This window comes from Paenibacillus sp. FSL H8-0048, from assembly GCF_038002825.1.
Lineage (GTDB): Bacteria > Bacillota > Bacilli > Paenibacillales > Paenibacillaceae > Paenibacillus_AQ.
In genome coordinates this window covers 6912415-6970085 of record NZ_JBBODF010000001.1, presented here as the reverse complement: position 1 = coordinate 6970085, position 57671 = coordinate 6912415, and the positions used below count along the sequence as shown (strand labels likewise).

General features: G+C 54.0%; 47 protein-coding genes (2 of these 47 only partly in view). 20 read left to right on the top strand and 27 right to left on the bottom strand.

What is annotated here, in order from left to right; translation table 11 throughout:
• The 6 genes from NSU18_RS30055 to NSU18_RS30030 all read right to left on the bottom strand — a co-directional run.
• Window positions 1-521 carry the 5' end (the start) of a glycoside hydrolase family 30 protein gene (locus tag NSU18_RS30055; RefSeq protein ID WP_341017978.1) on the bottom strand. It extends 835 nt beyond the left edge of the window, so 521 of the gene's 1356 nt are visible here — the first part of the coding sequence; it begins with the start codon at window positions 519-521; the stop codon falls past the left edge of the window.
• Between the two features lie 50 nt (window positions 522-571).
• Window positions 572-2212, bottom strand: a complete 1641-nt coding sequence (locus tag NSU18_RS30050; RefSeq protein ID WP_341150809.1) for a sugar ABC transporter substrate-binding protein — start codon at window positions 2210-2212, stop codon at window positions 572-574.
• A 33-nt stretch (window positions 2213-2245) separates the two neighbouring features.
• Entirely contained in the window at window positions 2246-3133 is an 888-nt protein-coding gene (locus NSU18_RS30045; protein ID WP_341017976.1) for a carbohydrate ABC transporter permease, read from the bottom strand.
• Window positions 3134-3146: 13 nt separating this feature from the next.
• Window positions 3147-4142: an ABC transporter permease gene (locus NSU18_RS30040; protein WP_341150808.1), complete on the bottom strand. Its 996-nt coding sequence runs from the start codon at window positions 4140-4142 to the stop codon at window positions 3147-3149.
• 125 nt (window positions 4143-4267) lie between these two features.
• The gene (locus NSU18_RS30035) at window positions 4268-5287 is read right to left on the bottom strand and encodes a LacI family DNA-binding transcriptional regulator (RefSeq protein WP_341150807.1); all 1020 of its coding nucleotides are present in this window, start codon (window positions 5285-5287) and stop codon (window positions 4268-4270) included.
• Window positions 5288-5687: 400 nt separating this feature from the next.
• Window positions 5688-6452, bottom strand: coding sequence for a YheC/YheD family protein (locus NSU18_RS30030; protein WP_341150806.1), 765 nt, complete (start codon window positions 6450-6452; stop codon window positions 5688-5690).
• 217 nt (window positions 6453-6669) lie between these two features.
• Between NSU18_RS30030 and NSU18_RS30025 the strand changes: the two genes are divergently transcribed.
• Window positions 6670-7485: a DUF6492 family protein gene (locus NSU18_RS30025; RefSeq protein WP_341150805.1), complete on the top strand. Its 816-nt coding sequence runs from the start codon at window positions 6670-6672 to the stop codon at window positions 7483-7485.
• Between the two features lie 16 nt (window positions 7486-7501).
• Window positions 7502-8512: a sugar phosphate nucleotidyltransferase gene (locus NSU18_RS30020; protein ID WP_341151120.1), complete on the top strand. Its 1011-nt coding sequence runs from the start codon at window positions 7502-7504 to the stop codon at window positions 8510-8512.
• 283 nt (window positions 8513-8795) lie between these two features.
• Here the strand turns inward: NSU18_RS30020 and NSU18_RS30015 are convergent, their stop codons facing one another.
• Both NSU18_RS30015 and NSU18_RS30010 read right to left on the bottom strand, forming a co-directional pair.
• Window positions 8796-9590, bottom strand: a complete 795-nt coding sequence (locus NSU18_RS30015) for a Nif3-like dinuclear metal center hexameric protein (protein ID WP_341150804.1) — start codon at window positions 9588-9590, stop codon at window positions 8796-8798.
• A 91-nt stretch (window positions 9591-9681) separates the two neighbouring features.
• Entirely contained in the window at window positions 9682-11766 is a 2085-nt protein-coding gene (locus NSU18_RS30010; protein ID WP_341150803.1) for an alpha-glucuronidase family glycosyl hydrolase, read from the bottom strand.
• Between the two features lie 300 nt (window positions 11767-12066).
• Here NSU18_RS30010 and NSU18_RS30005 point away from each other — a divergent pair, with 300 nt between their 5' ends.
• On the top strand, window positions 12067-12972 hold the full coding sequence (locus tag NSU18_RS30005) for an AraC family transcriptional regulator (protein ID WP_341150802.1): 906 nt from the start codon (window positions 12067-12069) through the stop codon (window positions 12970-12972).
• Window positions 12973-13177: 205 nt separating this feature from the next.
• On the opposite strand, the gene NSU18_RS30000 is transcribed toward NSU18_RS30005, so the two are convergent.
• Window positions 13178-13831, bottom strand: a complete 654-nt coding sequence (locus NSU18_RS30000) for a GntR family transcriptional regulator (RefSeq protein ID WP_341150801.1) — start codon at window positions 13829-13831, stop codon at window positions 13178-13180.
• Window positions 13832-14056: 225 nt separating this feature from the next.
• Here NSU18_RS30000 and uxuA point away from each other — a divergent pair, with 225 nt between their 5' ends.
• Window positions 14057-15133 carry a mannonate dehydratase gene (gene uxuA / locus NSU18_RS29995; protein WP_238650303.1) on the top strand — a complete coding sequence of 359 codons (1077 nt, stop codon included), beginning with the start codon at window positions 14057-14059 and terminating at the stop codon, window positions 15131-15133.
• Complete coding sequence (locus tag NSU18_RS29990; protein ID WP_341150800.1) at window positions 15134-16750, top strand: mannitol dehydrogenase family protein; 1617 nt, start codon at window positions 15134-15136, stop codon at window positions 16748-16750.
• 575 nt (window positions 16751-17325) lie between these two features.
• Here the strand turns inward: NSU18_RS29990 and NSU18_RS29985 are convergent.
• The 3 genes from NSU18_RS29985 to NSU18_RS29975 form a co-directional block, all read right to left on the bottom strand.
• Window positions 17326-18909, bottom strand: a complete 1584-nt coding sequence (locus tag NSU18_RS29985; RefSeq protein ID WP_341017952.1) for a glycoside hydrolase family 43 protein — start codon at window positions 18907-18909, stop codon at window positions 17326-17328.
• Complete coding sequence (locus NSU18_RS29980) at window positions 18906-20861, bottom strand: YjhG/YagF family D-xylonate dehydratase (protein WP_341018657.1); 1956 nt, start codon at window positions 20859-20861, stop codon at window positions 18906-18908. The genes NSU18_RS29985 and NSU18_RS29980 overlap by 4 nt, the downstream gene beginning before the upstream one ends.
• A 74-nt stretch (window positions 20862-20935) precedes the next feature.
• Window positions 20936-21694, bottom strand: coding sequence for an IclR family transcriptional regulator (locus NSU18_RS29975; protein ID WP_341017950.1), 759 nt, complete (start codon window positions 21692-21694; stop codon window positions 20936-20938).
• 96 nt (window positions 21695-21790) lie between these two features.
• Between NSU18_RS29975 and NSU18_RS29970 the strand changes: the two genes are divergently transcribed.
• Both NSU18_RS29970 and NSU18_RS29965 read left to right on the top strand, forming a co-directional pair.
• Entirely contained in the window at window positions 21791-22705 is a 915-nt protein-coding gene (locus tag NSU18_RS29970) for a dihydrodipicolinate synthase family protein (RefSeq protein WP_341150799.1), read from the top strand.
• A gap of 236 nt (window positions 22706-22941) precedes the next feature.
• Window positions 22942-23970: a CdaR family transcriptional regulator gene (locus NSU18_RS29965; protein ID WP_341150798.1), complete on the top strand. Its 1029-nt coding sequence runs from the start codon at window positions 22942-22944 to the stop codon at window positions 23968-23970.
• Window positions 23971-24505: 535 nt separating this feature from the next.
• Here the strand turns inward: NSU18_RS29965 and NSU18_RS29960 are convergent.
• The 4 genes from NSU18_RS29960 to NSU18_RS29945 form a co-directional block, all read right to left on the bottom strand.
• On the bottom strand, window positions 24506-25648 hold the full coding sequence (locus NSU18_RS29960) for a glycerate kinase family protein (protein ID WP_341150797.1): 1143 nt from the start codon (window positions 25646-25648) through the stop codon (window positions 24506-24508).
• A gap of 30 nt (window positions 25649-25678) precedes the next feature.
• Window positions 25679-26980 (bottom strand): GntP family permease, encoded by a 1302-nt coding sequence (locus tag NSU18_RS29955; RefSeq protein ID WP_341150796.1) that lies wholly within the window; start codon window positions 26978-26980, stop codon window positions 25679-25681.
• Window positions 26981-27107: 127 nt separating this feature from the next.
• Window positions 27108-27944, bottom strand: a complete 837-nt coding sequence (locus tag NSU18_RS29950; RefSeq protein ID WP_341150795.1) for a response regulator transcription factor — start codon at window positions 27942-27944, stop codon at window positions 27108-27110.
• Window positions 27941-29833 (bottom strand): cache domain-containing sensor histidine kinase, encoded by a 1893-nt coding sequence (locus tag NSU18_RS29945; RefSeq protein WP_341150794.1) that lies wholly within the window; start codon window positions 29831-29833, stop codon window positions 27941-27943. Before NSU18_RS29945 ends, NSU18_RS29950 begins: the two co-directional genes overlap by 4 nt.
• A gap of 197 nt (window positions 29834-30030) precedes the next feature.
• On the opposite strand from NSU18_RS29945, the gene NSU18_RS29940 reads away from it, so the two are divergent.
• The 7 genes from NSU18_RS29940 to NSU18_RS29910 all read left to right on the top strand — a co-directional run bounded on the left by NSU18_RS29940 (window position 30031) and on the right by NSU18_RS29910 (window position 38840).
• Entirely contained in the window at window positions 30031-31821 is a 1791-nt protein-coding gene (locus tag NSU18_RS29940) for a sensor histidine kinase (protein ID WP_341150793.1), read from the top strand.
• A complete protein-coding gene (locus NSU18_RS29935; protein WP_341150792.1) occupies window positions 31814-33406 on the top strand; it encodes a response regulator transcription factor in 1593 nt (530 codons plus the stop codon). The genes NSU18_RS29940 and NSU18_RS29935 overlap by 8 nt, the downstream gene beginning before the upstream one ends.
• An 87-nt stretch (window positions 33407-33493) precedes the next feature.
• Window positions 33494-34450, top strand: a complete 957-nt coding sequence (locus tag NSU18_RS29930; RefSeq protein WP_076081235.1) for an ABC transporter permease — start codon at window positions 33494-33496, stop codon at window positions 34448-34450.
• 12 nt (window positions 34451-34462) lie between these two features.
• Window positions 34463-35362, top strand: a complete 900-nt coding sequence (locus NSU18_RS29925; protein WP_341150791.1) for a carbohydrate ABC transporter permease — start codon at window positions 34463-34465, stop codon at window positions 35360-35362.
• 76 nt (window positions 35363-35438) lie between these two features.
• Entirely contained in the window at window positions 35439-37193 is a 1755-nt protein-coding gene (locus NSU18_RS29920) for an ABC transporter substrate-binding protein (protein WP_341150790.1), read from the top strand.
• 481 nt (window positions 37194-37674) lie between these two features.
• A complete protein-coding gene (locus tag NSU18_RS29915; RefSeq protein ID WP_341016938.1) occupies window positions 37675-37971 on the top strand; it encodes a transposase in 297 nt (98 codons plus the stop codon).
• Window positions 37857-38840, top strand: a complete 984-nt coding sequence (locus tag NSU18_RS29910) for an IS3 family transposase (protein ID WP_341018601.1) — start codon at window positions 37857-37859, stop codon at window positions 38838-38840. The genes NSU18_RS29915 and NSU18_RS29910 overlap by 115 nt, the downstream gene beginning before the upstream one ends.
• Window positions 38841-39140: 300 nt before the next feature.
• Here the strand turns inward: NSU18_RS29910 and NSU18_RS29905 are convergent, their stop codons facing one another.
• Window positions 39141-40346 carry a helix-turn-helix domain-containing protein gene (locus NSU18_RS29905; protein ID WP_341017934.1) on the bottom strand — a complete coding sequence of 402 codons (1206 nt, stop codon included), beginning with the start codon at window positions 40344-40346 and terminating at the stop codon, window positions 39141-39143.
• Between the two features lie 175 nt (window positions 40347-40521).
• Between NSU18_RS29905 and NSU18_RS29900 the strand changes: the two genes are divergently transcribed.
• Window positions 40522-41865 (top strand): MFS transporter, encoded by a 1344-nt coding sequence (locus NSU18_RS29900; RefSeq protein ID WP_341150789.1) that lies wholly within the window; start codon window positions 40522-40524, stop codon window positions 41863-41865.
• Window positions 41866-41948: 83 nt separating this feature from the next.
• Entirely contained in the window at window positions 41949-42737 is a 789-nt protein-coding gene (locus NSU18_RS29895; RefSeq protein ID WP_341150788.1) for a nucleotidyltransferase domain-containing protein, read from the top strand.
• 73 nt (window positions 42738-42810) lie between these two features.
• On the opposite strand, the gene NSU18_RS29890 is transcribed toward NSU18_RS29895, so the two are convergent.
• From NSU18_RS29890 to NSU18_RS29870, 5 genes are read right to left on the bottom strand one after another with little or no spacing between them, the layout of a single operon-like run.
• On the bottom strand, window positions 42811-43836 hold the full coding sequence (locus tag NSU18_RS29890) for a Gfo/Idh/MocA family protein (RefSeq protein ID WP_341150787.1): 1026 nt from the start codon (window positions 43834-43836) through the stop codon (window positions 42811-42813).
• Complete coding sequence (locus NSU18_RS29885) at window positions 43833-45026, bottom strand: radical SAM/SPASM domain-containing protein (protein ID WP_341150786.1); 1194 nt, start codon at window positions 45024-45026, stop codon at window positions 43833-43835. Before NSU18_RS29885 ends, NSU18_RS29890 begins: the two co-directional genes overlap by 4 nt.
• Complete coding sequence (locus NSU18_RS29880) at window positions 45026-46147, bottom strand: UDP-glucuronosyltransferase (protein WP_341150785.1); 1122 nt, start codon at window positions 46145-46147, stop codon at window positions 45026-45028. Before NSU18_RS29880 ends, NSU18_RS29885 begins: the two co-directional genes overlap by 1 nt.
• 16 nt (window positions 46148-46163) lie before the next feature.
• Complete coding sequence (locus tag NSU18_RS29875; RefSeq protein WP_341150784.1) at window positions 46164-47504, bottom strand: hypothetical protein; 1341 nt, start codon at window positions 47502-47504, stop codon at window positions 46164-46166.
• Window positions 47501-47743 carry an acyl carrier protein gene (locus tag NSU18_RS29870; RefSeq protein ID WP_340752608.1) on the bottom strand — a complete coding sequence of 81 codons (243 nt, stop codon included), beginning with the start codon at window positions 47741-47743 and terminating at the stop codon, window positions 47501-47503. Before NSU18_RS29870 ends, NSU18_RS29875 begins: the two co-directional genes overlap by 4 nt.
• Window positions 47744-47899: 156 nt before the next feature.
• Between NSU18_RS29870 and NSU18_RS29865 the strand changes: the two genes are divergently transcribed.
• Window positions 47900-48820, top strand: coding sequence for an AraC family transcriptional regulator (locus tag NSU18_RS29865; RefSeq protein WP_341150783.1), 921 nt, complete (start codon window positions 47900-47902; stop codon window positions 48818-48820).
• Entirely contained in the window at window positions 48798-49784 is a 987-nt protein-coding gene (locus NSU18_RS29860) for a hypothetical protein (RefSeq protein ID WP_341017923.1), read from the top strand. The genes NSU18_RS29865 and NSU18_RS29860 overlap by 23 nt, the downstream gene beginning before the upstream one ends.
• Before the next feature lie 81 nt (window positions 49785-49865).
• Here NSU18_RS29860 and NSU18_RS29855 read toward each other — a convergent pair whose 3' ends face one another.
• Window positions 49866-50513 (bottom strand): FusB/FusC family EF-G-binding protein, encoded by a 648-nt coding sequence (locus NSU18_RS29855; RefSeq protein ID WP_341150782.1) that lies wholly within the window; start codon window positions 50511-50513, stop codon window positions 49866-49868.
• 355 nt (window positions 50514-50868) lie between these two features.
• On the opposite strand from NSU18_RS29855, the gene NSU18_RS29850 reads away from it, so the two are divergent.
• Complete coding sequence (locus NSU18_RS29850) at window positions 50869-51651, top strand: helix-turn-helix transcriptional regulator (RefSeq protein WP_341017920.1); 783 nt, start codon at window positions 50869-50871, stop codon at window positions 51649-51651.
• Window positions 51652-51692: 41 nt separating this feature from the next.
• On the opposite strand, the gene NSU18_RS29845 is transcribed toward NSU18_RS29850, so the two are convergent.
• The 4 genes from NSU18_RS29845 to NSU18_RS29830 all read right to left on the bottom strand — a co-directional run bounded on the left by NSU18_RS29845 (window position 51693) and on the right by NSU18_RS29830 (window position 57065).
• Window positions 51693-53696 carry a beta-galactosidase gene (locus NSU18_RS29845; RefSeq protein ID WP_341017919.1) on the bottom strand — a complete coding sequence of 668 codons (2004 nt, stop codon included), beginning with the start codon at window positions 53694-53696 and terminating at the stop codon, window positions 51693-51695.
• Window positions 53697-53879: 183 nt separating this feature from the next.
• Window positions 53880-54704 carry a carbohydrate ABC transporter permease gene (locus NSU18_RS29840; protein WP_036698676.1) on the bottom strand — a complete coding sequence of 275 codons (825 nt, stop codon included), beginning with the start codon at window positions 54702-54704 and terminating at the stop codon, window positions 53880-53882.
• A 12-nt stretch (window positions 54705-54716) separates the two neighbouring features.
• On the bottom strand, window positions 54717-55607 hold the full coding sequence (locus NSU18_RS29835) for a carbohydrate ABC transporter permease (RefSeq protein ID WP_341017917.1): 891 nt from the start codon (window positions 55605-55607) through the stop codon (window positions 54717-54719).
• Between the two features lie 105 nt (window positions 55608-55712).
• Complete coding sequence (locus NSU18_RS29830) at window positions 55713-57065, bottom strand: ABC transporter substrate-binding protein (protein WP_341150781.1); 1353 nt, start codon at window positions 57063-57065, stop codon at window positions 55713-55715.
• A gap of 206 nt (window positions 57066-57271) precedes the next feature.
• Between NSU18_RS29830 and NSU18_RS29825 the strand changes: the two genes are divergently transcribed.
• Window positions 57272-57671: the 5' end (the start) of a sensor histidine kinase gene (locus NSU18_RS29825; protein ID WP_341017913.1), read on the top strand. 1394 nt of this gene lie beyond the right edge of the window; only the first 400 of its 1794 coding nucleotides appear in the window; the start codon lies at window positions 57272-57274; the stop codon falls past the right edge of the window.

Here is a 57671-nt window from a genome sequence, read left to right as displayed (position 1 = left end):
CCGTAATGCTCCGGCTTCAACCGCCCGGCGATCATCGAGCCGCTGGTCTTCATCCAGCCCGGCGCACTCCAGGGGGAGGCCATCAGCTTCAGCTCAGGATTCAGCCTGAGTGCCTCCTGCACCAGAGGAATGATGTCCGCCTCATCGTGGGCGATGGAGAAACCGGCTAACTCCGGGTCGCCCCTGCCTTCAGGCATATCGTTATAGCTATAGACCGTTCTGGCATAATCCGAGGCCCCCATAGGATTACGCAGGAAGGACAGGCCGATGCCCTTCTGCGGATCGAACAGCTTCTGCATAACCTCGGTCCGCTGCCCGGTGTCAAGCACCTGATGGATCAGGTAAGCGGACGAATCAGTGAAGGAAGCCCCGAAGCCATCCATCTCCTGGTAGGTCTTACTTGCATCAATATCTACAGTGACCGTAACGCTTCCGGCAGGAGCCTGCGGCAGCGCCGCAGCAGGCTGCTTCACGAACAGACGGTTCTCTCCATTAGACTGGTATATGATAATTTCACGCATGTTCTTTCCCTCCATCCTGTTACTTAAGCGGGCCCTCCCTTGCGCCTTGCCTACTTAATGCCCAGCTTTTCCTTATTGGCCTTCATCTTCTCACTGCGGACCTCTACAATCTTGCTCCAGTTATTCTTATCCAGGAAGGCCTTATGCTCCGCCAGAACGCTGTCAAAGGTTGCTTCGTCCTTGGCACGGATCATGCTGACCAGCGTGGTGTTCCAGTTCGTATTAATGGCCGTCTGCCCGCGGGCCTCCGGCGTTCCCTGATCCGGGTTAATGTTCTCCAGGATGAAATGCGGCTTCAGCTTGCCCTTGCCCCATTCCTGCATCTGCTTGATCGACTCGGGGAAGGCATCCTTGCTCAGCGCTTTGTGGCGGTCATGTCCGAAGAACATGAATTCGCCCATCCGGTAGTCCTTCTTGAACTTATCCGCATTATTAAGCTGCAGGTCCTTCACTTCCGGCAGCAATTCAACCGTACCGTCCGGATTGGATTTATAAGTTACGCCTTCAATCCCGTAGTTCATCAGCCTCTGCCCTTCTTCGCTCAGCAGATAAGTGAAGATTTGAATCGCTTTGGCCGGGTCCTTGCAATTCTTGGTGATGTAATTGATCATCCAGCCGGTAATCCCGGATTGATTGAGGGTCGGCTGATGTCCTACGGTGCTCTGCGGCCCGTCAACAGCCATATACTCCTTACCTGGATTGGCACTCATGAAGATCTGCAGATTGCCGCCCTGCTGAGGTGTACCATCAAGCAGCATCGTGGCATATTTGCCGGATTTCACCTTTTCCTCAAAGCCGGTTCCGTCATCCGCGAAGCTGTCATCACTGATCGCCCCGTCTCTATACACGGCATTCAGCGTCCGCAGCCAGGTCAGATAATCCTCATCCAGATTGCGGTTGTAGAACTTGCCGTCCTCTGTCTCCAGCGGAACGCCCAGAAAGTCCTGCAGCGCATCGCCGAGCGAGCCGGTCCCTTCTCCAATTGCGTTGAACCCGAAGGGAATCATGTCCGGGAACTTGGCCTTAATCTCACTCATTGACTTCCTGAAGGCCTCCGGGGTCCCGAAGTCAGGACTGCCAAGCGCTTCATACACATCCTTGCGTATAACAAAAGCCGTCTTCGCCGGAATATTGCCGCTGTCATAATCCGCCTGGGTATTGGAATAGTTCGGATAACCGTAGGTTTTGCCGTCCTTCAGCTGGAACCAGTTGAGCGTGTCGGCAGCGGCCACCTTGTTGAAATACGGATCATACTTCTCCGCCAGCTCATTGAGCGGAAGCGCCCAGGTGGCGGCTTTTTGCACAACCGGGGAATTGGAGTCGAAGATCGTCAGCAGATCCGGCATATCGCCGCCCGCGAAGAAGGTGTTCAGCTTCGTATCATCCCCGGTAATGAACTTGATGTTGATGTTCAGATCCTCTTTGATCTTCTTGGTGACTTCATCCTTGCCGAAGTCCGTATTCCACCAGTCCGCGTTCACATACCAGGTAAGATCCGTAGTCTCCTCTTTCTTATCCAGCTGCCAGGCCGGAGTCTCGGGGTCTACCGTATACCGGTTGTCCAGGGACACCTCTACCTCCTTAGTGGAACCTCCGCCGGAGCTGCACCCTGCTGCCACCAGCATAGCCGCCATCAGGAGCAGTGCGGGTTTAAGCGTTTTTGTGCCGAGAACTTTAGTTATCTTGATCATCTTCTTGACCTCCTGTAATGTAGTGAATCTCTTCTACTCCTTGACCGCTCCCAGCATCATGCCGGAGATGAAGTACCGCTGAAGAATAGGATACATCGCAACAATCGGCAGTGTGGTAATGACAATGGTCGCCAGCTGAACTCCTTTGGTGGTGGTCTCAATGACGACGGAGCCTCCGATATTCTGCATGGACTGGGTCTGCGACTGCACAATAATCTCATACAGCTTCATCTGCAGCGGGTAGAGCGCCTGATCGGTGATATACAGCTTCGTGGTCATGAAGTCGTTCCATTGTCCCACCCCGTTGAACAGGGCGATGGTGGCCATTGCGGGCATGGACAGCGGAATGAAAATTTTGAGGAAAATATGCCAATCGCCTGCGCCGTCAATCTTCGCCGACTCCTCCAGCGAATCCGGCACGTTCCGGAAAAAGTTCATTAGAATCACCACATCGTAATAGCTGAATAACGCGGGGATAATATAGACCCAGAAGCTGTTCAGCAGTCCGAGCGATTTGATCAGCAGATACGTCGGAATCATTCCGCCGGAGAAAAACATCGTGATCACGCCCATCGCCACATACAGCTTGCGGCCGCGGATGTATCTTTTGCTGAGACCGTAGCCGATCATTGCGCAAAAGAACACGTGGGTGATCACCCCGATGAACGTCTTGGCGACCGAGACCACGAAGGATTGGCCGATCGTGCTGTCATTGAAGACCGCCCGGTAATTCTCGAGCGAGAATTCTTTGGACCAGAAGATGAAACCGCCCTCGGCAAGCGCCCTGCCCGAACTAAGGGAAGAGATAATTACGTTCCATAAGGGAACGAGGATAATAACCATGAAGCAGACCAACAGCACCTTATTCACCGCATCAAAGATCCGGCTGTCGAGATCTTCCCGTATGACCTTCTGATTCACTCTAGCGCCCCCTCTACAACACGGATTGATTATCGTTCAATTTACTGGTGACCTTGTTGGCCATAAGCAGCAGGATTACCGACACAATGGAGACACCGAGGCCCACAGCCGTAGCATAAGAGAAATCACCCTGCGTCATCCCCATCCGGTAGACATAGGAGTTGATGACCTCTGCTTTCTCCCGGTTCTGCGAGTTCATCAAGACCAGCGTCTGATCCAGGTTCGAGCCAAGCAAGCCGCTTACCGTCAGGATCAGGTTCAGGCTGATAATCGCCTTCATGTTCGGAAGGGTGATATTCCAGATCTGACGCAGCCGGCCGGCTCCATCAATCCGTGCCGCTTCGTAATAGGTGGGGTCGATCTTGGCCATGATGGCCAGATACAGAATCGTGCCCCATCCGGCTTCCTTCCAGATATCCGACAGCGTCGCAATCCACCAGTACTTGCCTGCATCCAGCAGGATGTTGGACGGCTTCGAGATCAGCCCAAGATTCAGCAGCAGCTCATTGAACAAGCCGGAAGTAGAGAACCAGGTGATCAGCATCCCGCCCAGGACGATCCACGAGAGGAAATGCGGCAGATAGGAGATGGTCTGGACGAATTTTTTGAAGCGGCCCATGTTCAGCTCGTAGATCATAATGGCGAGAATAATCGGAATGATGAACCCGACTCCAAGCTTCAGGAAGCTGATGCCCAGCGTATTGATAACAGCATCCCAGAAGTATTCGTCCGACAAAATAATCCTGAAGTTATCCAGTCCCACCCAAGGTGCAGTGGATAAGGTATCGATAACCGTGTAATTCTTAAAAGCAATTGTCAGCCCGTAGATGGGTATGTAGCAGAAAATAATCATAAAAATAATGCCCGGCAGCACCATCGACTGAATCTCCCACTGCCGCTTGTAATCGGTTACAAATTCTTTGATCCGCTGCCCCATGGGCTTCTTGGCGGACGGTGGAATTGCTGGCGGGATGGAAGCTGATGTTGCAGACGCTGGTGTTTTATTCATGATCTTGTCCCCCTCTCCATTGAGATATCCGGATGGTGCTAAAATTGGTGCACAAATCAATAAAAACGTTTTTATTTTGGCGCAAAAAATCCCCCTCCTGTAAAATCAGTTTCACCCGCTGCCCTCTATCTGCGGTCCTTCCGCTCCAGCTTCACATGACTTGAGCCTCTTACGACAAGCTCGCCCTGCAGCTTCTGTGCCGCACCCTGCTCCTTGCCTTGAATCATGCGGACCAGATGATCAATCGCCAGCATGCCCTGTCTTGCAATCTGATTCCTTACCGTCGTGAGCGGCGGCGAATAATAAGGTGCGATATCAATATCATCGAAGCCCATCACGCTGACATCCTGCGGCACTTCATAACCGTAACTCTTGAGCGCTTGAATACAGCCCATTGCACTGATATCATTGCCGGCCAGGAAGGCGTCAGGGACTCGTGCGGGATGCAGACGGAGGTAAGACTTCACAGCATTATAGGTGCTGTCCTCCTCAAAATACCCCTGAAGGATAAAATCCTCCTCCACCGGAAGCTGGTATTCACGCAGCGCGGCCAGATAGCCTTCCTTCCGCTGCACGCTGTCAAACATCGTATCCACGCCGGAGATATAGGCAATCCGCTTATGCCCCAGGCTGATTAAATACTTCGTAGCGGCATAGCCTGATTCATAGGAATCAAAGATAATGCTGCCCATTCCTTCATCCTCCAGCACCCGGTCCAGAAACACCGCCTTGATCTTGTCTTTCTTCATCGCGGCAATGTCCTGCTCGTCGATCCCCAGCTCCTCATAGATAATGACACCATCTACCCGTCTTCCGAGGATGTTGCTCATAATCACTTGTTTGTCCTTGGTGACAAATACATTCAGGCCATAGCCCATGCGGTCGCACTGACGGGACATGGATTCTACCAGCTTGTAGAAGTACGGACCGGACACACTTGTCGTGAAGAATCCCAGCATCTTCGTGGTCCCCGATTTCAGCAGCTTGCCGTTCAGATTCGGAACGTAATTCAGGCGCTGGGCCACCTTCAGAATATGGGCTTTGGTCTCCGGGCTCAGCACATCCACATCATTCAGGGCGTTGGAGACCGTTGAGATGGAGACCCCGGCTTCCCGTGCGACATCCTTGATCGTTATCTTAGCCATATCAATGTTCCTTTTTGATAAAAACGTTTTTATTGACTATAAAGTAACATGAAACCGCTTTAAATACAACGCTTTTTCTCATGAGCTTGTCCTGCCACCTTTATACGCTTAATGATTGCCTTGAATATCCACCCTTCCGGAGGGAGAGTATATCGTTAAATTTATCTTATTTTACTATAAAGTACCGGGAGTTCGCTATGCCTGTGGGGGCAAGCAACGGTGGAGTTGATGAGAGTTGGGGGCGGTGTAGCAGGGGCGGCGGGAAGGCTCGGCTGGGATGCTAGCTCAAAGCATCGTCCCCAGCCGAATGTTAGGGTCTAATAGTACCTTAATCGGGTACGGCAACCCTCAGCAAGAGATGAGTTAAAGTAATTTTCATACGGTTAGTTCTGATGCTGTACTAATTGCATTTCCGCTTCAGACCCAGCCCACGGTATCTCATGACCCTGCGGTACATAGATTTATCCTTCAGCTGATTAAAAATATAAGGATCAGGATTCATATTCACTTCAATAATCCACGGCTTCAACGCGCGGTCCAGTCCAACGTCTACACCGAACTGCCGGTGGTGCGGATAAGTCTTTTTTAGCTGCTGCGCTATGCGGGTGCCCAGCCGGTTCATTTCCCCCTTAAGCTGCATAAGCTGCTGCGCAGACAGATGGGTGGAGAGCAAATGCTCCACTGCGGTTGGTTTGCCGCCGCTGTGGTAATTGGTCACAATTTTGCGCGGGTGCCCGAGCCGCCCGATAATTCCGGTAGGCTCCCATACGCCCTTGGGACTGAGCTGCACCATCACCCGGATATCGAAGCGGCGCCCGTGATGCTTCAGCAGGTGGATGCCTTTTTGCAGCAGATAGCTCCTCTTGCCGATTCTTGCCGCCAGACTGTGATGAAAAGCCTCAAACGTAGCGAACCGGCGCACAGTCTCCTCATACTGATACATATATCCCTGCCGGTCCCTCCGCTCCGCGCGGATCACGCCCATGCCATACGTTCCCCGTTCCGGCTTGATATAGATCATTCCATAACCGTGCATCATCTGCTCCAGATTACGCCTGTTAAATCTCCGGGTATCGGGGATGAACGCCTTGATTGTCTCGTTCTTAAGCAGCAGTTGTGTCTTATACCATTTGCTTTGGCCTGATTGAACCTTTTTAGCTGTCACTTATGCACTCTCCTGTCCGGGCTGGGAGTCAACATTGTATTTTTACATAAAAATACATATTCACTGCATCCTATGCCGGTGGAGGTGCCATGGAATATATCATTTGCCCCGTATGAAAAGATTAACTTGATGCAGGATGTTTGCCCTCTCCACCACAGCTCAGCAGGCATACCCTAGTGAAGACGTCAAATGTCAATATATGTATGGAGATGAATCCATGTCCGTTCCTGCCGTAAGTGTGACCTCAAGCGCTCCGCCGATCGACGTCCTGATTCCTGCTATCGAAAAGGACCTCGCCACCCTCTCCTTTGTGATTGATAGTCTTCGCCGTTATGTCCAGCACCCTATCAGTAATATCTACATTGTCTCGCCGGAGAATAGTAGAATCAGACAGCTGTGCTCCCGGAAGGCTTGCGTCTTCGTCAATGAAACCACCGTCCTCCCATTCACCAAAAAAGCAATCCGCTATTCCTCCTCCCGCTGGAACCGGTCAGGCTGGCTGTATCAGCAGCTGCTCAAAATGAATGGGGATCAGGTGTGCCGCGAGAAGTATTTCCTGGTCATTGATGCAGATACGGTGCTCATCCGTCCCCATCGCTTCCGTTCCGGCGGGAAAAGCATCTTCTATTGCCGCAGCTGGAGCCAGCCGGAGTATTTCCGCACCTACCGCAAGCTGCTCGGTGTACCTGCGCCTTCGCCCAAGTCGTTCGTCACCCACTATATGCTTTTCGAGTCCGCGAAGCTGGCCAATCTCAAAAGAAAAATAGCAGCCCGCCACGGCATGTCCTGGCATGCGGCTATTCTGCACTCCATCAACAAGAAGCGGCAGTTCGGCTTCTCTGAATTCGAGACCTATGCCAACTACGTGTACAGCACAAACCGCGCCTCTGTGCTGCTCAAAAATGCCAATAATAAAGCGCTGAAGACCCCGGCGGGCTCATTGGGACAAGAGCAGTTAAGCAAGTATGCCCATACTTACCGTTCGCTCTCCTTCCATCAGCGCAAGGGATACTCCACTCCGGGCAAGCCTTAAGGAGGCAAGAAACGTGATGCATACTATTCTTCTGTGCGGCGGCTCCGGCCAGAGATTGTGGCCTCTGTCCGGCAGCATCCGCTCCAAGATGTTCCTGCCGCTGCTGCCTGCACCGGGCGGGGGCACAGAATCCATGATCGGGCGGGTATGCCGTCAGCTCAGCCAAGCCGGATTGGATGAATCCCTGTTGCTCGTGGCCCATCAGCAGCAGGTAGCCCTCACGCAGCGGTATACCGGGAGCAATCATCCGGTAATCGGAGAGCCGTGCAAGCGCGGGACCTTTACTGCTGCCGCGTTTGGCGCGCTGCACTTGCTTGCCGCCGGAAAGGCACAGCCGGAGGACATCATCTGTATCGCACCGGGCGACATGTACGCGGATGATGATTTCTTCCGCCAGTTCCATCAATTCGAGGCTATTCTGGCCGATTCTGAGGCCGAACTCCTCCTGCTTGGAACGAAGCCTTCATCTCCCTCAGAGCAATACGGCTATATCGTCCCGGCGCAGGAGGACGCTGGCGGGTATGCTCCTGTGTTATCTTTCGCAGAGAAGCCGGATAAGGTTAAAGCCCTGGAGCTGATGCGGGAGAATGCCTTATGGAATTGCGGGGTGTTCGCTGTGCGGCTGGGCTTCCTGCTGGAGCATCTGGAGCGGCTGGGGCTGCCTGTGGATTTCGCAGCATTGACCGCACAGTATCCCGGTCTCCCGGTCCGCAGCTTCGACAAGGAAGTGGCAGAGCGCAGCACCAAGGCTGTTGTCGTAAGACATGAAGGGGAATGGTCCGATCTGGGAAGCTGGGATACGCTGACGGCCCGGCTCCCGTCACAGGTCATTGGAGCAGGCGGACTATGGGGAGAATGCGGAGACAGTTATCTTATTAACGAGCTGGAGGTGCCGCTGCATGTCATTGGGGTCTCCGGTATAGTCGCCATAGCCGGTCCCGAAGGCATTCTCATAGCAGATAAGAATAACGCTAACATGATCAAGGAGATTCTGGCGGAGAAGGAGCGGCGGCAGGACGGCCGCTGATTAAAAACACTACTGACAATGTTATGTCAGTAGCGTTATTATATTAGTCGTTTATAGAACCCTGTTTGCGAGCACAATGTATGCTGTTTTCCGCATACATTTGGTTCGTGTGCCTGCTTGTGAGCATAATGTATACTGTTTTCCACATACATTCGGTCCGTGTGCCTGCTTGCGAGCATAATGTATGCTGTTTTAGAAGGAAATCATAGTTTTCGAAACAAGTAAAAAGAGATATCCCAAACCGCCGTGACTGGCGGTTCGGGATATCTCTAAATTACGCTAGTTATAGGATTTGAAACACTGGCTGCTCCGGAATGAAGTGAACCGGCATCTCCGGGAAGCGCCGGCTCAGCCGCTCTGCCAGCAGCTTCATTCCCGGCGCTTCGCTCTCGGCATGGCCGAGCATGATGAGTGACCTGTCCTTGCCCTGCCTGACCGCATCCCGGATATACTCAGGCACCTCCCATTCGAAGCCTTCACCGGCGATGACCAGATCAAGCGACTCCTGCTCATACATCGGGATGACGGTACTGCCGTTCCCCCGGAAACCCACCAGCACCCCCACCCTGGAGCATGCAGCAGAGAGGTTCCCGGCAGCACGGACATAAGGGATATTCAGCTTCTGCTTCACATAAGCGGCCACTTCCGAAACGGTCATCTCAGGGATGGTGAGGATCGACACCTCAGGCAGATGCCGCTCCACATATGCGCCCCATTCCAGCTCCTGCAGCAGCCCTTCGACGATTCCGTCCAGCGTGTAACGGTGTATCGTGTCATGGAAGCGGTAGAGACTTATTCCGCTACGGGCAATGAGCTCAGACTTCTGCTGGTAGACAGAATCCTGCGGCAGACCGTCCGGGTGATCCCGGTGGGTATAAAATACACCTTCATGCGTAATCACCAGGTTGGCGCCAAGCAGGACCGCCTGCTCCACTACATATTGTGAAGCTGCGAAGGCCGTCACAATTCCCTGCACTTCTGTTCCCGCAGCATCCGGTTCCAGCTTATCCACCGTATCCGCTGGCAGCTGTACCCCTGCATTCAAGTGCTCCATCACATCACTGAAAGTCAGTGCCATGAGATCTTATCCTCCTCGATGTTACCCAAATGAGTTCATGGCTCACCCTGTCAAGAGACAGGACGTTACCGTCCGTGGCGCAGGCGCTCCCTTAGTAGATGGTCCGGCCTAATGCATCTGCAATTCCGCTCTTGCGGTAGAAATACGTATTAATCTGGTCGCGCCATTCCTTGGCATGAGCCGCCTGCCCCTTAAGGCGTTCCTCCACCTGAGTGTACAGGCCGTCTGCGATGCTGCCCTTCAGTCCGCCCCAGGCGCCCAGCAGGCCTTCGGCACGCTCTGCACCTTCAAAATGCGTATCGTAGATATGCTGGATCACGGTTTTGCCGGAATGCAGCACATGAGTGTATGGCACATGGTGGAAGAACAGCAGCAGCTCATCCGGGCATTCCTCCAGCGAATCATAACGCACGGCATTGCTGCCCATGTATTGCGCACTGTAGCCTGTTCCGGTTGCTACGGTGCGGTCTACCCCGATGCCCTGGTGATCGGCATAATGGTAGGTTCCCCACATCGAATATTCATAGCCGTCCACATTCGGGCCGTAGTGATGCTCAGGATTGATCATCCAGCCCACGCCAAGCGGAGAGGTGTAAGACTCGTAGATTTCCCATGAATTAAGCAAAATCCGGCTGATGACTCCAGCCACCGCAGTGTCTGTACCGAAGGTTAATGCGATCCACTCTGCCGCAATCTCCTCCGCACTCAGCTCGGGATTCCAGGCTAGCCGGCCGAAGCCATACAGGTTGGCCTGGGCCAGCAGATGGCCGGTCCAGTTCCGGTCATTGCCCACATTGGATACCGCCGCAATCCCGCTCAGGCGGTTGCCCCACAGCGATCCGTCCACGATACGCTTCACCGGAGCCGGGCCGCCCTTGGCCTGTGTATCGAATTCCATGATCTCCTTCCACTGGGGAACAAGATAGCAGACATGGCGCTGCTGTCCGGTGTATTCCTGGGCGATCTGGAATTCAATCACATGGTTGGTGCGTTCCAGCGCCCCGAACAGCGGAGATACCGGCTCTCTGACCTGGAAATCCATCGGCCCGTTCTTGATCTGCAGAATGACATTATCATGGAACTGGCCGTCCAGCGGCTTGAAATGATCGTAGGCCGCTCTGGCCCGGTCCGTCTTGCGGTCACGCCAGTCCTGCTTGCAGTTGTATACAAAGCAGCGCCAGATAACAATGCCGCCGTAAGGCTCCAGGGCTTCCGCCAGCATGTTGGCTCCGTCCGCATGGTTCCGCCCGTAGGTGAACGGGCCGGGACGGTTCTCCGAATCGGCCTTGACCACGAAGCCGCCGAAATCGGGAATCGCGGCATAGATGTCAGCCGCTCTTGTCTTCCACCATTCCCGCACGCCTGCATCCAGCGGATCAGCGCTGCCGACTTCCCCTTCATGCATAGGTCCGGCGAAATTCACGCTCAGGTACAGGCGGATGCCATAGATGCGGAAAATATCGGCGATTCCCGCCACATCCGGCAGATAGGTAGAGATAAACAGCGTCTCCAGTGCATGAACGTTAACATTGTTGATTGCTATCGCGTTGATGCCGGCGGTAGACATCAGCCGCGCATAGTCTGTAATCCGGTCCATATCCTTCGTGAACTGGTTATTCTCATACAGGAAGGATCTGCCGGAATAACCGCGCTCCACACTGCCGTCGAAATTATCCCAGTGATTAATCATCCGCAGCGAATTCACAGGATTCACTACTTCATCCAGATGCTCAATGTCCTTGCCGCTGGCGATCAGGCGCAGTAGATGGAAGACGCCGTACAATACACCTGCCTGGGAGGAAGCCCCTACAGCAATGCATTTACAGGACTGGCTGGTACGGATGGCGAACCCTTCTGCTCCCACAGCTTGGACTTCCTTGTCATCGAACAAGCCCTTAATCAGCGGATGATTACCCGCGAAGGTGCCGAAGGCCACACCGAATTCTTCCGGCTGCGGCTTGGATACAACCTCAATGTCCAACAGCGAGGAAATACCTCTTGTCCATTCCTGAAGTGCAGCCTGGAGGGTCTCCCCGCCTTCTGTAACGGATACCGCTCCGCACCATTTCACATATTGCTTATATAGCGGGCCTTGTTGAAGCTTAGGATAGCTTAACCACGCATTGTATCCGCTGTCATATTGTGCAGCATACTCATTCCCGGATTGTTGTCTCATATCCATATCTCCTCTGCATACATCTTGTATACTAGATTTCTTTCAGGTTCATCCTACCACGCAGCTGCAGCCCCGGAACATTGTCAAATCACGCTAATATTTACCCAAATCAAGCAGAATCCTGTATACTAAGAACAAGTGGAAACGGCTTTGCCGTCCTTTTAAAGGACGCTACCGTTTCAGCGGGAAATAGATGGATAAGTTATCGTGTGCAACATATAAATTCTTATATTCCGGATAAAACAGGCACATAGCCTGAATATCTATCACGAGAACGCAAAGTATCAGGGGGCGATCCTATTGGTTGCAGCTTTTGAACCGCCGGTCCCGGGGCAAAGCCTTAGTGAAACTATCATCCCGGATGTGAAAACCACGCTCAACCTGTTCGGCATGCATCTGCGCAAGGTGAGCGGGGAATGGGATTATCCGCAGCACGCCCATCCCCAATATGAATTCAATTATGTGCTTGAAGGAGAGCAGCAGCTCACGGTCAACAACCACAGCTATCTCCAGCGCGCCGGGGATCTGGTCCTCTTGAGGCCGGGCGATATCCATTCCAGCCGCAGCGGAAACGGCGGTTCCTTTACCTATTTCTGCATCCATTTCGATATCGATGACAAGCTGTTCATTTCGCTTCTCAGCCGGCTGAATCATGTATTGTTCACCTCAGAGAGCAATGTTGCCCACAGATTAGGACCGCTCCTCAGCAGGCTGGTGGAGATTTCCACCTCCGGCTCCGGCAGCATCACGATCTCCCAGCGCATGAGGCTGCAGTCCGCCGTCTTCGAGCTGTTCGCCCAGCTCTGGGAGGTCTTCTCTCTGGAGGCCGACAATTCCTCCCCGGGCACTTATGAGCGAATGGAGCTGGCCCACCAGATCCGCAGCCGCCTCCAGGGGCTGGTCTATCAGCAGTTCAAGCAGGAGGTGCCGTATGACAGCCATTATGGTGTTGACGATATCGCGGCTGAGCTAGGGATCAGCCCCTCACACTGTTACCGGGTCTTCCGCCAGGTCTTCGGCCTCTCCCCCCGCGTCTACCTGTCGGAGCAGATGCTGCATGAGGCCAAGGTGCTGCTGGATGACCACAGCCTGAGCGTCAGCCAGATATCAGGCCTGCTCGGCTACCGCGATATCGCCCATTTCAGCAGACAGTTCAAGCGCTGGAGCGGCCAGTCTCCGCGGGAATACCGCGAGGGCAGGAGCTAGGCAGCGCAAAGCCTCGGCAACCTTATATCAAGTAGAAACGGCTTCGCCGTCCTTTTAAAGGACGGTACCGTTTCAGCGAGAAATAGAAGGATAAGTTATCGTGTGCAACATATAAGTTCTTATATTTTTAGTACAAGCCTGCCCTCATGGATGATGAAGGCAGGCTTGTTGCGCTATTGCGGGCGGGAATTGATAAAGTCCAGCCCTATTTTTTGATATACGTGGCGAAATGCTCCTGGAGGTTCTTGGAGTCGATATCCGCCCGCAAATGATGGTGCAGCAGCTCGTCGATCCCCGCGGTGTCGCCCTGCACGATATAATCCAGAAGCTGCTGATGCTCCTGCTGAATCGCCGTCAGCTTCTCGTCCTTCAGCATATGCAGCTTGCGGTAGCGGATGTAGTGCACATTGAACTGCTGGAGCACACCCCACAGGAACTCACGCCCGGCTAAGCCGAACATCGTGCGGTGGAACTGGTCATCCAAGTGCAGGAATACCTCCGCCCCCTCCGCCTGCTCGATACACTTCTGCTGCTGCGTTAGGTTATCCCTCAGCTCATGCAGCCCTTTTAGCGGGATATTCCCGGCCAGCGACTTCATAATCTCCTTCTCCAGCACATTGCGCAGGTAGATAATCTGTTCCACTGACTCCAGGTCTATGTAGGATACGAGATTGCCTTTTTTGGGATAGATATCGACGTATTGCTCCAGGGACAGCTGCTTCAGCACATCACGGATCGGCGTCCGCGACAGCTGAAAGCGCTCGGACAGAGCCGTCTCACTGATCATCGCCCCCGGCTTCAGCTCAAGGGAGAGAATCTCCTGCTTGAGGTAGGCCATTATTTCTTTTTTGGAAGTCATGCATAGACCAACTTTCTGTTCGGGATTGTTCTTCCCCCCATTATATAGAAAAGGGATATGAATTTCATTGACAAAGATGTACGCATATTCTATGATCATTACGAATCAACCTTGTATACAAGATTATCTCATATGAACCGATGTTTCTGTAAGGTCAATTGTCACAAGGCTTCGGATGGTTATCATTTGTATTTATGCTTATCTTACTTAAGGAGGAAAATGACAATGAATATGACTTGGAGATGGTACGGCGAGGGCAATGACAACATCACTCTTGACCACATCCGTCAAATCCCGGGCGTTATGGGTATCGTCTGGTCGCTGCACCACAAGGTGGCCGGTGAGGTCTGGGAAATGGAAGAAATCCAGAAGGTTGCCGATCAGATCACAGCCAAGGGCTTCAGTACAGCGGTGGTTGAAAGCGTCAACGTTCATGATGATATCAAAATCGGACTGCCGTCCCGCGACAAATATATTGACATCTATATCGATACAATCCGCAAGCTGGCCAAGGTCGGCGTTAAGGTGATCTGCTACAACTTCATGCCTGTGTTCGACTGGACCCGTACCGAGCTGTATAAGGAGCTGCCGGACGGCTCGAATGCACTCTTTTATGAAAAGGCTGCCATTACCGATAATCCGCGCGAGATGGTAGACCGCATCCTGAAGGGTGCCGGACAATTCACGATGCCCGGCTGGGAGCCGGAGCGGCTAGCCAAGCTGGATGAGCTGTTCGCGGCATATGCTGACGTTACCGAAGATAAGCTGTTCGACAACCTGAAGTATTTCCTGGAGCGCATCATTCCGGTGTGTGAAGAAGTGGATATCAAAATGGCGATCCACCCTGACGATCCGGCCTGGCCGATCTTCGGACTGCCGCGCATTATCCGCAGCCGCGATACGATCCGCCGCTTCCTGGACATGGTCGACAGCCCGTATAACGGCCTGACCTTCTGCACCGGCTCGCTGGGAACGAACCCGGAGAATGATCTGCCGGCAATGATCCGTGAGTTCAGTGACCGGATTTATTTTGCCCATATCCGTAATGTGAAGGTGTTCGATAACGGAGACTTCATCGAGGTATCCCACCGCGGACGCGATGGCAGCGTAGATGTGGCGGAGGTTGTTAAGGCGTATCATGAGAGCGGCTTCACCGGCTATGTGCGTCCGGACCATGGCAGACATCTCTGGGGCGAGGAGAAAAATTGCCGTCCAGGCTATGGCCTCTATGACCGGGCGATGGGCATCATGTATCTGCTGGGCGTATGGGACAGCCTGGAGAATGTCAAGGGGGCCAAATAAATGCTGAGTCTGAACAGAAACAGCATTGCGGACCGGGATGCTTGGGAAGCCGCAGGCGTCGCATTGCCGCAGTTCGATTATGAGGCGGTAGCGGCGAATACGCTGAAGAAGCCGGAATGGGTTCACTTCGGAGCGGGAAATATCTTCAGAGGCTTCGTGGCGAATGCGCACCAGAAGCTGCTGGACAGCGGAAAGGCCGACACCGGCATTATCGCGGCCGAGACCTTTGACTTCGAGATGATTGATAAGGTCTACAAGCCTTATGACAATCTGACTCTATTGGTGCTGATGAATGCGGCGGGAGAATTTCAGAAGCGGATCGTCAGCAGCATTGTGGAAGGCATCACCGCAGATAAGACGCGGGAAGCGGATTACAGCCGTCTGACTGAGATTTTTGAGAATCCCAGTCTGCAGATGGCGAGCTTCACAATTACGGAGAAGGGCTATTCCCTAACGGGTCCGAACGGCCAGTATCTGGGTATCGTGGAGAAGGACATCGCCGGGGGGCCGGAGCATCCGATCCACGCGATGAGTATCGTCGCTTCCTTCGCCTACAAGCGTTACCTGAAGGGCCAGTACCCGATGACCTTCGTCAGCATGGATAATTGCTCGCATAACGGCGATAAGCTGAAGCAGGGCATGGTCACCATCGCCAAGGAATGGGCAGCGAAGGGCCATGTAGAAGAAGGTTTCGTAGCCTACCTGGAGGATGAGCAGAAGATCACCTTCCCGCTGTCCATGATCGACAAAATCACCCCGCGCCCGTCCGAATCCGTCCAGGCCGCATTGCTGGAGCAAGGCATCGGAGGCATGGATGTGATCGTCACCTCCAAGAACACGTACACCGCTCCCTTCGTTAATGCGGAGATCAGCGAGTATCTGGTCATTGAGGATAAGTTCACGAACGGACGTCCGGCGCTGGAGGAAGCCGGTATTATCTTCACGGACCGCGACACGGTTAACAACGTGGAGACGATGAAGGTAACCACCTGCCTCAACCCGCTGCATACGGCGCTGGCGGTCACCGGCTGTCTGCTCGGTTACACGCTTATCGCTGACGAGATGCAGGATGCCACGCTGCGCAAGCTCGTGGAGACCATCGGCTACAAGGAAGGCCTGCCGGTTGTCGTTGATCCGGGCATCCTGAGTCCGAAGCAGTTCCTGGACGAGGTGCTGCAGGAACGGTTCGCCAACCCGTTCATCCCTGATACTCCGCAGCGGATCGCTACGGATACCTCGCAGAAGGTCGGCATCCGCTTCGGCGAGACGATCAAGTCGTACATCCGCCGGGATGAGCTTTACCCTAGGGATTTGACTGCCATTCCGCTGGCGATTGCAGCGTGGTGCCGGTACCTGCTCGGCGTGAACGATGAAGGCGCAGCGTTCACGCTGAGCCCTGATCCGCTGCTGGAATCGCTGCAGGCGCGGCTTGAAGGCATTGCTCTGGGCGCGGATGCGGCTACGGCCGCTGGCGTGCGCGCGGTGCTGGAGGATCAGGCCATCTTCGGCGTAGACCTGTACGCTGCCGGACTGGGCGGGACTATTGAGGATATGTTCACCGCGATGGTGGCTGGACCAGGCGCGGTCCGGGCTACACTGGAGAAGTACACCGCCTGAGTTGTGGGCGGGTGCGCGCGAACACGCGAACTTAAGTAGAAAGGCTAGGCTCTCCTTTAACAAGGAGGGCCTAGCCTTTTTTTGTATAGTGAGCGTCGAAAGGATGGCAGGTGGCGAGGAAGGACTCCTCATTTACTCGTTGAGCCAACTTTCCCGGGATTCTGGGGCACTTGTGCTCCTCATTCGCTCGTTGAGCCAACTTTCCCGGGATTCAGGGGCACTTGTGCTCTTCATTCGCTCGTTGAGCCAACTTTCCCGGGATTCTGGGGCACTTGTGCTCTTCAGTCGCTCGTTGAGCCAACTTTCCCGGGATTCTGGGGCACTTGTGCTCTTCATTTGACTTCATTTGCTCACTTGGCACGCATCTGGATAATCAGTGGGATAAATCCCTTTCATTCTCTCCTCCCGCCCTCTTTTGGCGGATTCAAAGGGATTTATCCCCTTCATTTCCTCCTCCCGCTCACTTTCGGCGAATTCAAAGGGATTTATCCCTTTCAATTGTTCATTGCCCTAGTTTCCCTTTCAGCCTTAGCCTTATGGCAACATCATTTTCGATGTTACAGCTATAGGCTACTTTACTCTTGCTCCAGATACTCAAAGTAATCAAAATCAGCCGGATGCAGCGTGCCGCTGAGGTCCTGGGCGCACATGCCGATGAAGGTGCCGGTAAACCGGATATAGGCCGGGAAATCATCGGACAGATGGTAGATTTCCAGAGCCGGGCCGATCTTCTCCCAATCGGAGCCGCCGGTGCTGTAATAGAACTGGGCCAATTCGCCGTCAATGACGACCTTGAGCGCTACACTTGCTCCGGGAGGCAGCGGTACTTCAGGCGTCAAGGTGTCTTCATAGACTCCATCCTTGGAGCGGATGAGTCCCAGGGTTCGGCCAAGGACTTCATCGTGCGTGATCCGCAGATAGAGGTAATCCATCGTATCGTAATAGACGATCAGGCCGGCCATCTGCTGGAAATGCTGCGGCTCGAAGTCCACCGAGGTCTCCGCGCTGCAACGGAAGGCCTGCTGGCGCAGGGCAACCAGGCTCTGGCGGTGCATGGAGCTCATCGATTCCCTGCCACGCAGGCGCAGATAGCCGGGACGCTCCTGGAGCGAGAGCCAGGTTTCATCGGCCGGCACGCGTAGTGTGCTCCAGCGGACATCCAGCTGCGGAGCGTCGAAGTCGTCGCGCGGAGCGGCTGGCGCAAAAGGATGCGCCGGAAGATCCGGGCCTTCCACCGTCAGCGATGGAGCATTTCCGCCCCCGGACAAGGCCAGCCAGCCGTCTGCTGTAAATTCAACGCGCTGAATCGCCGTCTCCCGGCCTAGGTTGCAGTACTTGTCCGTAACCGGACGGCCGCACAGATGCACCATGTACCATTCGCCGGTCTGCGTCTCTACCAGGCTGGCATGGCCTGCTTTTTGCAGCGCAAGCCCGGGGTGTCCTGCAGAGGTCAGCAGCGGATTAACGGGAGCGGTCTCGTAAGGACCTTCAATCTGCTTCGCGCGGGCTACCGTTACCGCATGATCATACTGCGTACCGCCCTCAGCAGTAATCAGATAATACCAGCCGTCCTTCCGGTACAGGTGCGGGCCTTCGGTCAGCTTCAGCTCCGTCCCTTTGTAGATGTTAGTAACCGGGCCGATCAGGCGCTGCTCCTCCACCGAATATTCCTGGAGCACAATCCCGGCGAAGCTGTTGCGGCCGGTGCGGTGATCCCACAGCATATTGACCAGCCATTTACGCCCGTCCTCGTCATGGAACAGCGAGGGGTCGAAGCCGCTACTATTTAGATAGACTGGCTCGGACCAGGGGCCTTCAATATTCTCGGCCGTCACCAGATAGTTAGGCGTATCCTTGAAAGCTCCCTGACGGCTTTTGACATCGGTATAGATCAGATAAAAGAGTCCATTGTCGTACGTGAGACAAGGTGCCCAGATGCCGCCGGAATCGGGGTCCCCCTCCATATTGAGCTGCGAGCTGCGGGTCAGCGCATAAGTCAGCGGCCGCCAGTTCACGAGATCGCGCGAATGATGAATCCGCACGCCGGGGAACCACTCAAAGGTTGAAGTAGCAATGTAATAGTCATCTCCAGCCCGGCAGATCGACGGGTCGGGATGAAATCCGCGCAGAATGGGATTATGAATCAGATTTCGGCTCATAGTTTCTCCTCCAATGCTTGCCGTCCTGCTTCCAGTAAGGCAATGATTTTATCAGTGTCGTAGATACAGCCCTTCCAGGTTCCGCCGCTGGCCGCCTGCAGAGCAGCCCACAGCCGGGTATCCTCCGGCAAGCCCGGGTCTACCGCCAGGCCCGGATGAGGTGTCCGCGAAGCCAGAATCAGCGTCCCCGCTTCCTTGGTCAGCGGCTCATTCCCCTCACCGACCAGATTCACGCTTCCTTCCAGATTCACAGTATCAATCCGCACCTCCACCCAGTCATTATCACGAAGCTTGCCAAGCGGGCCACCCGCCAGTGCCTCCGGCCCCATATGGCCGATGCAGGCACCTGTGGAGACGCCGGAGAAGCGGGCATCCGTGATCAGCGTGACATATTTGCCGTACGGCAGATGCTTGAGCGCCGAGGTGAGCTGGTAAGTCTCCTCCATCCCGGTTCCGCTCGGTCCACGGCCGATGACAGCCAGAATATCCCCCGCTTGAACCATACCCAGCTTGATGCTGCGGATGGCGGCTCTCTCTGTGGTGAACACCTTCACTCGCCCGGTATGGCGATAGACGCCCTCGCTGTCCAGAACGGCAGGATCAATGGCTGCCGATTTGATAACTGCACCTTCGGGGCAGAGATTGCCGATAGGGAACGTCATCGTAGACGCCATGCCCTGGCGTTTAGCCTCTTCCGGACTCATGATCACGGAATCCGGGTCTACGCCATCCGCTTCCAGCAGCCGCTGCCGCAGCTCCGTCCGGCGCTGCGAGCTCTCCCACCAGTCCAGATTCTCGCCCAGTGTGCGCCCGGTTACCGTCAGCACGGACTCATCAATCAGCCCCAGCTTCCGCAGATGCAGCATAACTTCAGGAACTCCCCCTGCGAGGAACACCCGGATGGTCGGATGCGGTACCGGACCATTCGGCAGCACGCTGACGAGGCGCGGAACCATCCGGTTCACCCGGTTCCAGTCCTCAACGGTCGGAACCTTCAGCCCGGCGGCATGGGCGATGGCCGGCAGATGCAGCAGCAGATTCGTAGAGCCGCCGAAGGCAGCGTGCAGCACCATGGCATTCTGGATCGACTGATCTGTCAGAATGTCACTCATCACGATTCCGTTCTGATCCAGATGCTGAAGGGCCCGGGCCGACTGGCGGCCGATGTTCTTCCAGATCGGCTGCCCCGAAGGAGACAGGGCCGAATGCGGCAGCGCCATGCCAAGTGCCTCCGCAATCACCTGGGCGGTTGCGGCGGTGCCGAGGAACTGACAGCCGCCGCCCGGCGTCGCACAGGCCCGGCAGCCGAGATCTGCCGCTTCCTCCAGGGACAGCTCCCCGTTGCTGTAGCGCGCCCCGATGCTCTGCACCTTACCTGCGTCCTCTCCCTCTATAGGAGGCAGGGTCACGCCGCCGGGCACGATGATGCCCGGCAGCTTGTGCATGCCGGCAAGGGCCAGCAGCATGGCGGGCAGTCCTTTGTCGCAGGTCGCTACGCCAAGCACGCCCTTACGTGTGGGGAGTGAACGGATCAGCCGCCGCAGCACGATGGCCGCATCATTGCGGTAAGGGAGGGAATCGAACATGCCTGTGGTTCCCTGGGACCTGCCGTCACAGGGATCGCTGACATAACCGGCGAACGGAATCCCCTCATTTGCGGTAAGCTCCTCCGCGATCTCTTCCATCATCACACCGATCTCCCAGTGACCGGTATGGTATCCGAGCGCCAGCGGAGTGCCGTCCTCACGCCGGATGCCGCCCATCGTTCCGAGAATCAGATACTGGGGCCGGTTCAGCAGCAGCGGATTCCAGCCCATGCCCGCATTCTGGGTCATGCCAAAAATCTCTCCGCTCGGCGCATTCCGCAGCACCTCCCCGGTGATCGGCAGCTGGCCTGCCGGCCCTTCTGCAGCGGTATGTACCGGAACAGCTTCAATGATGTCTTCCTTCATAATCTCTTGTACGGTCAATTTCACAGTAACCCCTTCTCTCCCTCAGTATGAATGATCTTGCCCGGATGCCTAAGCTAAGACAACGAGAGCTTCCCTGCCAGTGCCTTTACCTCCCGCAGCGCAATCTCCCGCTTCGCCTCGAATGCATGCTGAAGCATCGAGGTGCTGACAGCGGCAACTGCCTTGCCTGAGGCATCCAGAACCGGCGCTGCGGCGCAGCTGATGCCTTGGATAATCTCCTCCTGATCCAGCGCATAGCCGGTCTTACGGATCGCAGCCAAGGCTGCAGTGAACTTAGACCAGTCTGTGAGCGTGCGGGCAGTGACGGCAGGCAGCATTTTATCGGGATAACGCCGTTCCAGCTCACCCTCCGGCAGCAGCGCCAGCATCATCTTGCCCATCGCCGTCGCATATGCCGGAAACCGCATACCGGGGCTGGACTCCAGCCTTACCAGAGACTGCCCCTCCTGCTTGGCCAGGTAAATAATCTCATCGCGGTCCAGCACCGACAGCTGAAAGGTCTCGCCCACCGCCCCGACACTCTGCACCGACTCTGCCAGAAACCGCTCTACCAGATTCATATTCTGCTTAAGCGAATCATTGTAGACGGTATTATAGTAGGAGATCCCGGCGCCAAGCACATACCTCTCGCCCGCATCCTTCACCACCCACCCCAGAGTCTCCATTGTGCGCAGCAGCGAGAACATCGAGCTTTTGTTAATGCCGGTCTCCTCGCAAAGATCTGTCATTTTGAGCGCTCCGGTCTGTCTTGAGATGGCCTTAAGAATCAGATCTGCCCGTTCCAATGCCGGAACCCAGTACTTCTGGTCCACACCTTCATTCCCCTCTCATAAATCCATTGATTAAGCCTTTCAAGTTCACTATAATAATCATATGTTTATAATAACAAACCAGGAGGCAAAAATAAAATGAAACTTAGCCACCCGAATGCAGGTGTCATTCCTCCCGTCCCGACGATTCTGGATTCCGCCGGTAAATTCGACCGTGACGGAATGAAGCTGCTGATCGACAGCCTGATCGCCAAAGGGGTTCACGGTCTATTCTTCCTTGGAACAGCCGGAGAATTCACCCTGTTCACCGCAGAGCAGCGTGAAGAGATCGCAGAGCTATGCCTGGAGTATACGAATGGCCGTCTTCCAGCCTGGATTGGCACTGGCAGCAATACGGCCCCTGAGACCCTCCGGCTCTCCCGTCATGCCGCTGAACATGGAGCTACCGGCATCGTCATTATGAATCCGTATTACTACAAGCTGAGCGGGGACGCCCTGTTTGCGCATTATGCTGCTGTTCTGGAAGCCGTCGATGTACCGCTCATGCTGTATAACTTCCCGGCCATGACCGGCCAGGATCTGACTCCGGCCTTCGTGGCCCGCCTGGCCGCACATTATCCGAATGTACTCGGCATCAAGGATACCGTGGACCAGCTTAGCCACATCCGCCAGATGATCATGCAGGTCAAGGCGGTCAGCCCGGACTTCTCCGTCTTCTGCGGCTTCGATGAATACCTGCTGCCTACACTCGCTGCCGGTGGAGACGGGGCCATTGCGGCCAGTGCCAACTTCGCTCCAGAGCTGATGCTGGGTGTATACGATAACTTCAAGCAGGGCGACCTGGCCGGTGTGCTCGCCTTCCAGAAGCGTCTGATTGAGATTCCGGCGCTGTATGCCATCGATGATCCGTTCGTAGCTTCTATTAAAGAAGCCGTCCGGCTGTCCGGCCTGCCGGTATCGACCTTCAGTCTGGCTTCACCGGGGGTGTGGAGCGCGGAGCATGAGGATAGGCTGAAGCAGATTTTCAGCCGGGCGGGAATTGCTCAAGGGTAAGCGATATTTATAGTGCGGACCCATCCATTCTTATTTCTCAAGGTCCTACCGCCCTTCAAGGTCAGCCCAAGTCTGGGCTGGCTTTTTTGGTGCCGGGTGGTACTTCGTGCTACGGCTAGTGATGTTCCTCCTTTCTTCGCTGTGAAGGTTGGTCTATAATTTTGTTCAGATGCACAACGAGTGATTAAGAGGCAGTATAGGGCGGTTACCCGCTCAAGAGGAGGAGGGAGTTCCGGTTGTTTCAGCTATCGGAGAAGCAGGCTCAGGAGATTGTAGACAAGATGATGATGGATATCCCCTATAACATCAACATCATGAACGATCAGGGAATCATCATCGGCAGCGGACATAAGGCAAGGGTCGGCACCGTTCATCAGGGGGCTGTCGAAGCGCTGTCCACCGGGCATAGGGTCGAAGTCATGGAGGACGGGCGATATGAGAAAAAGGGCACCAACGAACCGATTGTCATCGGCAATACCCGCGTAGGTGTAATCGGAATCTCCGGCAGCCCGGAAGAGGTCCGCCCCTTCTGCAATATCGTGAGGACCACGGTATCGCTGCTCATTGAGCAAAGAAACACGCTGGAGCATCTGGCCAGCGAGGCCAACCGCAAGAAGGCGCTGCTGGAGATGCTTCTTAACCATCAGGGAGCTTACTCCCAGAAGCTGCGAAAAGAAGCGGCGGCCTATCAGATCGACCTTCTGCAGAAGACCACCGTGCTGTATCTCAAGCATGTGCAGCCGGAGCTGGATGAGACAAAGCTTTTGTTCCTGCATCCGTCCTTCCAGCTTGATGGGGATACATGGGTAATCCTGGTCCAGAACCGGCTGGACTGCAGCCGGCTGATTGCGGAGCTGCTGCACAATCAGCCGCAGCTCCTGCTGGCTTCGGGCCGGCTGGAGGCCAGTATCGCAGAGGGCTACCGTCAGGCCAAAGCTGCCCTCGGTGTTATTCTGGCACTCCGCCCTGCTGCGCAATCGATCCGCTACGAGGATGCGGAATTCCTGGTAAAGCTCAGTCAGGCGAAGCTGTCAGACAAGCCCGGCACGGCGATGAAGCTGGAGGATACCGCCGATCTGCTGGAGACGCTCCGCAGCTTCATCAATCACAATTGCAGTGTCTCGCAGACGGCTGAGCAGCTGAACATCCACCGCAATACGCTGCAATACCGCCTGAAGCGGATCGGGAGCATCACCGGCAAGGACCCGAGAAACCTGCTGCAGCTCTTCGAGCTTACGCATGAGCTGCTGGCGCTGTATAAGTAGCTTGTGGCGGGGATTGCGGAGATGCTGGGACGGAGTACGAATGGACGTCGGGGCAGACATTGAGGCGGAAGGAGCCGCGTAGCAGATCTGTTCAAGAGGAAGACGGGGCGCACTTCCGATAGGTAGCGTAGACGCGAGGAAGTAAGGTGGGGTTACAGAACAAGTTCCCCAGTGGGCACGCATGAGGGACAATGAAGGTAACACTAACTTGCTTCCGGCTAACTTTACGCGCTTATCGCATGACGCTAGGTGGATTAGGTACATCTAATTTTCGGCTGATTGACAAGCTGGGGAATTTAATTGGAAAAAGGGCATTTAATTCAGCCCAGCTCCCGCCAAATGCAGGTTTCCGGCTCAGCAGTTGTACTTTTTCCATCTAAAATCCCCAAATGTGCGGATTAGTGAGAATTAAATGCTCTTTTTCCACTTCTTTCATCCATATGGCCGATGCGGCTACGCCTCCATCCGTTCAACCACACAACACAAAACTATGGCCCCGGGGAAATCTTATTCCCGGGGCCATAGTTTGCACATTCTATTCAGCCAGCTTCAGCAGCCTGGCGATATTCTCGCAGGTCCGCTCGACATTGGCGGGGCCGTCAGCCAGCAGCTTCTCCAGGCTGGATGCGCCCGGCACAATGCCGAATACGGCATCGATGCCTTCGGCATACAGCGTATCAATCCCTTCGCCGATATAACCGGCCAGGGCGATCACTTTCTTGCCGCCAGCCTTGGCGGTGCGGGCGACGCCGTATGGTGTTTTGCCGAATTTGGTCTGGAAGTCAATTCCGCCTTCACCGGTGAAGACGAAGTCCGCCTGCTCCAGCTTCTGCTGGAGAGCAGTGTATTCGATGACGATCTCAATCCCCTTCTGCAGCGTTGCCTGCGTGAAGATCATCAGGCCCGCGCCCAGTCCCCCTGCTGCACCGGCTCCAGGCAGATCGCACACATCCTTGTGCAACTGCTGCTTCACCACCGCCGCATAATGGGCGAGATTGGCGTCAAGCTGCCGGACCATGTCAGGGGTGGCTCCTTTTTGCGGACCAAAGACCGCCGAAGCCCCCTGCTCGCCGCATAACGGGTTCGTCACATCGCAGGCAACGATGAGCTGAACCTGCTGCAGTCTCACATCAAGCCTGCTAACGTCAACACTGGCCAGCTGCCCCAGGCTGCCGCCGCCGCGCGGAAGTAAGTTCCCCGCCTCATCCAGGAATCTAGCGCCGAGCGCTTCGGCCATGCCGGCACCGCCGTCATTGGTGGCGCTGCCGCCGATGCCGATGATGATTTTGCGGATGCCCCGGTTCAGACATTCCAGAATCAGCTCGCCCGTCCCGTAAGTTGTGGTAATCAGCGGATTGCGCTCGGCCCTGTCCACCAGTTGAATGCCGCTGGCCGAAGCCATCTCGATCGCCGCCGTCTGCCCGTCGCCGAGAATTCCGAATTTGGCCATAACCGGCCCGCCCAGCGGCCCTGTTACCTCTTTATCGTGAATCTCTCCGCCGGAAGCATCGACAAGGGACTGTACGGTCCCCTCCCCGCCGTCCGCCATCGGAACATGGATGTAGGTTGCTTCTGGGTATATCTTGCGGAGCCCGGCCTCCATCGCTGTACATACTTCTTTCGCAGTCATGCTCTCCTTGAAGGAATCCGGCGCCAGTACAAAGGTTCTCTCTCTCATTTCTACACCTCATCTATCCTAATTTAATTATTATAGTAAAAATCCGTATACGATTGTAGCCACAACCGTCATCGTGCCGCCAACGATGGCCTCATACGGGATGAGCCCCATACGCTGCTTGATCGACATTTTCATACTGTCCGCCGTGACATGGAAGTAAGTGCCCTGCGGCAGCGAGTCGATGACCGTAGCTCCGGTATGAACCATCACAGCGGCAGCGAGCGGAGCCGTACCCATATTCAGAATGGCCTGCCCGAAGGAGCCTGTAGCGACAATAACACCCGTGGAGGTTGAGGCGGTAGCCGCAGCCATCAGTATCCCGGAAATCGGGGCCAGGAACGTACCGGAAATGCCGGACAGCTCAATCAGATGAACCACCTGGGCGGACAGATCGGAAGCCGAGATCAGACCGGCGATGCCGCCTGCCCCGATCAGGATCAGGACGGTTGCGGTCATTTTGCTAAGGCCGGAGGATGTATATTGCAGCACCTTGTTGCCTTGCCCCATCGCCAGCATCCCGATAATCCCCGCCAGCGGCAGAATGTATAGCGCATCCACCTTAAGCTTGGTGAGCGCTTCGATCCCGGAGATGGAGCCGATCGGGTTAATCATGAGCAGGACGATGGCCACCAGAGGAGCTACAATAGCTCTGCTGAGCGGCGGGTAAGCGGCAGTATTCGCGCTGTCTGTCCCGTTCGCAGCTTCCGCCGGGGTGACCATGACACCTTTTTTCTTCAGCAGAGTTGCTAAGATAACGGTTACAATTAACCCGCAGATGGCCGGAATCACGCCTGCCAGCATGACATTGCTCAGATCAAGATCAAAGCCGCGTGCAGCAGCAATCGTATTCGGATTCGGGGAGATAATATTACCGGCCTTCCCCCCGCCCGACAAGGCCAGCAGCAGCGCCAGCTTTGAGATCTCCATTTTGTTGCCTACGGATAAAGCAATCGGAGCCACAATCAGCACCGCTACAGGAATGAATACCCCCATCGCCGTAATGACCATCGTGGCCAGCGCGAGGGCCAGAATGGCCTTGCTTCCGCCGAACTTTCGGACAATAGCCTGGGCTATGGCTTCAGCCGCACCCGACTCCATCATCACACCAGCGAGCACACCGGCGGCCAGCACCCGCAGCACCGTACCCATTACACTTTGTGTACCGCTTACAAGAACACTAACGGTCTGTTCGAGATTGGCTCCGCCGATCAGCGCCCCTACAATGGCACCCAGGAACAGAGCGTAGACCGGATTCAATTTTCTAAGAATCAGAATAATGGCAATAGCCAGTCCTGCAAGCGCTCCATACCAACCAATGATTAATCCTTCCATTTTCAAATATCCCCCTAACAACTTGTTGAACACGCTCTCATTATAAGGTCTCCGGGGAGGAAAAGAATATTGATGAACGGACGAAATGCATTGTGCAAGTGACCAATGGATTAAGGGGTATACGGGATCATTGCTCCATCAGTGTGGTTAACAGCTTTTGCTGATTGCGGTACTCCAACGGGCTTACGCCTTCGCTTTCTTTGAACACTCTATTAAAATTCTTAGTGTTCCCGAAGCCTGACATACCGGCTATTTCATAGATTCGATCCTCCGTATCCCGCAGCAGCTCCTTCGCCTTATTGATCCGCAGCCGCTTCAGATAGCTTACAAAATTCTCTCCGGTGTAGTCGCGGAAAGCCTGGCTGAAATAGGAGTAGTTAAAGGACACTTTGCTTGAAACCATCATCATATTGATGTTATGTGAATAATTGTCGTGGATGTAATGAAGTGCACGCTCTATCCCCTCATTCTCCTTCTGTACGGGTATGATATCGGAAATAGGCTGCAGAAATGAATCTTCCACTGTAACCTCCGCTTGTTCGCAGGTTGTATGAAGCTGCTCCATGCCGAGGTGAAGATTGCTTGCCGAAACGTTAAGCTCCTCTTCAATCCGCTCCAGCACTTCAGCTAATTCCTCACGAATGACCGGCTTGAGCAGGTACTCATTCACTTCATAGCGGATAGCGGCTCTGGCATACGAGAAATCATCATACCCGCTTACAATTACAACGGCCGGCCTGGACCTGAACTCCTGAAGCTTTTTAATTAGACCAATTCCGTCCAACTCGGGCATACGAATGTCCGTAATCAGAATTTCTATTTTCATTGACGCAATCATCTCCAGGGCCTCAAAGGCGTCACAAGCCAAGCGGATATCATAGCGACCTGCAGCCTCCCGTTCAATCATAGCCCGGAGCCCGCACCGGATATTCTTCTCATCATCTACAATCAGCAGCTGTCTCATAGGCTCTGCATTCCTCCTCTAACCGGTGTCAACAAAGGCAGCTTAACCCTCACTGTGGTATAACTCCTCTGCCTGCTCTCTACGCAAATTCCATAATCCTCCCCATAATGCAGCCGGATGCGCTGATTCACATTACGCAAGCCGATCCCGTTATGCCCTGTGCTAAACTCAGCTGTCTCCTGCATTAATTGATTAAATTCTTCGTCACTCATGATCAACTTGTGATTCAACTGCTGTAGCCCATCATCTGGAATTCCGATCCCGTTGTCAGTTACCTCTATGTAAAAAAAATGCTGATCTGCATACGCATACACGCTGATTATCAGCCCGTCGCCCCTCATCAGAGCGGAATACATTCCGTGCTTCACCGCATTCTCAACGATGGGCTGCAGGGACATTTTCAACAATTCATGAGCATGGAATCTGTCTTCTGCATGAATCTCAACCTTAAGCTTCCCATCGTAACGGATGTTCATAATTGAGATGTAATGCTGAATATGCTTCAACTCGTCTGCCAGCTGCACGGTATCCCCAGTCCATCTTAGATTGTAACGCATAATGCTGCCGAGTGAGGTAAGTGCATCCGATACGGTATATTGGCCCTCTACCTCAGCGAGCATCTTCAAATTCTCCAGGGTGTTGTACAGGAAATGGGCATCGATCTGATTGCGTAAGGCCTGAAGCTCCGCTTCTTTAGTGGCAGCGCTGCGCTGTACAGCTTCCGCAATCAAGGCATTGATGGTGCCCAGCATCTCCCTGAAGTGGTGCGCCAGCTCACCGATCTCATCGCCACCCTGCACATCGATCTCCACCTGAAAGTCACCCTTGCGGACCATCTGCATCGAATCCCGCAAGACATGCAGCTTTTTCAGAACAATAGATTGAATCCAGTAAGTAATGACCGCAAGCAGAACCAGCAGCAGGACGATGATCAGAATAACCCTGTTTCTGGTGCTGTCAATTTTGGAATAGGTGCTGTGCAGAGAAATGACGTTTACCAGATCCACATGTAAGCGGTCGACGGGCTCAAGGAGATACAGGAAATCCTCACCCCCCGCTGAAAATAACAAGGACGAACCGCTTCCCTGCTTAACCTTAACGGCAGCCTCCAGGATCTGAGCTTCATTCAACCCACTGAGCGGGTCTATGCTGCTCATGTACAATTTGTCTTGCTGATCCAGAATGAAGAACCTTGAATCGCGCTCCCCGCTGTTGTTATACGCCTTGTCAAAAAGATCCTCAATCCGCATTTCAACTTTGACAATGCCAATGTGCTGCTTGTTGGCCAAGTTACTTTTAACCGCCAAGGAGACCATGGAGCTTGACTGTTCCTCCACCAGCGGACCGGTATCCTCGAATATAGCATCCTCCGGCTGAATCTCCCATAAGGCATGCTCCTTCTGATTCATCAATTTCGTGTACATGGGGCTGCCCTTAATCCGTTCTTCCTGATAAATAATCGGCCATAGCTCGCTGATCCGCGGATTGTTCACGAAGAAACGGACACTCGCAATATATGGATTATTGAACAATACGCTCTGTAAGAAGTTCAGCGAGTAGTCCTGAAACTGCTTGATCTCTTTCACTCCGGGCTCCATTTCAGCGGTTACATACTCCGCCAGGCTCCGGTCTGAAATGAGCAAATTAAAAGACTTCACCATCATTTCAAGCTTGCTCATGATCGCCTGCTTCTCGTTGTGGATCTGGTAGCGGTTCTCTTCAATGATGTCATCGACCGTATCCTGATAGAAATCAGCAAACAAATAGTTAGAGATCACAATAACAGGGACCAGAATAATGACAATATAAGCCCCGATCAACTTTAAATGAATGGATAAATCAGCAAACCACCTTTTCAGCTTCCCTGCCAAGCTCCTGATGCTGGCCATCTCCTGCCCCCTTCTCCTCCAATTATTCTAATATCATTATTATATTTCATTATTTTCCTCATCATAAGGCTTCAAAGTTCAGTCAGGGTTGCAGGATTTTAGGTAAAATATTTTCATGACATATATTGGCTAACGGTTTCGCGCTATACTCTATTGTAAGCGTTATTACAAATGTGCTAACGGAGGGGATTTCTTTCGTGTATACCCGTATCATCACCTTCATGAACAACCTGAAGCTCAGGACCAAGCTCTTCCTCTCTTTCGGCAGTGTTGTCCTGATTCCGGTGCTCATTGTGGGGGTGTTCCTGACCAGTGAGCTGCGGAATATGGCGATGAATAATGCGCTGAAGCAGATTACGGCGAATGTCGACCGTGTGAAAAAACGGACCAGCGAGATGCTGAACGTTCCGGTGGATATCGTCTACCGCCTGTCCAATGACAGCCGGCTGGAGGAGGCCGCGAATCACCGGTACGAATCGGTCTATGATGTGGTGCAGGCCTATTGGGATTACCCCGACTTCCGGGATTTCGTCCGCCTGTACAAAGAGGTCTCCAGCATCCGGCTGTATATCGACAACCCGACAGTGCTTAACAACTGGGAATTCCTCCAGGCTGACGAAGCGGTTACCCGGGAGCCGTGGTACCAGCTCGCCCTCGCCCAGAAGGGGCTGGCGTTCTGGAGTTACATTCCTGACAGCCGGAACGGACAGTATTATCTCAGCCTGATCCGCAAGGTCGACTTCCTCAAGCAGCGCACAACCGGTGTGCTGGTCGTGAATGTCAATTCGGATCAGCTCAGCAGTATCCTGAAGCAGGAGACCTTCGAGACCTTTATCGTCGATGAGAACGATAATATTGTCGCCTCCAACCGGGCCGGCACTCTCGGCAAGTCGCTGCAGGACATCAACCTCAAGCCGCTGCCTACCCTTGCCGGGCACGGGCCTGCGGACATCACGATTGACGGGCAGTCCTTCAAAATGCTGATCGACGACTGGCATCCCGAAGGCAGCCTGAACAGTCTGCGGATCATCTCTATTTTCTCTGTAGAAAGTATTGTGAGTGAGCCCAACCGGATTATTTCCCTGGCTACTTCCGTCATTATCTCCTCCCTAATTCTTGCAATCATCCTAATCTACTACTTCTCCCGCCTGCTCACCGGACGCATGCTGCATCTCAGCAAGCATATCTCCAAGGTCGCTTCCGGGAATCTGGAAGCCCGGCTTGTGATTGACGGCAAAGATGAGATCGGCCAGCTGGCCCGGCAATTCAATCACATGGTCCGCAATGTCAACGACCTGATGAGCGAGGTGCAGGAGTCCAACCAGCAGAAGAATGCCATCCTGCTGAAGCAGAATGAGATCAAATTCAAAATGATGGCCAGCCAGATCAATCCCCATTTCCTGTTCAATGCCCTGGAATCGATCCGGATGAAGGCCCACACCCGCGGCCAGACCGATATTGCGCAGGTTGTCCGGCTGCTGGGCAAGATGATGCGCAAGAACCTGGAGGTCGGCGGAGGCAGAATCACTCTGCAAAGTGAGCTGGAGACCGTGAACTGCTACCTGGTTATCCAGAAATTCCGCTACAATGACCGGCTAGCCTACGAGCTGTATGTAGATCCGGCAGCGAATACCCTAAGGATTCCGCCGCTTATTATCCAGCCACTGGTGGAGAATTGTGTCATTCACGGCTTGGAGGACCGGATGGACGGCGGAATGGTCCGGGTGGATATCCGGGTGGAGGAGGGCAGCCTTACGGTTCAGGTCTCCGATAACGGAACCGGAATCTCGCCGGCCCGGCTCGCAGAGCTGCGACAGATGCTGGAGAACAACGATGACTATGAGACCCACAGTATCGGAATGCGTAACATCCATCTGCGGCTGAAGCTGACCTATGGCCCGGAATGCGGCCTGATTCTGGCCAGCCAGAGCGGATACGGCACACAAATCAGCTTCGCCATCCCTTTAAGGAGTGATTCCTATGTATAGTGTGTTAATTGTTGATGATGAATTGTCGATCCGCGAAGGACTTGCCACCCTGCTGGATTGGGAGAGCCTCGGCTACCGGGTGGTAGATACCGCAGCCAATGCGGTTGAAGCCAGGCATAAGGCTCAGCTGTATTCCCCGGATCTGATGATTGTGGATATCCGTATGCCCGGGAAGGACGGACTGGAGCTGATCGGCGAGCTGCGGGAGGATCATGAGGAGCTGCATATTCTCATATTGAGCGGCTATGCCGACTTCAGTTATGCCAAGCGTGCGATGTCCTACAATATCGATAACTACCTGCTTAAGCCGGTCGATGAGGAGGAATTGCAGCTGTATCTTACCGGCCTGTCTACCATACTGAATGCGCGGCTGGCCCACCGCAAGAATCATGAGGCTGTTAAGGTCTGGAGCCGGGAGATGCTGGTTCAGTCCCTGCTGATGGAGAGCAGTCTGCATCCCGCCCCCGCGCTGATGGAGTCGGCATTGGAAGCGGGGCTGCTCTGGGATTCCTACCAGATCGTGCTGATCCGGCTCCTGCTGCAGGATCATGCGGACAACGGACCCTCCAGCAGCGTCAAGTCCCGGCTGACGTCCAGCTTCGAGGATAACCGCTGGGGCATCGTTTTCGCGCTCGATTCTTATCTCGGGGTGCTGCTGCAGCCCTCTTACCAAAAGGAGCTGGTGCGTAAACGGATGGCCCAGCAGATTCGTGAAGCTGCTGCTGCAGAGGGGCTGGAGTGCATCATCACCGCCGGGGATATGGTGGACAGTCTGAGGGAGCTGCCGGTCTCCCATCAGTCGGCGCTGGCGCGGATGAAGGATCACTTCTTCTATGATGAGCCGGGGATGATTGGCCCCGATTCTCTTAAGCTGAAGCAAGGGCTGCCTGCGAACCCCCAGGATACAGAGAGCAGGCTCGCTCCCGTGATGGACCGGCTGTATTTCGCTCTGGATACCGGCAATCTGAGCGTAATCTCTGCCCTGATCCAGGAAGCGGGGGACCTTATGGCTGCTGCGGGGTTATCCGAGATGGCGGTGAAATCCTATTATGTACGGGCCGTAACCTCCATGTCCGGGAAGCTCTCCGTTCATTATAAGGAGCTTAGCGCTGCGCAGAGCCGGATGGAGGAGCAGATTCAGCAGATCTACAGGCATACCTCCCTCCCCCAGCTCCAGCGCTATATCACAGGTCTGCTGGAGGAATACGCCAGTGGAATTATCCGCGACGATACGGATGTCCTGATAAAGCGGATGGTCGATCTGATCCACCGGCACTATGACGAGAATCTGAAGCTAGAGGCGCTGGCCGATGTGTTCACCTACAGTAGTGCCTATCTTGGCAAGCTGTTCAAGAATACTATGGGCTGCTCCTTCAACACTTATCTGGATACGATCCGCATCGAAAAGGCCATGGAGCTGCTGGACCAGGGCTGCAAAATCCATCAGGCAGCCAGCAGCGTCGGCTTCAGTGATGTCGACTATTTCCGCGAGAAGTTTAAAAAAATCGCAGGCATCTCCCCATCCGCTTACCGGAGAAAGGAGCCGGAGAATGCTTTTTCAGAAAGCGCTTACGAAAAAGACTGATTTTCCCCTGTTTTTACACTTAAATCTTCGGGTGTTTCCTGGCCAGGCGGCAGATTATGATAAAGCTATATCGAAGGAGGGACATAAATGAAAGCGATTACCACCGCGATGAAGCCGGAGCCGAAGAAATCCTCCTCCAGCTTCTGGGGGAAATTCCGGCAGCAGAAATACCTCTATATGATGGCTGTTCCTTTTGTCCTCTGGGCTTTTGTCTTCAGCTATCTTCCGTTATGGGGGTGGATGATGGCCTTCCAGAAGTATAAACCGGGCAAATCCTTTTTCGAGCAAAAATGGGTCGGCCTCCAGTACTTCCGGGAGCTGTTCCAGGATGAGCAGTTCTTCAACGCCCTGCGCAATACGCTGGCCATGAGTATCATGGGACTGCTGGCAGGCTTTATCATTCCGATTATCTTCGCTATTCTGCTGAATGAGGTACGGCTGCAGGTGCTGAAGCGCTTCGTTCAGACGGTGTCGTATCTGCCGCACTTTGTGTCCTGGGTGGTTGCTGCCGGGATCATCACCAAGATGCTCTCCACGGACAACGGCGCCGTCAATGACCTGCTAATGGGCCTTCATATCATCAGTGAACCGATCCAGTTCATGGCCAAGGGCAATCTGTTCTGGGGCATTGTCACCGCATCGGATGTCTGGAAGGAGACGGGCTGGAACACCATTATCTATCTCGCCGCCATCTCGGGCATCGGGCCGGAGCTGTACGAGGCAGCCAGGGTGGACGGAGCGAGCCGGCTTCAGCAGGTGCGTCATATCACTTTTCCGGGTATCCGCGGTACCATCGTGATTCTGCTGATTATGTCCATCGGCCATCTGATCAGCATCGGGTTCGAGAAGCAGTTCCTGCTCGGCAACAATCTGGTGCGTGACTACTCGCAGACCCTTGACCTGTACGCGCTGAATTACGGGCTGGGGATGGGACGGTTCTCCTTCGGGACGGCGATTAATATTTTCAACTCCGTGGTGAGTGTGATTCTGCTCTTTACCGCCAATGGCATCTTCAAAAAAATAACCAAGGAAAGCATCATATAGGAGGCCCTGCTCATGATCAAAAAACTGGCTGCGGCCTCCTGGTCGGACCGCATCTTCGATTTGGTTGTCTATCTGGCGATTACGGTGGTAACTGTTGCTACGCTGTACCCTTTTCTGAACGTGCTGGCGATCTCCTTCAATGACTCGACGGACAGCATCAAGGGCGGGATTACAATCTACCCCCGGGTGTTCACCTTCAAGAATTACGAGACGATCTTCGCCTTCTCCGGCCTGATTACCGGGTTCAAAATTTCGGTGCTGCGGACGGTTATCGGGACTCTGCTCGGACTGGTCAGTGCGTCCATGCTGGCCTTCACCTTAAGCCGGGTGGACTTCCAGGCCCGTAAGTTCGTTTCCACCTTCCTGGCATTGACGATGTATGTATCTGGAGGCCTGATCCCCTTTTATATTCTGATCAAGGATCTGCATATGATGGGCACCTTCGGCGTGTATGTCCTGCCCGGTCTGGTGAGCGCCTTCAATGTGTTCGTGATCCGCTCCTTCATCGACGGTCTGCCTTACGCCCTGCAGGAATCCGCCAAGCTGGACGGAGCCAATGACTTCACCATCTACTGGCGTGTTATTCTGCCGCTGACCAAGCCAGCCTTAGCAACCATCGCCCTGTTCCTGGCCGTCGGCCAGTGGAATGCGTGGATTGATACCTATCTGTATAACGGCTCGAAGGACTCGCTGACCACGCTGCAATTCGAGCTGATGAAGGTCATTCAGAGCACCACGACCAATGCGGATAATTTCCGCGGGCGCAATATGACTGAGGTTATGGCCCAGATCTCCCCGGAATCGGTCAAAATGGCAATCACCATTGTCGTCACCGTGCCTATTCTGGTGGTCTATCCGTTCCTGCAGCGCTATTTCGTCAAGGGCATGACGCTGGGTTCGGTTAAAAGCTAAGCTGCTCACTGGTATCTTCAGGCTCACGCCTGTGAATACAATATGATTCTACCAGACAAAGGGAGGGTTTCTATTCATGACAAGAAAGACGGCGAAACCGTATGTGGCGCTGATGGTGCTGACCTTGCTGCTCAGTGTGCTGGCAGGCTGCGGCGGAGGCAATAATAACGGCAACAAGAACACGGCCGAGAATACCGGGGCTAAGGCGACGAACAGCGGCAATGCCACGGCAACGGCTGAGGCTACGGCGGCGGCTGAGGACTTAAGTCCCCTGACACTATCCTTCTTCGCGGAAGACCCCAATCCGAACTGGAACAATATGAAGGATGAGGTCAGCACCGTCATTACGCAAAAGACCGGCGTGACCCTCGATGCCGAATTCGCTGTCGGTGATCCGCAACAGAAGATTGCCCTCATTGCTGCCGGCGGGGATTATCCCGACATTATCTCGGCTAAAGGCGACATCGGTAAGCTGGTGGATGCCGGTGCAGTCCTGGATCTCACCGATCTGATCGATAAGCATGCTCCTAACATTAAGCGCGTACTCGGCGATAATCTCGCCCGGGCCAAGTATACGAATGAAGACCAATCGATCTACGCCATCCCGACCTGGGCAGCGGTGGATGAGAAGAAGTTCGTAGCGGGCGGCGGCTTCGAGCTGCAGCACCGGGTCGTGAAGGAAGCCGGATATCCGGAGATTAAGACCGTCAAGGATTATGAGAACGTTATTAAGGCGTACCTGGATAAGCACCCTACCGATGAGAACGGCAACAAGAACATCGGTGTCTCCCTGAACGCAGACGACTGGCATATGTACATCTCCGTTACCAACCCTGCGGTAGCCACTACCGGCGGCTCCGATGACGGTGAATATTACATCGATCAGGAGACTCACGAAGCGATCTACCACTTCCGCCGTCCGGAGGAGAAGGAATATTTCCGCTGGCTGAACCACATGAACGATATCGGCCTGCTTGACAAGGAGAGCTTCGTGCAGAAATACGACCAGTATAAAGCCAAAGTGGCGACTGGACGTGTACTCGGCCTGATTGACCAAGACTGGGACTACAATGACGCGCAGCAGGCGCTCAAAGCCGCCGGCAAATTCGATCAGACCTACGGACACTATCCAGTCACTTTAACTGATGAATACAAGGAAACCAGCTTCTGGCCTACCGGCTTCATGGGCGGCTACGGGATCTCCATCTCCACCACTAACCCTGATCCGGTCCGCACCATCAAGTTCCTGGATTATCTGGCCTCCGATGAAGGCCAAATCCTGAACAACTGGGGAATCGAAGGCAAGCACTATAAAGTAGAGAACGGCAAACGCGTCGTTCCGCAGGAAGTTCAGGACCGCATCAACAATGACAATACCGCCTTCACCAAGGAAACCGGCATTGGCTTCTACTGGAATATGATGGTTCACTACGGCGACGGAGCCAAGGATTCCACCGGCAACTATTACACCAAGAACTTCCCTGAGCAGCTCGTGCTTGGCTATAGCGATGTGGAGAAGGAGACGCTGGCGGCTTACAAAGCTACGACCTGGAAGGACCTGTTCCCGAAGGAAGAAGAATTCAAGGAAAAAGCCTACGGCGCAGCCTGGAACATTTCGATTCCCGGTGAGGACGAAGTCGCCATTCTGGGCAATAAAATGAAGGATATTACCTGGAAGCGCATCCCGCAGGCCATTCTGGCCAAACCGGCTGAATTCGATAAAATCTGGGATGATTACATGGCCGATCTGGAAAAAGCCGGCGTTAAGAAAATGGAAGCCGGCTACACCAAGTATGTGCAGGACCGTGTGGAGCTGTGGACCAGCAAATAAGATTCCATAAACCTTGATGGAAAAATCTTAGTAATAGAGTAGTCGCCACTGCGGAGCTTTTGGACTTCCGGCCGCTGTTGTTGTAAGAATTTCCTGATTTAGACCGCTGGTTGCGGTAGAAATCCGGAGACTGCTGATGCTTCCGAAGCTAGCTTTCCTGCGGAAAGCTTTCAGGCGGACGCTAACGCTCCTACAGTTCCAAAATCTCCTCCGCCGCTCCCTCCTATTTACTAAAGTTTGTAGTTCAACCTATATTTCATTGCAGAAGGGCACCCGTGCGGAATAGCACGGGTGTTGTTTGCTGCGTAATAAGGGTAGTTAGTAGCTCATCGGATCTAAATGCGTGAATATTACTTTAACTAATGGCTTGCTGAGGAGGTACCGTGCCGATTAGGGTGCGAGGGGTAGGCTTGCTGTTAGTGTTAACCGTGGACACCCGTTAAGAGAATAGAGATAATGAGTTTAACGAGGAGGTGTCCGCATGAGTGGAACACGGAGAAGCTACAATGAAGAATACAAAAGACAGGCCGTAAAGTACATCCAGGAGCAGACGAAAACGGTGGCGGAATTGGCCCTGGAGCTGGATGTCCCCGCCAAAACGTTGCATAAATGGCTAGGTCAGTACCGGCAGTTTGAGAATGAGCCCATCATTACTCCAGACAAATACAGAGAGCTGGAACGTCAACTGAAGGAGCGGGAGCAAGAACTCGCAGACCTGACAGAGGAGATGGCCATCCTAAAAAAAGCCGTGCACATCTTCAGCAATCCAAAGAACTGAGATTTCGGTTTATTGAAGATCATCGCTCCGAGTTCCGCGTGGAGAAGATGTGCAGTGTCTTTCAGGTGTCCCGGAGCGGGTATTACAAATGGAGAACAGCGAAGCCCAGCCCTCAAGCCACTCGTAAAGCCTTGTTGCTAAAGCGGATTGCCTATCATTTTCACGACTCTAAGGGTCGCTATGGCAGCCCCAAAATCAAGGTTCTCCTAGTGCGTGAAGGGCACCAGGTCAGTGAACGCACGGTAGGCAAGTACATGAAAGAACTGGGGCTGCGCTCTTGTGTCGCAAAGAGATTTCGCGTATGCACCACCGACTCCAACCATCCGCTACCCATTGCCCCCAACTTGTTAAACCAGCAATTTCACACGGAAAAGCCGAACCAGACGTGGGTAGCGGATATCACCTACATTCCCTGCCGGGAAGGACGAATGTACTTGGCGAGCGTGCTGGACCTGTGTACCCGGGAGATTGTCGGCTGGCGGCTTAGCGACCGGATGACCACTGACCTCGTACAGGGCGCTCTGGACGCTGCCTACCAGGCCAAACGCCCCGGAAAGGGCTTGATTCACCATTCGGATCGAGGCTCCCAGTACGCCTCTGCAGACTACCGGGAACGCCTAAAGACGTACCAGATGACCGCAAGCATGAGCCGCAAAGGAAACTGTTATGATAACGCCTGTATCGAATCTTTTCACAGCCTCTTAAAAAAAGAGTTGGTGTACTGGAATCGATTTAAAACGAAGCAACAGGCGTATGATGCCATTTTCCAGTACATTGAATTTTTCTACAACCGTAAACGAATCCATGGGGCACTGGGGTACGTTTCTCCGGTTCAGTTTGCAGCCACATTTAAGCGAAAAACGTTGTAGGTTTTGTCTACTTTCTTGACAGGAGTCCAGCTTAATTGTAATTTGTACAACTAAATCGTCCGGTGTGCCACCAAATCTCCATTTAGATGTAGTTCGTGCAATTAAAATGCTCCTATACCTGGATTTTCGCCCATTCTAGCAGATTTAGTTGTATGGAATACAGTTAGGAGAGGAATGCCTTCCTTTTCACTGTTTTTAGATGTACGGAATACAACTATCACCGACTGGCTCGGTTCAAACGCAACTTCATACATTACTTTATTTATTGAATAAATTCACTTGTTTAGCTCTGATGCTCTATTAGTTATGCAGCTCGCGGTAAGTTTCGTTGATCATTTCGGTGTATATGGAAGGCGGGTATTCCATCGCCTGATCATAGGCAAACCCGGCCAGCCGCTGTGCCTCCTCCTTCATGCCCCGGCGCATACAGATTCGTGCGCGGTAGGCATAAGCGGTCAACAGGTTGCCGCGGTCAAGCGGGTGGTAGACCTGTTCCCCCGGCTCAGCCTTGGTCAGGCAGCTCAGTGCTTCATCGTCCTGGCCGAGATGATACCAGGCGATGCCGGACATGAGCTGAACGCTTGGCGCGTACTGTTCATCCTCCTGCGGATACTGCCGCGCCAGTGCAAGTACCTTGCTGTATTCTCCCTTAGCTACCGCAAGTCTGATCTCTCCGATCAACACCAGCTTCAGCGAATCCTGAGACTCGGTGAATTCGGCGAATGCTCTGGCCTTCTTCAAGGCCTCCTCTGCCGCCAAGGTCTCTCCTTCGGTCAGCGCCAGAATCCCGAGCACCCGGTACAGATGATCCGTCATATAGTAGATTCCCTCTTCCCGCGACACTTGAAGCGCCGCCTGTGCAGCTTCACGGCTTCCCGCATAATCCCCCAGGGCAGACAAGCTAATGCTCTCGGCATAATGAAGATCGATTTCAAAGATAAAATCATTCCCCACCTTGTTAGCCTCGTATTCCTTGCGGACCCGGCGGATCAGCTCCAGCCCTTCCGCGTATCTGCTCTGTGCGAAATTCAGGGCATAGGAAATATACTGCACCTTCGCACGTTCCACAAATAAACCGAAGCGTTCATAGATCAGTGCCGCCCGCTCCAGCTCCGCTTCCCCGCCTCCGGCACCTGTATAGAAAAGGGAGCTTACATAGAACTCCAGCAGACGCGCAGCGTCAATCGTCATCGGCAGCGTACGCTCTGTGAACGGCTGTAGCCGCCGGATGACCTCACTGTAATTCTTCGCCTTGAACTCGGCCTCCATCTCCCGGACGAGCGGAGCCAGCTCCGCCTCCTCCTCACCTTCGAGGAAGTAGCCCGGATCCACTCCCAGCCTGCCGGCCAGAACTTGCAGGCTGTTCATCGAGGGCAAGGCGCGTCCATTCTCGATTTGACTCAGCATGCTCTTGGTCATATGGTCTCCGGCAAGATCCGTCTGCGTAAGCCCCTTAGCCTTGCGCAATTGCTTGACTTTCTCTCCGATAGTTTGTTTGGTGGTCATCTGCTTGCCAACTTTCCAGGTAGCTTTTCTTTTCAGTATAGCTTACCTATACCCTAAGAGAAAGATAGAAATACGTTAAAGTTAAATTAAATTAAACTTTTTGTTGCATTTCCGAACTTTTACTCATACAATAAGTTTAATTAAATTTAACTTTTTGATCAAAGGGAGTGCTATTATGTCTCAATTAACATCCGCAACCCATGATAAGGCAGCGGCTAACCGTAACATATTCCTCTTCTTCAGCAGCAAGCTGGTCTCTGTTCTCGGCTCCAGTATGTATACCTTCGTAGCCGGTCTGTACATTCTAAACGAGACTGGCTCAGGGAATAGCTTCGCAGTTACACTGCTGTGCGGGCTGCTGCCCGGTATCCTGCTGTCCCCCTTCGCCGGTGTGCTCGCCGACAGAGTTAACCGCCGCAGGCTGCTGATCGGTTCGGATCTGGCCAGTGCCCTGATTATGTCTCTGGCCTTTCTGTTTGTCTCGCTGGAGGGGATGTCACTATGGACTATCTATCTGTCGCTCATTCTATTATCTATCTGCTCTACCTTCTATAGTATTTCAGTCTCCTCCTCGATGATGATGCTTGTAGACAGCAGCTCCGTCCAGCGGGCCGGATCACTGAATCAGATTGCCGGATCAGCTGGCCACCTGCTGGCTCCGATTCTCGCCGGTCTTCTGTATGCCTTCCTCCCTCTTCAGGATTTCATGCTGCTGAACGCGGCAGGCTTCACCGTTTCAACCGTGATGGGCTCTATGCTGAGATACAAGCCGGTTCCACGGCTTCAAGCTGCCCTTGACCCTGCCGAAGCCGCAGGCCCCCAGCCGCTCCGCGAACGTATGGGCACTGCTGTTAACGGGGTCCGAATGAATCTGAAGGAAGGCTTCGCTTATGTCATCCGCCGCCCGGTCCTCCGCTCCCTGATGGGGATTGTATTCTGGATTAATTTCTTCGTCGTCGCCCTGAATGTTGTGCTGCCCTACGTTGCAGTACAGACACTCGGGCTCTCCTCGAAGCAATATGGAGTCCTCGAAGCGATGCTGGCGGCAGGTGTACTTCTGATGTCGCTGCTGCTTGCTGTACTTCCCCGGAGCAAGAGTCCAATAAAGCCGATCCTTGGAGGATTAAGCGCACTGGGAGTCTTATTCCTAGCGCTGGCGGTGCCGCTGCTGCTTGATTTCACCCCGACTGCCACCTTCCTTCTCTTCCTGCCGCTGCTGGTCATTATCGGCGTCATGATTATGGTCATTAACATTCCGGTTCAGGTCTATCTGCAGCAGACCACTGAGGAAGAGTACCGTGGACGCGTATTCGGGCTGGTCGAGGGCGTGGCCGGTTCTATCGCTCCGCTGGGAATGCTGCTCTACGGGGTGCTTCTGGACCGGATTCCCGGCTCGGTCATTCTGCTCGTCTCCGGTGCAGCTATTCTGGCAGTCACCTTCGCCGGACGGAGAGGCCTCATCCGCAGCGGTGCCGCCGAGCAGCCGGGTCAGGTGAAGACGGAGCAGGCGGGTGCCTGAATGTCTGAATTGACCATAGCTGGCAAGCTGTTCAGTTGATACGCTTAACGCAGCAGAATTTATTCAAGGAGGCTGAACGCTATATGTACGCGCACCACAGGCAGACGCTGGGGAAGCTGGCGGAGAAGATGGAGCAAGACCCTTCTTGTCTGGCGGCAATCACCAGCGGATCAGTAGCCAAGGGAACCGCCAGCGAGACCTCGGATGTGGATGTCCATCTGGTCTTCACCGATGAAGCGTATGCGGAATATGAGCGGAACAGCAGACTGTCCTATGTGGACCGCGAAGTCAGCACCTATGAAGGCGGATATGCAGATATCAAGGTGATCAACCGCCGGTTTCTGGAGCTGGCAGCCCGGCAGGGCAATGAGCCGACGAGGTATGCTTTTACCGGTGCAGAGGTGCTATTCTCCAGAATCCCGGAGCTGAATGAGCTGGTAGCCCGGATTCCCGTCTATCCTGAGGAGAACCGCGAGCACAATTTGCGGGATTTCTGCGCCCAGATCTATCTGTACGGGCTGTATTTCGCCAAGGAAGCGGGCAAAAAAAATGACGCCTACCTACTCGCTCATACGGCGGGCCAACTGGTCTTTTTCAGCGGACGGATGATTCTGGCGTATAACCGGCTTCTGTTCCCAAGCCACAAAGGACTGCTGGATGCCGCCAGTGCTGCTGAAGCCCAGCCGAAGAATTTCCGTACGCTGGCAACAGAGCTGCTGCAATCGCCCAGCGCAGATAAGAGTATGCGTTTCGCCGCGAAGATGCTGGCCTTCTATAATCACGGCCTTTCCTTCGAGCAGGCGCTGGGAATATATGTGCTGAACAACGAGCGTGTCTGGATGGAGCATCCTCCTTCTCTGGCAGAGCGCTAGTACCACAGTCTATATAGTGCAACAGCAAACAGCGGCCCCCACAAAGGGAGTCGCTGTTGTATATTATTATAAATTATAGCGGAAGCATCTCAGAGACCCGGCACCGCTGCGCCCCGGCCATGATCCGGGCTTGCAGCTGCACCCGTTCCCAGGTAGCGCCCAGGCCCTCGGCTTGTTGCCCGCTCATAATTGCTGCAAAAGTCTCCAGCTGGCCCACATAATAGTTCAGCGGTTCGAATTCGCATAGAGTGGTGCGGTTGTCCGGCAGATCATGCCGGATTTTGAGCTTGTAGAACCCCTTGACCGGCCGGAAGAAATCCGGGACGCTCAGCACGGTATGGTCGAAATACAAGGTATGCGAGGCCCGGAATGGCAGTTCGAAGGAAGTGAGGCATTCGGCCCTCAGCCCGTTCTTGTACTGCAGCGCCGCCTGAAAGGTCCAGTCGCAGCCATCCGGCCCGTCAAAGGCCGACTGCCCCAGAATCTCCTCCGGCTGAAGACCTGCAAGGGTCTGCACGAACTGCAGCCAATAGCAGCCCAGATCATTAAAAGCACCTCCGCCCTTCTCCCGGACACTCCGGTAATTTCCGGCATGCCCGTTCTTGGCAGGAACGGAAATCCGGGTGCTGATCCTGCGCAGCGAACCGAATTCGCCAGAATCGACGATCCCCTTCAGTGCCTGCTGCCAAGGGTGACAGGCAATCATCAGCCCCTCGGAGAGCTTCGGGGCAGCAGGGTTGTCCTTCGCCTGCCTTAACTGCTCCGCTTCTTCGGGATAGAGGCAGATCGGCTTTTCCACCAATACATGCTTGCCCGCATTCAAAGCCCGGATCGCCCACTGCGCATGAAGCTCATTGCTGAGCGCAATATATACTCCATCCAGTTCGTCTAGCTCCAGCAGCTCGTCCAGACTACCTGCCACATAGGGAATCTGGTATGCCTCGGCCATGGCCTCCGCCTTCGCCAAGGTACGATTGGCAATTGCCGTGACTTTTACCTTGTCCACCACCCGTGCAGGCTCCAGCATCGCTGGAACAGCAATACTTGAGGCACCCAGAATGCCGAGCTTATAGGCGGGCTGCTCTCCCCCGCTGCTCATATCTGGGCCAGCGCAGCATAGGTGTTCAAGTACAGCACATTACATTTGGAGCAGGCCGGCGACAAGCCTTCATCCAGAATCCGCCGCAGCCGGTCATAACGCGCAGAATTCCATATGTCTGTCAGCGTCTGCTCCTTCACATTGCCAATAGCCAGCTCGCCAAAAAATTTACACGCACTCACCATCCCGTTCGGGGCAATATCCACCCGGGTGCTGAGTGCCAGACATTTGGAGGTACTGCGGGACAGCATCGGCTTCCCGGCCACGAAATCCTCAATCTCATCAAAGTCCAGCCCCGGCTGATAGCGGATTCGGGTATTATTCCAGGTGTTGCTGTTAATCCGCCGCAGGTCATCGGTCAGCCTGGTGATATTGTCCGGCTTGATATGGTATTTGAACGCGTGCCAGCTGCTCCGGTGATCCGGCGGAAGCTCAGCCAGCCACTGGAAGTGCTCATCGTAGAAGCGGTCCATCTCAAGACTGGTGTCTTCCGAGATATACCAGGGGAAGCAGAGCAGCACCAGATCAACACCCTTGCGCTCAAAAAACTCCACCAGCTCATACAATCGGCCGATCATATTATCATTTATGACATTGTGCACGGAGATCCGGCCGCGGAAGCGGCCTTGCTCGCGCAGCTCCAGCAAACGGTCAACGGCGTCGATGACCTTCTGGAACGATTTCTTGCCGCGCAGGAAATCATGCTCCTCCTGGAACCCCTCGATCGGGATCAGCAGCTCCAGATTGTCGGAGACCGCGCACAGCTCCTCTTCGAACTTAGGGATCATGTAGGCATTGGTACAGATCGTAGTATCGCGGGGATGCTCCTTAAGAAGGTCCAAAATCTCCTTGGCCTGCCGGTGAAACAGCGGCTCCCCTCCCCATAAATACAGGCGGGACTGCGCCTCGTCCGTCTCCTCCAGCAGCCTCTGGATCATGCCCAGATCCATATCCAGATTCTGCTCGGCGGTATCCATATCATGATGGTAGCCGTCTTCATTCCATTGATAGCAATGCTTGCAGCGCAGATTGCAGCGGTTGGTCAGCTTGAGGGACATAATCTCCGGCATCACCGTCTTGAAGCCGGGATCATGCTTACGTTCCCGGTGCGGAACCACCACATTCTTGATTGTACGCTTCAATGCCTCAAAGGACTTGGCGTCCAGACTCACTTTACTGGTAGGCTGCATTAGCTTCTCCCTCCTGCTGCGGATAGTTGTCCGGCATAGCTTGCCGCATAATCCGGGTATTGGCCGCCGGCGTCCCTGAGGTTATCCGCCAGCTTAAGCAGCTCATCATCATCATAACCTGACGCAGCCCATTCTCCGTAAGTAATGCCGTAACCAAGCTTGACCCACAGATCGCTGTTGATCTTCTCATGCGGGCCGAAGGGATCAAGCAGCACCAGCGGTGTGCCCGAAGCCAGCGAATCGATCAAAGCGCCGCCGCCCGGCTTGCTGATGACTGCGTATGCCTGCCGGATGACTCCGAACATCCCCTCCCCATAGCTCTGACAGGGCGGGAAATGCTCCGTCCGGTTACCGGTTACCTCTGCAAACGGCGGGAAGGTATACTGCCCGCTGCTGTCCTTCGTCCAGGTGCGCCACTGCGGATCATTCATATAATAACGTCTTCCATGGATAGCCTCGCCAATCTCCTGAATACTGTAAGCGGCGATATCCAGCTCGTACCCCGCCGACTCCAGCGCACCAAACTTCTCACGGAAGGTTCCAATCCCCCAGCCGCCCCCATGAACGACCAGCCGCCCGTTCCTCGCCGCGGCAGGCAGTGCTTCCCCAGCTCCGGCATCGATGCTGCACAGAATCTCCTGCTTCCCGGGATCATACAGGCTTACTTCATGATAGCCTTCCACATAACCCGTATTCAGTTTGCGCAGATTTTTCCACGATGGCGACAGGCCGGCGTCAATATACAGCAGGTCAGCATATACGCTCACCCCCGCCAGTCTACGGTACTGGTCCATGACATGCACCCAATGCCCGGACAAGACGATGAAGTGCTGCCGTTCCTCCCGCTTCCATTGCTCCAGCAGTTGTTCAACGGCTGCAGGGTCAAGACTGCTTCTTATATCGGAAGGTATTTTCTGTGAGGTCAGGGCTACGGCGAAGCTCTGCTGGTACGCCCTGCGGCTGTTGTCTGTCTGCTCCTTTTTGCGCTCAGGCATTAAGGTCTCGAACACCTCAATCTCCGCCTGTAGGCCCAGCGCGGTTAACTTGCGTTCCAGCAGCAGGCCAGGAACATAGAAGCCCAGGCCAAAGCCCGAGCATAGAATCGTCACGGTGTTATTCATTGGAGGGTTCCTTTCTTTATCGCAGGATAGTATAGCCTGTGCGCATGAGAGACTCGTCCAGCGTACGGATGAGCCCATGCTTGCGGTCTTCGTTCCGGTAAGTCAGGGCCGCATACAGCTTGCCCTTCACGGAACCGGCAGTACGGGCGGGGTCCAGCGGCTGGAGCGCGCTTGAGGTTAAGGGCATCACACCTTCCCCCGTCTCCAGCGAGAACAAAATCCCCGTCTCCTCCATCCGCTCCAGCAGCTCCTGATAATGAACCTTGCCCATAGCCGCCAGCGGTACCTGAATCAGGCAGGTGTGCAACCCCTCCTGCTTGAACCGGCGGTCCACATGATGCTTAATCAGACTCATCGACTTGCGGGCATTGATCTCTACCAAAGGCGCCAGACTTCCGTCACGCAGCAGCATTGAATCGACACATACGTCACCGTAATATCCGTCAGAGTACAGCTCCCGGCCTATGCCCTGCATTGTCTCCCAGTAGCCTTCCTTATCCAGCTTGTCCAGCAGAGAGGGCTGCGGGGAGTGGGATTCTCCGAAGGCAAAGCCCTGGTTCACCAGCTGCTGAACGGACAACAGGGTGATCCGGCCTTCCGGATCAATCTGAAACTGGCAGGAGAAGTCTGTCTCCCGGTCCAGCAGCGGCTCAAGGACAAACCGGATTCTTTTTCCCTGATTGCGGCTCGACTCCAGATACCCGGTCATCCGGCGCAGCATACGCTCTGAATCCACCAGTTGATTCCCTTTACCGGATACCCCGTACTCATCCTTGATCAGAAAAGCTCCCTTCTCCAGCAGCGCTTGTCCCGATTGCAGCAGCTCCTCCATACTCTGGACCACTACCGCAATATTCGGCAGCTCCAGCCGGTCACGCATCGCCGTAGAATAGCTCTTGGTATTCACTGCCCGTACAATGTCTTCATTAGGCAACGTAGGCAAAAGCTTGTACCGGCTAACCGCCTCCTGTGTCCCGGGAAGCACGGCGAAGGGCTCCAGCAGCGCTCCTTCCGGTATTAAGCGGTCCGGCTCCTGCCCGGCGTCCATCCGGCCCAGCAGCTCAAATACATTCAGCGCCGCCTGTGCGGGAACAGACTCCTCTGCCTCCAGACTGAGCGTATCCATATTGGTGCTGAATGCATAACCGAGCGATTGCAGATAGTCATATTGTGCCCGGTTCATCCCCTGGCGGGTTAAGAGAACATCACCGCTTCCGCAAAAGACAAACAGCATTTCATCCATCGCTTGTACGATAGCCAGTGCCTTCGCATCGGGAATGGCCGGCAAGGAGGCCAGATCCTCCTCCCGCCAGTACCGCTCCGACTCCAGGCTGCCGCAGTGCACAGCATTCCTCATTGTACGGCAAGCCCGGCAACATAAGCGGAGAACCGGTCCACTGATTTCAGGTGCTCCAGGTCAAAGGTGTCGAAATCTACCTCTATATTGAATTCGTCTTCGACTCTCAGAATAAAATTAATGATCTGCAGGGAGTCAAGTGCGGCGTCCAGGGTCAGGTCAGAAGCTCCGCTGAGCGTCTGAAGCAAGCCTGGTTCCTCCTTGATTTCGGCGATAATCTCAATGACTTTCTGCTGCATGTGTCTACCCCTTTCAGGTTGCATAATTGGAATGAATAGGATGAATATACCAAATTTTAAGTTGTTAATATATGGTTGAATGCGCCAAAATATTGAGATATACTAGGGTGGATTCCAGTCATCCAACATAAGGAAGCAGGAAACGGAGGTTTGTTTATGGAAGCTTTTCCGGTATTCACGGGGGATTATGTATTCGACTCCTGTTCACCCGTACAAATGCTCCTGATTCAAAAAACGGTCACTTCTGTACGTCATCAGCATGATTTCGTAGTGCTGGCCTACGTGGTTCAAGGAACGGGCATACATCTGGCGGGCGAGGATAAAATGCAGGTAACGCAGGGGGATGTGATAGTGATTCCGCCGGGGATATCCCATGTCTTTCATCCGCAGGATCTGAGCGGTACCGAGCCGCTGCTGATCCTGAATTGTATGCTCAGGCCCGGACTTGACAAGGTGCTTAGAGAGCTGCCCGGGCCCTTGTCCGAAGAGGTTCTCATGCCGCTGCTGAAGCTTCTGGAGGTGCGGCAATGGTTCGGATACAGGGAGAAGAACAAGGAAATCCTCTTTCTGCTTGGGCGGCTGCACGGGATGCTGAACTCCGGCCTGCCTGTAGTCGAGCAGCGGCTATACCCTCCGCTGCTGGAGCTGGCGAAGCTGATTATGCCCGCTGCAGATCTTCCCTTCACCGAACGTCCGGGGACTCAGTATGACCCGCTGCATGATGTCCTCTTATATATGATCAGTAACTATAGTGAGCGGATCACGCTGAATGAGATGAGCCGCCAGCTTGCGATGAGCTCCCGCCAGTTCCAGCGGCTGCTCAAGAATAAGACCGGCAGGTCCTACATCCAGATCTTCCAGGAAATCCGGATGAAATACAGCTGTCTCCTGCTCCTGTTCACGAAGCTTGGCGTGCAGTCCGTGGCCCTAGAGGTCGGCATTTACGACATGAAATATTTCTACCGGCTCTTCCGCGAATTCAGCGGCATGACTCCCGCTTCTTACCGCGACCGGCTGCACAGCCACTTCAGCTCGGCGAAGGAGATGATGAGCAGTGTTGAACATTGCTCCTGTTAAGAGTACCCTGTACCCCAAGCTGCGCAGCTGTATCGATGATTGCATCCAGTCTGTAGCGCAGTGGCAGGGACTGGACAGCAAAGGCATGTACGGCGATGCCTGGCAGATGTACCTGGATGAGCCGCAAGCCCCGGACCAGCCGCTGATTGAGCGGATACGGCTGCCCCGGATCAATACCGGCTACCTGTCTGCATACCATGGCCTTACCTTCAGTTATATCGAACGGACCGGACCGGCAATGGCCCGAAGCTACATGCTTGACTTGCTGGAGCATCAGCTGTCCTCAGGCATGCCGGTTCTGGTCGGCTTCGACTCCTATGACTGTCCCTGGTGTGTAGCCTACCGCAGGCTGCATACGAGCCATGCCTGTCTTGCCGTAGGTCTGGACCGGGAGAAGAATCTGATCTATCTGACAGATGCTTACTATGGAAGGGAACTTGAGACGGTGGATTTCAGCATCCTTGAAGGGGCTTGTCATTTCTACGCCTTATTCGGGCGGTGCGAAACCTCCCGTTCCTGCTCAGACTGGCAGACGATCCTGCAAGAGGTGCTTACCAGCCCTGCCCGACAGGTTCGGCCAGATCAGGTGGGCGTCCAGCTCAGGGCGTATGCCCAGGCCTATCTGGAGACCGGGATACGGCCTGATAACACAGCTGAAGCCAGTTCAGCCTTCAAAATCTACGCCAACGCCCTGCCGATCAGCCGAATCCGGTTCAGCCAGTTCCTGCAGCTGCTGGAGCGCGAAGGCCCCGCACCTGCTCTTTCCCGCGGGGCTGAAGGCTACCGTCAGGCAGGCGAGAAGTGGGATCTGGTGAATCAGTTCATGATTAAGGGGATGTGCTCGGGCAACAAGCCCGCCGCACGGGTGAAGCTTCACAAGAATATGTGCGGGATCATCCGCCTGGAGGAGCAGCTTCTGGAGGAGCTGACAGATTTGACGATGACGACGCAGCCTGGCAGATAGTTCCCTCTACCATACACAACAAATAGAGCAGCGGCCCCCAACCGGGAACCGCTGCTCTGCTCTTTTAATCAAACTATCCTGCTACTTGCGCACCGAGAGGACGAACCGCTCCAGCGCGCTTATATCCGTAATGCTCTGATTGCAGCCCTGATTATCCATACATACATACTGGCCCACGGAAGCAAAATTATCTGCCGCCGCCAGCTCCGGCTTGGTCTTGACGGTCAGGAAGGCAAGCTCCTGCTGCCGGTTGCAGAACAGGCAGTAGCCCTTCTTGTGCACAGGCAGCATCCGGCCTTCCACGCCAATGAACTGCCCTTCATGCGGATAGACGATGAACAGCTTGTTCGTTGCGATGTCCGCCCAGGCCAAGTAAGTGACATAGCGGAAATCAAAAGACTGCAGATCAGGCAGCTTCATCTTTTTATTCTTGGGAAACAGCTTCTGAATCTGCTTCAGCGTAATCGGCGGAAACGGCTCCAGATAAGGCTCCAGCCCGCTGGTATACTGCTGGAAGTCCTCGGCCTTCTCGAAGGTGGAGATGGCCCGCAGCATCTGCTCCTGCCCGGCGGTCAGTGAAGCAAAGGCCCCCGTCACGTTGAGCTCGGCGCTGTATCTTACGGTCTCCAGGACACGGCGGTCCGCTACCGAACGCAATGTTTTCAGCACAAAATCCGCTTGTTTCTTAATGTAATTATATTGATGGTTTCTAATAAATGTTGGTGTCACAGCTCTTCAGCCCCTTATTATGATTGATTACAGCAATAAGGTGCAGAGCCTGCGATTAGAAACGATAATATCTGTTTGGGCGATCAAGATTGTCCTGCCGCACCCCACGCAAAGTATCGCCCCGGATCAGGCTCTGCATGAGGACTCCCTAGCTAATGAGCAATTCGTTGCCATCCGTGTAACCCCCTATCAAACTAACCTGTCAAAAGTATAGCAGGAAATTACGGAGGGAACAATTCCATATCCCTGCCTGATCCTCAAGGTCCTATGATATGACAGGTGTGCACAGAACAGGCCCGGTGGTAGAATATTGTGGTGTGCATCAATGTTACAGCAGTAAGGAGGAAGACCCGGTATGAACATTCATACATACGAACCGCTTGTGCCGAACATCGTGCTGTTCGTGGACCGCAGGTCTTTTGCAGAGTGGGAGATTGTCAGCAGCCCTATCGATTTCCATGATCTGACGTTCATTGTGGAAGGCAAAGCGGTCTATTATATTAACGGGGAGCGGTTCCCGGTGGAAGCCGGTGATATTCTCTATGTCCCTTCCGGCAGTACCCGGGAAGCCCATACGTTCGCAGAGGCACCTATGCATTCCTATGCGTTCAACTTCTTCTGGGAAGGAGCGGACAATCCGGTGCATCTGCCATTCGCGGCCGTAACCAAGGGCTGGATGACCAAAGAAATCCTGGAGGATATCAGGGAATTCTCGCATATCTGGATGAGCTCCCAGCCGCTTTACCGGATGAAGGCCCGGGCTATTTTTCAGCTGATTATCTATCGTCTGCTTAACATCGCTTATCATCAGGAGGCACCGCTGCTTGATCCGCGAATCCATAAGGTAATGGCTTATATGATGGATCATTATGCGGAGGAGGTTACGATCAGGGATCTGGCGGAAGGCATCGGACTGAGCCCGGTCTATCTGGGCAAGCTGTTCAAGCAGAATACCGGGTACACCTGTAAGGAGTTCCTGAACAAGGTCCGGGTGAACAACGCCGAAATGATTCTGTCTGCGGGGGGCTTCAATGTATCGGAGGTGGCTGAGCATTGCGGGTATCATGATGTGGCGTATTTCAGCAATGTGTTCAAGAGCCTGAAAGGATATCCGCCGTCATCGGCTCTGAAGGGATGACGGCGGCATGGTAGAGCTATTGTATAACAGGAGTGCCCCGTTTAATTAATAATCATAACGCCCCAAGCATCAAGTGTAAGTTCTTCATCCTGCCCGACCGTATCGCCGGACAACAGCTCCTGACCAGCCTCATGCGGATACTTGAAGCTGAGCGGCTGGGCGGAGTAGTTGTAGTAGTAACGGATAGTGCGGCCCTGGCGGTTCACGCCGGACTTCACGATGAGCGGGAACGACAGCTGCTGGTCCGCACCCCATAACCCGGCCAGCTGGAGCGTGTCGCGCAGGATCTCCGCAAGTGCGGCAGGTCCGGTCATACAACCGATGTAGGTGGCTGTTCCTTCGCCGAAGGTATTACGGGTGACGGCAGCATATTCGCCCCACTGGGGATGATCGTAGCTGGCCAGCACCTCCGCTGAACCGGGAACGATCATTTCCATCCAGGTGTGGACGGTGTGAACGCCTGCTTCGTCTCCCTCAGGGAACAGCTTGCCGGTAAGTCCCGTAACCGCATTCGGCGTGGCAAAATGACTGTAAGCAATGCCGCAGGCCTCATGAATGATCCCGGGCTGCGCCGTGTGACGTACCTTCACCTGTTCATCAGTGAATCCGCTCTTGAAGGAGTAGACCACATGCCCGCCGCTGCGGACGTAGTCATTCAACTGCTGGAGTGCTTCGTCCCCGGCGGCATACAGTGCAGGAACCACAACCAGCTCATACTCGCTGAGGCGCGGGCTTCCCGGCTGGATGAAATCGCAGGCGATGTTCATTTTATAGAGCTCATCGTACATCCAGCGGACCACATCGTTATAGATCAAACCGCCGGGCAGCTTGAACCATTCGATCGCTGACAATGCTTCATTGCTGACCATAACGGCCACCTTGCTGCTCTTCTTCAGTCCGATAAGCTGATCGCTTAACCGCTTGAAGTCCGCGCCGATAGTCTGGGCTTCCTTATATACCGGATTCGGCAGGAAATCATGGCTGAGCAAGCCCTTCCAGTAGGTCTCGAAGGAATTATGAATCGAATGCCAATGCCAGTAGGCGACCATTGAAGCGCCTGAGCCCAGATGGCTGAACGCCAGCTGCCGCAGCTGTCCCGGATAAGGCGTCCACTCGGGGAATGCTTGCGCCTGGGTCTCCAGCACGAAGTAGTTATCCTGCTTCAGCGAGCGGGTCATATCTCCGCCGAAGGCAATCTCGGCACCTGTAAGCTGATCCTGAGACGGGTGATAGATATCTGTGCCTGCAATGTCAAAGGGCTGCGAAGCCGCAAAATGATCCACCGAAGGCTGAACGCCGAACGAATACCCCCGCCACTCAAAATCGAAATTATGGGTGGTGAACTGCCCCGGCTGCTTATACTCATTCACGATTCCGACCTGCCATGCCAGGAACTCATTCACCAGTCCCCGCTGGAACCGGGCGAATTCCGCCCCCAAGCTGCCGTTGATCGTCCCCACCATGGACGGGAAGTCCTCCCAGCTGTCGATCCGGTTACTCCAGTAATCCAGACCGAACTGGTGGTTGATGGCTTCAAGTGTTCCGTAGGTTTCCCTCATGTATTTGACGAATCTAAGCTGGACGTTCGGTCCGGCTGTCTCATAATGCTTGGTCTCATTATCGATCTGGTAGCCGATGACTGACGGATGCTTATGTACCACAGCCATCAGCTTGCGGATGATCCGCTCCGAGTGGAACAGATACGCCGGACTAGTGATATCCATAATCTGTCTGGCGCCATATTTGCCTTCCCCTTTCACAGTCACGGCCAGCACCTCAGGGTGCTCCTTGACCATCCAGGCCGGCACCGCATAGGTAGGTGTTCCCACAATGACATGAATTCCGGCCTCATGCATCGCATCGAGCACTCTCTGTACAGAAGAGAAGTCGAATACCCCGTTCTGCGGCTCATGCGTGCTCCAGGTGGATTCGGCGATCCGGACGGTATTAATGCCCGCATCCTTCATCATTTGGATGTCCTGCGTAAGACGGTCATAAGGCATGTATTCATCATAATAAGCAACGCCGTATAACAAGTGATCCATTATAGTCCTCCTGAAAGTTTTGATAGCATATTCATCCTGAATCTCTTCGCAAAACTGGCTCCGGAAGCATACGCTTAGAGTTTTGTTAGCATACACATCCTGAATTCTCTTCGCAAAACTAGCTTCGGAAGCATACGCTAAGAGTTTTGTTAGCATACACATAGAGCTTGGTTCGCTTTAAGTTTAGCCTTTTACCGCACCTGCTGTCACACCCTTGGTAATCTGTTCATTGAAAATGGCGTAGATGACAATGGCCGGTATCGATGTCAGCACCATGACCGCAAATTGTGAGCCGTAGTCTGAGGAATACTGGCCGGCGAAGTTCATGACCGAGAAGGGCAGCGTCTTCAGCGCATCTTTACTGAGGAAGGTCGATGCCATAATGAATTCATTCCAGCAGTTCAGGAACGTTGTAACGATGACCGTAACCAGTGCAGGCGCAGTAAGCGGTGCAATGATCTGGAAGACAATCCGGTAAATGTTCGCTCCGTCTACTACAGCGGACTCTTCCATCGCCTTCGGAATGCTCCGCATGAAGCCGGTCAGGATGAAGGTCCCCAGCGGTACAGACACTGCGGTGTAAGGCAGGATCAGCCCCAGATAGGAATTGGTCAGTCCCAGCGCCTTGAAGATGGCAAAGTTAGGCAGCAGGGTCGCATGAATCGGAATCATAATCCCCAGCAGGATAATGGTGAAGAAGATGGGGCGCAGCTTCCACTGCATACGGGTAAAGGCATAGCCCAGCGTAAGGGACAGAATCACTGTTAACAGAATCGTTACCGAGGTAACGAAGGCACTGTTAATGAAGTAGCGCAGGAATTTACCGTCCACCCAGGCATTGATATAGTTCTGCCACTGGGGATCACTCGGCCATTTCAGGACGCTGGAGGAGTAGAACTCATTGCTGCTCAAGAACGAGAAATCAATCAGCCAGATGAGCGGGAACAGCTGGACCAGGGCGACGATCAGGAAGAACACCCATAGTATGGTTTTTGTGCTTTTTGTCATGGTGATTCCTCCTTAGAATTCCGTCGCATCACTGCGGGTCAGTTTGTTGCTGATATAGGTGGCAAGCAGGCAGACAATAATGAACAGAATTGAAATGGCGTTGGCATAACCATATTGGCTGGCCGAGAACGCCTTGTTATAGAGATACACAGCCAGGAATTGGGTGGAATCACCGGGACCGCCGTTAGTGGTCAGGAACACGGTTTCCATCTGTTTCAAGGCGGTAATCATAGCCAAAGTAATCTGCACCGTAATAACCGGTGACAGCAGCGGAACTGTAATCCGCCAGTGCAATCGGAAGCCGGAGGCTCCGTCCAGTGAAGCGGCTTCATACAAATCATCGGGAATGCCTTTGAGTCCTGCATAATAGAACAGCAATCCCCAGCCGAAGCCGGCCCAGATCAGGATGAACAGCATGGAGATCAGCGCGGTGCTGCTATCCCCCAGCCAGGCATGCTTAAGCATTCCAAGCCCCAGGGAATCAAGCATTTTGTTGAAGGCGCCGAAGGTAGGGTCCAGCAGGGACAGCCACATTTTTGAAATAACGACTACAGAAATGACACACGGGATGAAGAAAATCGTTCTGAACCACTTCTCTGCCTTACCGCCGAGGCGGTCCAGCATAATGGCAAAAAAGATGGCAATCGGGTGTTGGATCAGGATGAAGCCCAAACCGAGCAGTACAGCATTTCTAAGCGCCAGCCAGAACCGTGAATCGTGGAACAGCAGCTGCGTATAGTTGGCGAATCCGATGAATGCCGAGGGCGTTCCCGGAGACAGGGTGTCTCTGAACGAGTAATACGCGCTAAGCACAATCGGCACGAGAAAGGTCAGGGAGAACAGGAGAATCCCCGGAAAGACGAACAGAAAGATTGCCATTTTGTTGTTAAATACTTTTTGCATGGAACTCCAACTCCATCCTTAAGATTAGAGAGGGGCAAGAATGCTTCCCGCCCCGTCTCCTTTCACTCTCTATAGTAGTAATCTATAATCTGTATTTGTGATCTGTTATTGTGTTTCCGCAGCCTTTTGAAGATCGGCCAGCAGCTGCTCAGGTGTTGATCCGCCGGCGAAGAACTTGCCGAAGGCATTCTGTGCATCATCCTTGAACTTAGGTGTACCGGAGTCGAGGGCGATAGAACCCGCTGTGCTGGTAGCGCCTGTCAGGACTTCAGTCAGCTGCTTCTGCAGCTCGCTCTCTTTGCCGGTAAGCTCATATTTCTGTGCCGGTACAGCCGCTCCGGTATCCCATACAATCTTGGCCCATTGATCGGCGGACATCATATAGTCGAAGAACTTCTTGGCTTCTTCAGGATGCTTCGAGTTGCTCACCAGTGAATATCCGCCGCCGTTCCAGGCCAGAAGATCGGTGTCCTTGCCTTTGCCGCCTTCAACAACCGGGAATTTCAGGACATTCACATTGTTGCGGAAGTCTTCCGGCAGCTTGTCATTCGTTGCCATCCCTGCTTCCCAAGAGCCCATATACCACATAGCAGCTCGGCCTTGCGTGAACAGGTTCTGGGAAGCGCCGTAGTCTGCTGTCATGAACGATTCCTGGAACAGCTTGGTGTCTCTGGCCTGGGCCAGCAGCTCAGCAGCCTTGGTGAAATTCTCGTCGCCAGTGAAATTCTTCTTCTTCGCTACCGCATCCAGCATCAGGTTCTGATCGCCGGTAAGGCGTACCACAAGGTCCTGGAAGAAGGCCGCGAAGCTCCACAGGTCCTTACCGTTCATCGACATCGGCTCAATGCCTTTGGCGCGGAACTGCTTGCCTGCTTCCAGCAATTCGGCGTAGGTGGTAGGAATCTTGATGCCGTTGTCATCGAACAGCTTTTTGTTATAATAGATCACTTCATAGTCACTGTTGCGGGGCAAGCCATACAGCTTATCATTGAAGGTAAAAGATTTGTACACGCCCGGCAGGAATTTATAAGTATCTCCTTCATATTCCTTAGGGTCCAGCTCTTTCACATAGCCGGCTTGTACCAGCGTATTCAGCTCTGCTCCGCCGTGAACCATGGTCACATCCAATGCTTCGTTTGAGGCCATGTACGCCTTCAGCTTGTTTTTGAACGGCTCCTCGGCGAGGGTCTCGATATCGATCTTCACATTGGGGTTCGCTTTGATATAGTTGTCGATTACCATTTGCTCTGCCAGCCCCTGGCCGGATTTACGGTCAGGAAGGTTCGAGAACAGACGCAGCGTCACTTCCTTGTCGGCAGAGCCAGTTGTACCGCCGTTCGTGCTGCTGCCTGCATTATTGTTCTTGTCATTACCGCCTCCGCATGCGCTAAGCACCGAGACCGCCGCAAGGGCCGTAACCAGCAGTATATTACGTGTGGATTTTGCATTCATAACCATGTCAATTCCCCCTATTTGTTATGGATCGTGGGTTGCTTTCTTTGTTTCTGAACACATCGTACCAGAGCATCAGAGTCAGGGTCAGTAGAGAAAAAGAGAGTAATGTTGAAAATTGTCGACTTCGTTTGTCAGCTCCCTTGTGTATATTCGGCATTGCGCATAAGATAAAAAACAAAAAGGTTAGTGATCCTGTGCTGCGCTACTACTTGAATTTGAACCTGCGATACAAGATAACCATACTGATCTTCCTGCTGATTACCGGGGTGGCCTGCACGCTCGGCGCTTATTCCTATAAGATCTCCAAGCAGCAGATTATCAATAAGGTGAGCAATTCCAACCAGAGCGTGCTCAAGCAGATTGACAGTAATCTCGCCCGTATGCAAAAGACGTTAGCCGACTGGGTCACGGTATTCAGCCTCGCTCCAGTCGTCCAGGACACTCTGCGGAGCAATACCCCGGATTCCGCGAAGATCGAGAACCAGCTCTATAACGGACCTACCGCGTCGATTATGAACCAGATGCTGGTGACCGGAAGCTTCGACTATCTGGCTCTGTACGGCAGCTTGTCCGAGCCGCTGTTTCAGGTTGCCACCGATGACAGCAGCG

What these genes read in the sequence shown, in the direction of transcription:
- NSU18_RS29845 (WP_341017919.1), bottom strand. Translation starts at nt 53,696, where the DNA reads ATGGATCACTTGTTATACGGCGTTGCTTATTATGATGAATACATGCCT.
- NSU18_RS29950 (WP_341150795.1), bottom strand. Translation starts at nt 27,944, where the DNA reads ATGAGACAGCTGCTGATTGTAGATGATGAGAAGAATATCCGGTGCGGG.
- NSU18_RS29990 (WP_341150800.1), top strand. Translation starts at nt 15,134, where the DNA reads ATGCTGAGTCTGAACAGAAACAGCATTGCGGACCGGGATGCTTGGGAA.
- NSU18_RS29835 (WP_341017917.1), bottom strand. Translation starts at nt 55,607, where the DNA reads ATGCAAAAAGTATTTAACAACAAAATGGCAATCTTTCTGTTCGTCTTT.
- NSU18_RS30035 (WP_341150807.1), bottom strand. Translation starts at nt 5,287, where the DNA reads ATGGCTAAGATAACGATCAAGGATGTCGCACGGGAAGCCGGGGTCTCC.
- NSU18_RS29985 (WP_341017952.1), bottom strand. Translation starts at nt 18,909, where the DNA reads ATGAGCCGAAATCTGATTCATAATCCCATTCTGCGCGGATTTCATCCC.
- NSU18_RS29930 (WP_076081235.1), top strand. Translation starts at nt 33,494, where the DNA reads ATGAAAGCGATTACCACCGCGATGAAGCCGGAGCCGAAGAAATCCTCC.
- NSU18_RS29900 (WP_341150789.1), top strand. Translation starts at nt 40,522, where the DNA reads ATGTCTCAATTAACATCCGCAACCCATGATAAGGCAGCGGCTAACCGT.
- NSU18_RS29865 (WP_341150783.1), top strand. Translation starts at nt 47,900, where the DNA reads ATGGAAGCTTTTCCGGTATTCACGGGGGATTATGTATTCGACTCCTGT.
- NSU18_RS29970 (WP_341150799.1), top strand. Translation starts at nt 21,791, where the DNA reads ATGAAACTTAGCCACCCGAATGCAGGTGTCATTCCTCCCGTCCCGACG.
- NSU18_RS29920 (WP_341150790.1), top strand. Translation starts at nt 35,439, where the DNA reads ATGACAAGAAAGACGGCGAAACCGTATGTGGCGCTGATGGTGCTGACC.
- NSU18_RS29885 (WP_341150786.1), bottom strand. Translation starts at nt 45,026, where the DNA reads ATGCAGCCTACCAGTAAAGTGAGTCTGGACGCCAAGTCCTTTGAGGCA.
- NSU18_RS29840 (WP_036698676.1), bottom strand. Translation starts at nt 54,704, where the DNA reads ATGACAAAAAGCACAAAAACCATACTATGGGTGTTCTTCCTGATCGTC.
- NSU18_RS29960 (WP_341150797.1), bottom strand. Translation starts at nt 25,648, where the DNA reads ATGAGAGAGAGAACCTTTGTACTGGCGCCGGATTCCTTCAAGGAGAGC.
- NSU18_RS29890 (WP_341150787.1), bottom strand. Translation starts at nt 43,836, where the DNA reads ATGAGCAGCGGGGGAGAGCAGCCCGCCTATAAGCTCGGCATTCTGGGT.
- NSU18_RS29905 (WP_341017934.1), bottom strand. Translation starts at nt 40,346, where the DNA reads ATGACCACCAAACAAACTATCGGAGAGAAAGTCAAGCAATTGCGCAAG.
- NSU18_RS29875 (WP_341150784.1), bottom strand. Translation starts at nt 47,504, where the DNA reads ATGAGGAATGCTGTGCACTGCGGCAGCCTGGAGTCGGAGCGGTACTGG.
- NSU18_RS29980 (WP_341018657.1), bottom strand. Translation starts at nt 20,861, where the DNA reads ATGAAGGAAGACATCATTGAAGCTGTTCCGGTACATACCGCTGCAGAA.
- NSU18_RS30040 (WP_341150808.1), bottom strand. Translation starts at nt 4,142, where the DNA reads ATGAATAAAACACCAGCGTCTGCAACATCAGCTTCCATCCCGCCAGCA.
- NSU18_RS30015 (WP_341150804.1), bottom strand. Translation starts at nt 9,590, where the DNA reads ATGGCACTGACTTTCAGTGATGTGATGGAGCACTTGAATGCAGGGGTA.
- NSU18_RS29895 (WP_341150788.1), top strand. Translation starts at nt 41,949, where the DNA reads ATGTACGCGCACCACAGGCAGACGCTGGGGAAGCTGGCGGAGAAGATG.
- uxuA (WP_238650303.1), top strand. Translation starts at nt 14,057, where the DNA reads ATGAATATGACTTGGAGATGGTACGGCGAGGGCAATGACAACATCACT.
- NSU18_RS30010 (WP_341150803.1), bottom strand. Translation starts at nt 11,766, where the DNA reads ATGAGACAACAATCCGGGAATGAGTATGCTGCACAATATGACAGCGGA.
- NSU18_RS30020 (WP_341151120.1), top strand. Translation starts at nt 7,502, where the DNA reads ATGCATACTATTCTTCTGTGCGGCGGCTCCGGCCAGAGATTGTGGCCT.
- NSU18_RS30025 (WP_341150805.1), top strand. Translation starts at nt 6,670, where the DNA reads ATGTCCGTTCCTGCCGTAAGTGTGACCTCAAGCGCTCCGCCGATCGAC.
- NSU18_RS30050 (WP_341150809.1), bottom strand. Translation starts at nt 2,212, where the DNA reads ATGATCAAGATAACTAAAGTTCTCGGCACAAAAACGCTTAAACCCGCA.
- NSU18_RS29870 (WP_340752608.1), bottom strand. Translation starts at nt 47,743, where the DNA reads ATGCAGCAGAAAGTCATTGAGATTATCGCCGAAATCAAGGAGGAACCA.
- NSU18_RS29915 (WP_341016938.1), top strand. Translation starts at nt 37,675, where the DNA reads ATGAGTGGAACACGGAGAAGCTACAATGAAGAATACAAAAGACAGGCC.
- NSU18_RS30000 (WP_341150801.1), bottom strand. Translation starts at nt 13,831, where the DNA reads ATGACTTCCAAAAAAGAAATAATGGCCTACCTCAAGCAGGAGATTCTC.
- NSU18_RS29935 (WP_341150792.1), top strand. Translation starts at nt 31,814, where the DNA reads ATGTATAGTGTGTTAATTGTTGATGATGAATTGTCGATCCGCGAAGGA.
- NSU18_RS29925 (WP_341150791.1), top strand. Translation starts at nt 34,463, where the DNA reads ATGATCAAAAAACTGGCTGCGGCCTCCTGGTCGGACCGCATCTTCGAT.
- NSU18_RS29830 (WP_341150781.1), bottom strand. Translation starts at nt 57,065, where the DNA reads ATGGTTATGAATGCAAAATCCACACGTAATATACTGCTGGTTACGGCC.
- NSU18_RS29850 (WP_341017920.1), top strand. Translation starts at nt 50,869, where the DNA reads ATGAACATTCATACATACGAACCGCTTGTGCCGAACATCGTGCTGTTC.
- NSU18_RS29945 (WP_341150794.1), bottom strand. Translation starts at nt 29,833, where the DNA reads ATGGCCAGCATCAGGAGCTTGGCAGGGAAGCTGAAAAGGTGGTTTGCT.
- NSU18_RS29955 (WP_341150796.1), bottom strand. Translation starts at nt 26,980, where the DNA reads ATGGAAGGATTAATCATTGGTTGGTATGGAGCGCTTGCAGGACTGGCT.
- NSU18_RS29880 (WP_341150785.1), bottom strand. Translation starts at nt 46,147, where the DNA reads ATGAATAACACCGTGACGATTCTATGCTCGGGCTTTGGCCTGGGCTTC.